A 41,834-nucleotide genomic window follows, 5' to 3' on the forward strand; every position below is an offset into this window, starting at 1 on the left:
CAAGCGCGAACGCTACCGCGAGGTGCTCCACGACTTCGAGATCGAGCGTGCGGCCGCGATGACCGACCGCCAGCTCGAAAAGCTGCTGGCCGATCCCGGCATCATCCGCAACCGGTTGAAGGTGTCGTCGGTGCGCGACAACGCGAAGGCGGCGCTGGCGGCAATCGACGAGCACGGCAGCCTGGATGCGTATTTCTGGTCATTCGTCGACGGTCGGCCGATCCGCAATGCCTGGCGCAGCCCGGCGGAAGTCCCGGCCACCACGCCGCTGTCCGACCGCATGAGCAAGGCGTTGAAGAAGCGCGGCTTTCGCTTCGTCGGCAGCACCATCTGCTACGCCTTCATGCAGGCCACCGGCATGGTCGACGACCACACGGTCGACTGCTTCCGCCACGGCGCGCGCTGAGCCTTCAGCGTGTGCCCGCGCAGGCGTGCTGTGCGGGGTGGTCGGGATCTTCGTGCAGCAGGCGACGGGTCACCCCGTTGGTCCAGCCGAAGCCGTCCTGCAGCGGATACTCGCCGCCGCCACCGCCGCGCGTGGCATCGACATCGAGATGCAGCGCGTATTTCTCGACGAGTTTGTACTCGCGCTCGTAGACGGTCGCGACCGTCGCGAGCCACCGATGCGCGATCTCGCGCCCCAACGTGCCTTCGCCATAACGAATCAGCCCGCGCGTGGCCATCCATTGCAGCGGCGCCCATCCGTTGGAGCGATCCCATTGCTGCGCACTCGCTTGCTCGGTCGTTCGGATGCCGCCCGTCGTCAGCAACCGCGCTTCCAACGCGCGCGCCGCGCGATGCGCCTGCTCGCGCGTCGCAAGGCCCACGTATAAAGGTACGGCAAGTGCCGCGCTCAGGCCTATTCGCTGCGCCCCGGATTGCCAGTCGTAATCGACGAAGGCGCCCTCGGCGTCGTTCCACAGATAGCGATCGATGGCCTGCCGCCGCGCGAGCGCATGGCCCCGGAACGTATCGGCCGTCGATGCATCGCCTTGCGCCCGGGCCAGCTTTTCGATTTGCGTCTCGAGCTTGTACAGGAAACTGTTCAAATCGATGGGCAAGATGGACGTTGTGCGTATCGTCGCCAGATCGTTCGGATCGGCTAGCCAACGCGAGCTAAAGTCCCAGCCCGATTCCGCCCCGGCGCGCAGCTCGCGATAGACTTCGCCCGGTGCGCGCTTGCCGGCCGCCGCCGTGCCGACGTCTTCGAGATACCCCTCGTCGCGCGGCGTATCGCGCTCGTCCCAATACCGGTTGAGCAGCGCGCCGTCGGGCAGCCGCACCGCATGGCGAGCGGCGTCGCCGGGCACAAGGTCTTCCGCGCCCGACATCCAATAGGCGTGCTCGCGCTTTAACTCAGGCAAGTATTTCAGCGCAGGCTTGACGCCGTGCGCCTCGAATAGATCGACCATGAGCGCAAACACGGGTGGCTGAGAACGGCTTAGGTAGTAGGTTCGGTTACCGTTAGGAATGTGTCCGTAGTGATCGATCAAAAACGAGAAATTGTCCGCCATGCTGCGCAGCAGATCGCGCCGACCGCTTTGCGCGAGACCGAGCATCGTGAAATACGAATCCCAGTAGTACATTTCGCTGAAGCGCCCTCCCGGCACGACGTAGTCGTACGGCAAGGGCAAGAGCGAACTGTGCGCCGGATGCCCTGTGGGACGGCGGCTCAGAACGGGCCACAAGCCGTCGATGTGCGCCGCGAGCGACTGCCGCGGGTCGGCTACATAGCGATCGGCCGGCGCCGGCTCGTGCGCGAAGTGCTGCTTAACGAACCGCTTCAGATCGAAGCCCGGCAAATGTCGATCGGCGCGATACCGCCGCATGATCTCGGCCGGCGCCACGCGCGGGATGCAATCGACGAACGCCTTGCTGTCGTCGAACACGCGTCCCATTTGCACGGCAACGAACAATTCCTCGTAGCGATCGGCCGGCGTCATCACATCGGCGGGTGCGACGTGTCCGACGTCCGGCGCCGCCCCGCCCCGGGCCAGCATTTTATCGGCGGCGATCGTCATGCTCATTGTTCGGCGTAGTTCCACAGTAGGCCACCGTCGACATAGACCGTCGTACCGGTGACGTAATCGGCTTCGTCGGACGCGAGGAACAGCACCGCGTTCGCAACATCTTCAGGTTTGCCCAAGCGCTTGAGCGGAATGTTGCCGAGCAACGCATTGAGCTGATTCGGATTATGCAGCAAGCGGTCGTTGATCGACGTGCCGATCGCACCGGGTGCAACGTTGTTCACGGTAATGCCGAGCGGCGCAAGCTCGATCGCGAGGTTGCGCATCATCATCTTCATGCCGCCCTTGCTCGCGCAGTAGCTCGTGAAATGCGGAAACGGCAATTCCTCGTGAACCGAGCTGATGTTGACGATACGGCCACCGCGCTGCGTGTCGCGTAGATGCGCGACGAACGCCTGGGTAATGAAAAAAGCGCCTTTCAGATTGATGTCGAGTACCCGATCGTAGTCCTGTTCGGTGATATCGAGAAAGGACGCGTTGTGCTCGACGCCCGCATTGTTCACCAGTACATCGATTCGGCCCATTTGCTGGATTCCTTGTGCGATCAGTTGGCGGCCGGCCTCCGTCACACTCACGTCGCCCGCGACGATACATCCGTCGCCGCCGGCCGCGCGCACGTCCGCAAGCGTCTGCTCGGCAAGGGTGTCGTCGTGCAGGTCGTTGACGATGACTTTCGCCCCCTCCTGCGCGAGACGCACGGCGACCGCGCGGCCGATCCCCTGTCCCGAGCCCGTCACCAGGGCGATCTTGCCTTGCATTCTCGTTGCCTTATCCATGCTTGCTCCTTTCGATACGGGGATAGATCGCTTTATCGATCCGCAAAGCAAGGTATGGACCCGTACGGCCCTAATGAAACCTTAAGCTTGGCGTGCCATGCTAGTGGCAACATCGTCGCAACAGCACGCTTCGCCGTCGGTCGTCGAAGCCAGGGAGGGTGAACTCATGTCGCAGTGGACACTTTCGTTGTTCGCCGGCGCCGCGATATCGCTGGTATCGATCAGTTCGGTCTTAGCGAGCGAACCGGCCAAAGTGCTCGTCAAGCTCTCGGATGGCAGCAACGGGCACATGTCGTTGACGTTGAGCCCGTCGACCATCCCACCGGGCCCCGTCGAATTCACCGTCAAGAACGAATCGCGCAGCACAGTGCACGAATTCATGTTCGCCCGGCGAGCGAATCCGGATGCCGCCTTGCCCTACGATACGAAGACGCAACAAGTCGAGGAGGATGCGATCAAGGGCCTACAGGGGATCGAAGATCTGCGCCCGCGCGAAACCGTGACTGCGGAATTCACGCTCGCCAAGGGCCGCTATATCGTCTTTTGCAATGAGCCGGGGCACTATCGCGACGGCATGCGCACAGAGTTCGTCGTCGGCGCCGGCCAATAAATCGCCGCACCGGTCCAGGTTGATCTGGCAACCGGTGCCGGCAACGCGGGGCATTCGAACTCACAGCGCGCGGCTGCCATCGGGTATGGCCGAGGGCAACTGGCCTTTCGATTTCGCTTGCCCCGTTTCCTCGCGTATCAACCGCTCCCATCTCAGATCGGCGAAGCACGGCCCCTGCGTCGCCTCGCTGAACTTGATATCGTTGTGCTCCGCATTCCACTCCATGAGCTTCACGCGCTCGTCGTAGTCAACGGCTACGTCCCAGCCAACGCATCGCGCGAACGGCACTTTTTTGTGATGGTCGAGAACCGTCTTCAGGCAATCGGCGAAGGCGGGAATCGTGACGCCCGCGAATCGCACCTTGCTGTCCGGGTGTTCCCGCGCGACGGTCCAGTCGGTCAGGTAGCCGTCCGGCGCCAGCTCTCCCGTCGCGCAATCGACCGGAACGCGGATATGCGTCGTCGACTGCACGTGCGTGTCCGAATCGCGTCCTATCCGCAAATAGCAAGCGCGAACGGAGACCGCGCCTTCGTCGCTCACGGCCGTGGTCACGCGCAATGTTGCGACGGAGCGCCGAGCGAACTGGCTCAGTACCTCGTGCTGCGCGATTCTTTCTTGAAACACGCCGTTGCCCAGTGCCTTGATTTTTCGGATATCGAAGGTCGCTCGATCGAAAAAGTGAATACCTTTTCCCTGCAGCGAATTGTCGACTTTGAATATCAGCGATTCGTGCTCCGCGAAAAGCCGGCGCGCGACGAACTCCGGTGCAATGACCGCATTGCCCGGCAAGAAGAACAGCCCGTTGGCGAAGTAGGCGACATCGGGGAAGGCATCTTCGCCGAATATCCCGGCTTGCAAGGATTTCAGGCTCGATGCCTTTCCATACCCGCCCTTGAGTTTCGGAACGACAACATGGCCATAGTAATTGTCGGGAATCCATCCTTCCTTGAAGCGGCCTGCCAACGCCGTATAGACATAGAGCCAGGGCGCGTAGTGCAAGTGCCCAAGTACCTCGCGCGCATAGGTGTCGGCACGGTTCAGATCCGAACGATTCGTCGGACCGATGGATTGCTGAATGGTCCGATGAATCGACATCGCTTGGATACGGTGAAGCCGATGAAATCGCGCATCCAGTGCGCGCCGCCCCCACCGTCTTATGAAAGCCTCGGCATTGATATTCACGATACGCTCCCTGTACCACGACGCCTATGAGAATTCGAATAGCCCGCGCGCCAAGGCGGCTATGCTCCAGCTTAGTCGCGGCTTTTGCGATAAAAAAACATAAATTTATGCGTTTTCCGCCGCCTGGCTTTGAAAGGCGAACCGCCGGCGATTGAAGCGAAGGTGCAGTGCAACAAGTAAGGGACGAGGACACGCAGAGGAAACGATGACGGCGCCTTGTTTCCCGCCCCAGACAATGACGTCGCCGCCGTCGAGCGCCGTGTGAAAGGCCACACGGGCGAACCAATGCACGACGAGGACAATACCCGCGACGATCGCTAAGGCCGCCAACCGAAAGGTGTCCGATAAGAAAAGGCCCTCGGGAACGCGCAGCAGGACGATCGAAAGCAATACCGCAACTTGAACCAGCGACGCCGCGAGGGACGTCACCACTAAATTGGCACGCAGTTGATTGACGAGCGACGGCTCCATCCGAAACTCCGACGGTGTGCGGTGCAGTGTCGGCATAAGCACCCACACGGACATTCCGAAGGCTTTTGAAGGGTGTGTCTCGGCGGAACCGGCGGCGTGTAGGCTGACGCGGCGGCGATGAACGCCGATTCTTCGGATCGTATCCCCCGAAGCTTAAGAAAATCTGAAGCGCTTCTTTAAAAACCGATATCCGAGTCGGTTCTCGCGTACACTGCCCAGCGATTCGCCTGGGATTCGCCTGATCGAATCCATGCAGGCACGCTCCATACTTCGCATGCAATTGCCGATGAGAATCCTTCTCGTTGAAGACGACGAACTGATTGGCTCGGGCGTCGAGTTCGCGCTTCGTCAAGCCGGCTATGCCGTCGATTGGGCGCGCGACGGCCGGCAAGCCGAGCTTGCGCTCGCCACCCATCGCTACGCGCTCGTCGTACTGGATCTAGGTTTGCCGGTCCGCTCCGGCGGCGATCTGCTGAAGGCGCTGCGCGATGCCGGCAACGATGTCCCGGTGCTCGTCCTGACGGCCCGCGGCACCATCGCCGATCGCGTGCGCGGGCTCGATGCCGGCGCCGACGATTACCTGGGTAAGCCGTTCGATCTGACCGAATTGCTCGCGCGCTGTCGCGCTTTGGTGCGCCGGTCCCAGGGCCGCAGCGCGGAATCGATCGCTTGGCGCAATCTTTCCGTCGATCTACTGGCGCAAAGCGTCACGCGCGACGATACGCGCGTGTCCTTGACGTCGCGGGAGTGGGCCGTGCTGACGCAGCTCATTACGCACCAGGGCATTCCGCAATCGCGCACCGATCTCGAAGAGAGTCTCTATGGCTGGCAAGAGGAGATCGAGAGCAACGCGATCGAAGTGCACGTGTCGAAGCTGCGCAAAAAACTCGGTGCGGATCTGATCACCACGGTCCGCGGTATCGGCTACGTCATCGAGAAACCGTGACGAACAACGCGATCCGCCGCCGCTTGTCGCTCACGCTGCTAGCCGGCGTCGCACTCGTTTGGGTGGTCACGCTCGCCTCCAGCTTTCGGCACGCTTCGAACGAAGTCCAACGCTGGCAAGATGCACGGCTGATCGAATTTGCAGAGCTCGCCACGCTGCTGGACGACGAAGATCTGATTCGTCTCGCACGCTCGCCGATCGATGCGCGCATAGAACTGCCCGAACACGGCGAGAAGGCGGAAAGCGCGGTCGATAGCGATATCTCGCCGCGCGACATCCTGATCGAAGTGCGCGACGCAACCGGTCGCCTTATCGCGGCCAGCCCGGCTTTGGCGAAGCTCGGCCCGATTCCGCCCCGCCTCGGCGATGCGCAGGGACCCTGGTCGGCCACGCTTGCGCAAACTGCGTGGCGCGTCTATGCGGTCGACGATGCACGGACCGGCCGAGACATTCGCGTGATGGAGACGTCGAATTCGCGCAGCGACCTCGCGCGCGGGGCGGCATGGCATATCAGCCGTCCGCTGCTGATCGCCTTGCCGGCGCTCGCGCTGTTAGTGTGGCTCGCCATCGGACGCAGCCTGGCGCCGCTGCGAGCCCTCTCCGATACCATCCGCGCGCGCGATGCGAAGACGCTCGATCCGATCGATCTCGATCACGTTCCGCTGGAAGTGCGGCCGCTCGTGGACGCGATCGATCGATTGCTCGCACAACTGAAGCACTCGATCGCGCGCGAGCGCGCGTTCACGGCCGATGCCGCGCACGAACTCAAGACGCCGCTGGCCGCGATCAAAGTGCAGGCGCAAGTGGCGCTCGCGGCCGGCGATTCGGCGCAGCGCGCTCTGGCGATCCAGCGGGTCATCCAAGGCGTGGACCGCAGCGCGCACGTCGTCGAACAGTTGCTGCTGCTCGCACGGCTCGACGAACGCGAGCGCATTCCGGCCGTGCCCGTCGCGCTCGACGTCCTCGTTCAAGAAGCCATTGCACGACATGCCGAAAGCGCGCGCCGGCAGCGGATCGAGATCGTATTCGCGCCCGTGGCCGTCCCCGCCGTCGAGGCCGAGCCGTTTCTCATCGGCATCTTGCTCGATAATCTCTTCGACAACGCAATTAAGTACGGCACGCCAGGCGGTCGCATCGAAGCGGCCTTGTTCGACGACGGCGACACGGTCCGCGTCGCGATCCGCGACAACGGTCCCGGCGTGGCCGAATCGAATAGGCTGCGCCTGACCGACCGCTTCTACCGAGGCACCGACGCCGGCGCCCCGGGCAGCGGGTTGGGGTTATCCATCGTCGCTCGCATCGCGAGCTACTTCAACGGCCAACTTCGGTTCGAACCGGGGATCGGCGGCGCCGGGCTGGGCGTCGTCGTGTCGCTGCAATCCGTAGCCGAACCCGCACGCGTCGTTCGCGACGAGCCCTCCTTAAGCGCACGCTGAAACAGCACGCACCTTCTCGCCGACGCGCGCCGTCCGTCGGCTCATCGGTCCGTTTATCCGAGTCCTAGCGCAAAACCCTTACGGTACGAGGAAAGCGATCGCCGTTCGGCATACGTTTGACATCCGTCAAAGGAAAAACCGCGCGCGCCCACCACAATCGAAACACACCCTCCCCAACTCAGGACACTAGGGGCGAATTCATGAGCGACGCATCGCCATCAAACGGCCCGACTCTCGGCTTACCCGAGAAGGTACTGATCGCCGTCGATCTATCGCCTGCCTCGGAACATGCGGTCGCCTTTGCACGTTCGTTAGTGGCGCCGGGAGGCAGCGTACGTCTCGTCAGCGTGGCCGAGAATCCGCGCACGCTCGTCCCAACGGGGCGGTTCGCGGAAGAGGCGTTGGATGCGGCGCGCGCCGAATTGCTAAGCGATGCGAAGGACGCACTGGACCGCGCAGCGGCCGCATTCGCGGGCCGAGACGTCCATGTCGAAGCGGAGCCCATCGATCTGTCCAAGCATGGGGGCGACGTCGTGCACGCATTGATCGAAACCGCGCACGTCTGGCCCGCCGATTTGCTCGTGGTCGGGGCGCGGCAACACCATGGATTGCGGCGCTGGGTCGAAGGGGCGGTGTCCGTGCCTTTGGCGAAGCATGCACCGTGTCCCATCCTCATCGTGCCTGCCGCTTATACGGTCAAAGCCGAACGCTTGCCCGAGCGCGTGCTGTTCGCGGTGGACGGCAGCGCGCACGCCACCGCCGCGCTCGAATATGGCGTGCGATTCGCGACACGCGACACTGCGCTGCGTGCGGTGTACATCGTCGATCGTGCCGTACGTTTGAGCGATTTCGTACCGATCGATGCGCTCGAGGGCGCATTCGTCGAGGAGGGCATGGACGCGCTCGCCGCGGCCGAGCCGATCCTCGCACGCGCATCGAGCCATGCAAGCACCGCACTCGTCGAGACGGCGCGAACGAGCGACGACGTGGCGCACGCCATCGCTCGCGCGGCCGCCGATTGGCATGCTGAATTGATCGTCATGGGCACCCACGGAAGACGCGGCTTATCGCGATGGGTGCTCGGTAGTGTCGCCGAGCGAGTCGCCCGGTTGACGCAAACGCCGCTTTTACTGGTCAACACGAATGCAATGACGGGTTGAGTCAAGACGAATCCGTGCCGTTTCGCACGAAACGAAGCACGCTAGGGTCGCGGCTCGCCGAATTTGTCCTATAAACCGGAAAACAATGCATTGTTCGGGGGATGCCATGCTTGCTTGGCTAATACGCGCGATTCGCGCGCGGTGGGTGCTTGTGCTGACCGCAACGATGCTTGGCCTCATCAGCCACGGAGCGAATGCAGTGCCCGCGTTCGCCCGACAAACCGGCCTCGCATGCGTCGCTTGCCATGTGAGTTTTCCTGAACTGACGCCGTTCGGCCGATTCTTCAAATTGACCGGCTATACGCTGACGAACAATAAAACGATTCCTTTGGCGGCGATGCTGCAGTTCTCCCAAACCAACACGCGAACGATCAATAACAACGAATACGACTTCATCCGCAACGGCGACATCGCGCTGCAGCAGGCGAGCATTTTTTATGGCGGGCGCATCGCGGGTCCGGTCGGGGCGTTCGCGCAATGGACGTACGACGGCATCGCACACCACAGCGGCATCGACAATACGGATATCCGTGCCGCCGGCCACTTTACGAAGGGCGACATCGATTTTATCTATGGCATGACGCTCAATAACAACCCGACGGTCTCGGATGTGTGGAACAGCACCCCGGCGTTCGGGTATCCGTACGCGTCGAGCAGCGTCTCGCTCACGCCGATGGCGAGCACGCTGATCGACAATGGGCTCGCACAACAGGTCGCGGGCCTCACCGCCTATGCGTTCTGGCAACGCAGTATTTATGCGGAGTTCGGGTTGTACCGTACGGCGGACAAGATGTTTTCGTTCCTGCGTACGGGGCAAGACATCTCCACACCGGGGGCCGCCGCGCGCCTGTCGGGCAACAATCCGTACTGGCGTCTGGCCTACAACGCCGAGTGGGGACCGCACTCGCTCATGCTCGGCACCTATGGCCTGATCGCGGACAAGTACCCCGACGATACGATGCCCGTTTCGCCGACCGACCGCTTCACCGATTACGCGTTCGACACGCAATATCAGTATTTAACCTTCACGCATTCGATTACCGCGCAGGCCACCTGGATTCATGAAAAGCAAAGCTGGGATGCAAGCTTTCCCAGCGGGGGAATCGGCGCGGGCCCGACACCCTCGAACCCTTCGGATACGCTCAATACGTTCAAAGCGAAAGCGTCGTACTACTTCCGACGAAAGTACGGCGGCACGCTCGCCTACTTTCAAACGACGGGCAGCACAGACGCTGGGCTCTACGGATCGGCACCGGTGACCGGCAGCGCCAACGGCATGCCCAATTCGAACGGAATCATTCTCGAGGCGGATTACTTGCCGATCCCGCAAGTCAAGCTTTCCGTGCAGTACACGTGGTTCCTCAAGTTCAACGGGGCGCGCTACAACTACGACGGCAACGGGCGCAACGCAAGCGACAACAATACGTTGTACTTGCTGGCGTGGCTCGTGTTTTAGTCGCACAACGAAGATCGAACGACATCATCGAATGGTTCGCACTATGAAACGACTGCCCCGCTACGCCATCGCGTCCGCCGCATCGACGCTGATGTCGGCCGTTGCCTGCACCGTCGCGCTATGGACGAGTTCCGCGCTCGCGCAAGACGGCGCCCGCCTGGCCTCTCAACTGTGCGCCGCCTGCCACGGCGTCCACGGCGACAGCAAATCGCCGATGTTCCCGAAGCTCAACGCGCAGAGCACCGATTATCTCGTTGCGCAATTGAAGGGCTTCCGGCAGCACATGCGCGGAGAATCCGACGCGCGATCCTATATGTGGGCGATCGCGTCGCAGCTCGACGATGCAACCGTCGCGTCGCTGGCCGATTACTACTCCCGGCAAACGCCGACATCCGGCGCGGCCGGCGACGCCGCACTCATGGCCGAGGGTCGCAAGATCTTCGAACAAGGGCTGCCCGACAAGGGCGTGCCGGCGTGCGCGTCATGTCACGGCGCGCAAGGGCACGGCAACGGACAATTTCCGCGCCTCGCGGGCCAGCACGCCGATTACATCCTTCGTCAAATCGAGGTCTTTCAGAACGGCACGCGAGCGAATGCTCCCGTCATGAGCGCCGTCGCGCACACGCTGGGCGCCGCGGATGCGAAGGCGGTCGCGACGTTCCTTCAATCGCAGTAGGAGACGACGGCCGCCCCGCCGATAGGGGCGGGGCACTTCAGCTTCGCGCACCCGCCGACGCATCGTCGCCGAGCACGTGAAACAGTTCATCCTCCTGCGCGCAGTGCAGACGCACGATCGCATCGAGCCCATACAGCAAGCGCTGAAACTCGCATACCGCGTTCGCATCGGGGCCTTCCGGCGGAAGATCCGCCGTCATCTTCTCGAGCAGCCGGACGATGCGAAAGATCTCGCGGTGCATGCCGCTCATCGCGGCCATCGGGTCATCGCCGCCCAAGAGACGCGCGAGCCCCGGATAGATGTCGATATCGTCGCGCTGCTCGTGCGGTACCAGCTCGCGCGTGAGCGACTCGTTCGCGCGCGCGAGTTCGGCCGCCACCGATTCCCTCGGCATCCGAACGAGCCGATCGGCGAGATCTCGAATTCGGGCCATCGCTTCGGCCAATCGCATGTGCTCCGCTTGCAAGCGATCGGCATCGCTGCGCGCCAGGCTGCCCGCACTCGTCCGAGCGCGCACCCGCAATGCTCGGAGGGCGTTCGCGATGACCGCCGCGTCGATGAATTCTTGAAGGATCGCCCCACCGATCGGCGGCAGGAAGCCGCACACCGCTACGGCCATCGCCACGAACGACATCGCCATGCCGGCCGCGACGCTTTGCACGGCGATGCGCCGCGCGCGCCGGGCGATCCGTATCGCCTCCACCAAGCGATCGAGACGATCCACGAGCAGTACCACATCGGCCGCCTCGGACGAGGCCGCCGCCCCGCGCGCGCCCATCGCGATGCCGACGTCGGCCGCCGCCAAGGCCGGTGCATCGTTCACGCCATCGCCCACCATGATGACAACCCCTTCGCGTCGCGCGGCCTGAATGGCGGAAAGCTTGTCGGTCGGCGTCTGCTGTGCGCGCACTTCGGTTACGCCCAACATTGCGCCGACGGTTTCGGCGACGTCGCGGCGATCCCCCGTCAGCATGATCAGCCGCTCGATGCCTTCGTGCCGAAGCAGGCGCAGCGCCCTCGGGGTTTCGAGGCGCAATTGGTCGGCCATTCTGATGGCGCCGACCATCTGCCCGTCGACGGCGACGAAGACAGCGGCCCCGCCTTCGTAGCCCATGGTGCGAAGGAAGGCCGCGCTCCAAAGTGCGGGCCGAGCCTCGCCCGAGACAAAGGCGAATGCACCGATTGCGACGGCACGGCCATCGACTTGCCCCCTCAAGCCCGCGCCGGCGATTTCCGTCACGGCCGACGGCGGCGCTAAGCGGAGGCTACGTTCGCGTGCCGCAACGGTCAGCGCTTCGGAAATGACGTGGCCTGACGCCTGTGCCAGCGACGCCGCGAATCGAAGCACGTCGTTCTCTCCTAACCCTTGCGCACCGCACTCGATCGAAACGAGCCGAGCACGGCCGCCGGTCAGGGTCCCCGTCTTGTCGAAGAACAGGATGGATCCTTGCGCGAGCCGTTCGAGCGCACCGCCGCCTTTGATCAAAATACCGCGCTTCGCGCAGCTCGACATCCCCGAGACGATCGCGACCGGCACGGCGAGAATCAACGGACAGGGCGTCGCGACCACCAGCACCGCCAGCGCGCGTTCGACTTGCCCCGTGACGAGCCACCCGCCACCGGCGAGTGCGAGCGCAACGAGCACGAACAGCACGGCATAGCGGTCGGCCAGCCGCGCGGCCGGGCTCCGTTCGCGCTGGGCTGCCTCCACCATGCGCACAATACCGGCCAACGTGCTTTGCGCGGCGACGGCGGACGCCACCATTTCGAACGGCGCACCAGCATTGACAATGCCGCTGCACACCGATTCGCCCGCCAGCCGCCGCCGTATCGCCGCCTCGCCCGTCAACATCGATTCGTCCAACTCCGCGGTGCCGATCAACGATCCGTCGACGGGCACGAACTGACCGCTTCGAACGAGGAGCCGGTCGCCGCGTCGAACGTTGTCGAGTGCGATCGCGCGCCATTCTTCGTCCTTCCAGACGGTGGCTTCCCGCGGCGCACGGCTCAGCAACGCGGCCATCTCGCGCCTCGCGCGGCCCTGCGCATACCGTTCCAGCGCGCGGCCGGTGGCAACCATCAAAGCCACGACCGCGGCGGCGAGCGTTTCGCCGAGCACGAGTGCCAGCGCGATCGCCAGCCAGGCGAGGATGTCCACGCCCGCCTCGCGCGCGAGTAGGGTCTTCGCGATCGAAACCGTCAGCGCAAGGAGAACGGGCAAGGCGCCGGCCACCCAGACGGCGCGGGCGAGATCGCCCATATCGAGCGCGATGCATAGCGCACCGACGGCCAGCGTGAGCGCCGATACGGTCAGCAAAACGAAGTCGATCGAACGATAAACGCGGGCCATGGTGTCGTCGCGAAGGGCGCCGCCCGTTCCGTCTGCGCGAACGGGACGCACCGCGCCCCTAGGGCACGATGAAACGCGCGCTCCATGCGGGGATCGTACGGACGCATGTCGCTCGAGCGCTTGATCTAAAGCAAATGCTCGACGGGATGGCATCGGGTTCAGAGGCTATTTTCCCAGACAAGACGAATGGGCCCGTTTGACGTGCGTCAACACCGATCCCGTGTACGCAATCAGAATGAATCGCGACCACACGCCACGCAGTGCACCGTCGTGCCCGCTTCCCGGCATCCAACTGCTCGAGCGTACGCCATGAGGCGCAAAGCCAATCCTGACGACCCGGGCGATCCGGCACGTTCTCGCGTCGAGCAGCGCCTCGAACGTTGGGTACCGGCCGTAGCGATGGCGCGAGGCTATCGACGCGCCTGGCTCGCGAAAGACCTGTTCGCCGGACTGGCACTGACGACCATGCTTGTTCCGGTCGGCATGGGCTACGCCGAGGCCGCGGGGCTACCCGTCATCACCGGTTTATATGCGACGATTGCCGCGTTGATCGCCTATGCGATCTTCGGCCCCAGCCGCATCCTCGTGCTCGGCCCCGATTCGGCGCTGGCGGCGCTGATCGCCGCGATCGTGCTCCCGCTCGCGCCCGCGCATTCCGCGCAAAGCGTCGCGCTCGCCTCGATGCTCGCGATCATGGCGGGCCTCGCGTGCATGTCGTTCGGTTTGCTGAAGCTCGGATTCGTCTCCGATCTATTGTCCCACCCCATCCGGTTCGGCTATCTGAACGGGATCGCCGTCACGCTGATCGCTAGCCAGTTGCCGAAGTTGCTCGGGTTCGCCGACGCGGGCGGCACGTTCATCGACGATGTGGCCGATGTGATCCGTGGTGTGCTCGCCGGCGCGATCAACGTCTATGCGGCTGTGGTCGGGTTCGCGTGCATGAGCGCGATCTTGCTGTTCCGAAGGTACGCGCCGGCCGTGCCGGGCGTCTTTCTCGTCTTCGTCGCGGCGGCAGGCGCGGGCTGGTGGTTGAACGCCCGCCACCCGATGCTCGTGCCCGTGATCGGACTCGTCCCGTCCGGATGGACGCTGCCCGGCATACCGGTCTTGTCGCTCGCCGACGTTCGCGGCTTGTTGGGCGGTGCGGTCGCCATCGCGCTCGTCTCGTTCGCCGACATCAGCGTCCTGTCGCGCGTCTTCGCATCGCGAACCGATCGCGAAGAAGACCGCAACCAGGAACTCATTGCGCTAGGCGCCGCGAACTTGCTCGCCGGTCTACTGCGGGGATGCCCCGTCACCAGCAGCGCATCGCGGACACCGGTCGCACAGGCAGCGGGCGCGCAAACGCAGCTCACCGGCGTCGTGGCCGCTGCGTGCGTCGCCTTGCTGCTGATCGAAGCGCCCGCCTTGCTCGCTCATGTGCCGTATTCCGCGTTGGCCGCGGTCGTCGTCTGCGCATCGTTGCGCATCGTAGAGATCCGCAGCGTCTTGCGTTTGTATCGCCAGCGGCGCAGCGAATTCGCGGTATCGATGTTGTGCTTCGTCGGCGTGGTCCTGCTTGGCGTCGTGCAAGGCATCTTCATTTCGGTCGGCCTGGCGCTCGTTTCGTTCGTCTGGCGGGCGTGGCACCCTTACGATGCGATCCTCGGGCGCGTCACGGGCAGGCGCGGCTATCACGATATCGCGCGCCACCCCGAAGCGCGCCAGTTGCCGGGGGTCGTTCTGTTCCGGTGGGACGCGCCGCTCTTCTTCGCGAACGCCAACATCTTCGCCGATCACGTGCGCAGCGCGGTGGCGAACTCGGCCGAGCCGGTGCAATGGGTCGTCCTTGCGGCAGAGCCCGTGACCGATATCGACGTCACGGCGGCCGACGTCCTCGCCACGTTGCACGACGAACTGCAAGAGGACGGCATCGGGCTGTGCTTCGCGGAGATGAAAGGCCCCGTCAAGGATCGCCTGCGCGCCTACGGCATGTTCAGCCGGTTCAGCCGCGACGCGCCGTTCTTCGCCACGGTCGGCGAAGCCGTCGAGCACTGCGTGGCAACGCGAAGGGAAAGCACCGTGCCCCTGACGAGGTCTCGTCACCGCGCCCGGCGCCGCCGCACTGCACGCCGCGCCGCGCACCGGTAAACGCATGGCGTAGGGCAAACGCGAGCTGGCGCGAAAACGGTCGCCATCGCTGGCAGTCGCTCGAAACCCCGGAATCGCTCGAAACAAGCAGGTAGGGCCTCGCTTGACGCATCTACGACAACCGTCGTAATGTAGCGCAATGAGCCGATACCGTTTGCCCGCCGACGATCTCGAGTACGCCGCCTTGAGCATGCTCTGGGAACTCGGCACCGCTTCCGTCCGCACCCTGCACGAGCGGCTGGGCGCGCCTGCCGGCCGTGTTTACACCACCACGGCGAAGGTGGTGGATCGCCTGCGCGAGAAGGGATTGATCGCACGCGAACGCGTGGCGGGCGGATTCGTCTACACGCCGGCCGTCGATCGGCAGGATGTGGAACGCGCGCGGGCGCGGCAGCTCATGACCCGTTTTCTCGGTGCGACGCCGCATGCAGCCGTCGCCACGCTCGTCGACGCGGTGGGCGAGATCGATCCGGTTCTGCTGGAAGAACTCGAACGGGCGATCCAGGCCAAGAGGAGTCGTCAAGATGGAACGTGAATCGTTATTGACCTTGCTCGTGGTCCTGTTAGGCGGCGTGGCGGTTCAACCGCTCGCCCTGTTTTCATTGCGTTCCCCTGCCGGCGGCTCGCACGAGGCGCAGCGCGACGCATGGCTACGCCTTTGGCTTCCCGTGATGCCGGCCATGCTGGTCGCGGCCTGGTTATGCGGCTGGGCGTTGAGGGAGCCGGATCCTGTGGCCGATCGCCTCGATGAATGGGTATTGATCGCCGCCTCGCTGCCGTTCGCCATCGTCGCGGCACGCGCGATCGGTCGCGCCGTTTGGGCGCTCACGCACGATCCTCTGCAAGCGGGAATATGCACGGTGGGGCTGATCCGGCCGAAGGTATGGTGTTCGCCGTTTCTCGCCAAGTCGCTCGACGAACCGGCGCTCGAAGCGGCGTGGCAGCACGAGCTGGCGCACGCACGCCATCGCGATCCGCTGCGGATCTGGCTCGCCCAACTCGCCACCGATTTGCAATGGCCGTGGCCCGGTGCTCGCGAACGCTTCGATGCGTGGCTGGAAGCGCTCGAGTATGCGCGCGACGATGAGGCGCGAGAACGGGGGGCATCGGGCGAAGATCTCGCAGCGGCGTTGCTCGCTACCCTACGGCATACGCGTGCCCTCGAGCGGACGTCCCCTGCATCGAGCGGTACCGCCTTGCATGCTCATGCCCGTCTGACCGGCGATCGCGGCGCCCTCCAAAGGCGAGTCGCGCGGTTGCTCGCCCCGCTGCCGGAGCCGCATATAGCCGACGCGCCGGCCCGCGCGCGAATCGAGGCCGCGCGTTTCGTGGGTTTATTGATGATCGCCGGTATGCTCGGCGCCCTGTACGGCGCGCCCATCGTGCGCGACCTCCTCGCATGGACTTCCTAACTCGCAGCGTGCGTCGACGTTCGCCTCGCGCCGCCGCTTCGGCATCGATGCCGTGGCTAATCGTCTGCGCGCTCGCGTTCGGCCAATTAGCCTATGCGGGTGGCCCGGACACCCGCAGCGCCGCGCCGCTTGCCGTGGCCGCACAGCGGCAAACGTTCCCCGTGCAATACACGGCATACGGTCAGGTCGAACCGACTTCGATCGTCAACGTCCGCATCGTCTCCCCCGGCACACTGAGCGACCTGCACGTTCTGCCCGGCAGCACGGTTGCCGCGAACGAGGTCCTCGCTCGCGTAACAGGTCCGCAGATGAGTGCGCTGCTGACTGAACGCGAGACCTCGCTCCACAGCGCTCAGGCCCGGCTCCAAGCGGCCACCCGCGCGTTGGCGATCGCGCGCGATCAACTGGCCCAGCAGTTGACGACCAAACAAGCGCTCGACGCGGCGGTCAGCGAACTCGCCGCCGCCCAGGCGGCGCAACAGACCGCGCAAGCGCAGTTGGCCGAAGCGCGCGATCAACAAGTCGTCAAGGCGCCGATGGCAGGTTCGGTGATCGCCATGCAAGCGGCGAACGGCGAGCAAGCGCGCGCCGGCGACATGCTACTCACGATCCAGCCTCGCGGCCCGCTATGGGTGCGCGCGAAGTACTACGGCGCGGACGCGTCGGCGCTTCGTATCGGCATGACGGGGCGCTTTACGCCGGCCGGCAACGGGGCGCCGATCCCCGTCAGCATCATCAACATCGCGCAGGCAGCCAGCGCGGACGGTGCGCTGCAAGTCGGCTTGAGCGCCTCGTCGCACGCCGATTGGGTTAGCGGTCAATGGGGCACCGTCACGCTCGACGGTGCGCCCGCCTCCTACGTCATGGTGCCGACTGCCGCGTTGATTCTCGACCGCGGCGAATGGTGGGTGCTCGTTCGCACGCCGAAGGGCGACGAGCCGCGCCGCGTGGTTCCGGGCCAAGCACGCGGCTGGCAGACAGGCATCGTCTCGGGACTGCGACCGGGGGAGCAGGTCGTCGCGCAAGACGCCTTCCTCGACTATCACCGAGGCATCGCCGCAACGTATCAACCCCCCGACTGATTCATGGACCGCGATGTTTCCATCCCGCGCCTATTGCAACGCCCGGTGTTATGGGTGCTCGTGCTCTGCGCCGTGCTGCTGTATGCCGGATTCGCCTTCGTCCGCACGCCGGTAGAAGTCCTGCCGCAATTCGATTTTCCGCAGATCAGCGTCACGGCGCATCTTCCGGGCACGACCGCGGCCGAACTCGAACGGCTCGTCGTGAATCCCCTCGAAAGCCAGATCCTCACGCTCACGAATCTGGGGGGCGTCCGTTCGGTGATGGGCAACGGCACCGTCGAGATCGACGTGCGCTTCCGCGAGGGCAGCGACGCCCAAATCGACCTCCAAGCGGTGAACGGGGCCATCGATCGCGCGCGTGCCGATCTGCCGGCGCAAATCGATCCCGTCGCACAGATCATGGGCAACGCCATCAACGAGGTCGCCGATTACAGCGCCCAGATTCCCGCCGATGTCGCCCCGGCACAAGTTCAACGCGCCGTGCGCGCCAACATCGCGCCGGCGCTGCGCGCCATTGCGGGCGTGCAATTCGTGCACGTGTACGGCGCGGGCGACGAAGCGCTCTGGATTCAGCCGGATCTCGGCGCGATGCAGCGCTATGGCGTGCCGGTCACGGCGCTGGCCGAGGCCGTCAAGGGGCAAGTGCTGCTCGAGCCGGCCGGTTTCGTGACGATGGGCCATAACGATGTGCTGATCGAAGCGCGCAGCCTGCCCGTGCATATCGCCGAACTCGAACGGCTTCCCGTCGCCACATCGAAGGGGCCGGTGCCGCTGAGCGCGCTCGCGCGCATCGTGCGAGCGGGCGAGCCGACGCACAACGCGATCGCGCTCGATGGCCGTCCCAGCGTCGCGCTGACGATCGTCAAGCAGCCCGGCGCATCCACGCTCGCCGTCACGCGCGCCGTTCAAGCGACGCTCGACGGCAGCCTGGCGCAGCTACCACCAGGGGTGAGCTGGGTAAGAACATACAGTCAGGGTCACCTGGTTCGGATCGTGGGCGCCGACTTAGGGCGCAACTTGTTGATCGGCGCGGTACTCGCCGTCCTGGTGCTGTTCTGGGTGCTCGGCGCAGGGCGCGGCATCGTGATCCTTGCGCTCAGCATCCCGCTCTCGCTCGCCCTCGGCATCGCCGCGCTGCACGCGCTCGGACAAGATCTGAACCTGATGACGCTAGGCGCATTGACGGTCGCAGTCGGCCTGCTCGCCGACGACGCCATCATCGTGCTGGAAAGCATCTACCATCGCTGGGAAAGCGGCGATGCGCATTGGGCCGGCGTTTGGAACGGACTGAAAGCCATTGCGATCCCGGACATCACGGGCACGCTCACGAACGTCGCGATCTACGTGCCGCTGCTTTTTGTCGGCGGACTGGTCGGACTGTTTTTCATCCCGTTCTCGCTGGCGATGATTCTCGCGTTGCTCGCGTCGTTGCTGGTTTCGCTCACGCTGACACCGCTCGGCCTCGGCTTTATGAATGCGCGCCCTGCTTTGGGCACGAGTAGTGGGCACCGCGTGCTGCAACGGCTCCAAACGTGGAACGAGAAACTTTTCGATTGGGTCTCGCGCGCCCCGCGCATGAGCCTGGCGATTACCTTCGCGGTGCTGCTCGTGAGCCTCGCGGGGCTCGTGCTGGTTCCGATCAACTTCCTGCCGCTACCCAACGAAGGGGTCCTCCTCGAATCGTTCACGTTGCCGCCCGGCAGCTCGCTGCTCGACACGCGCGAAGCGGTCGGCACGATCACCCGACGCCTGCTGCAAGACAATGCCGTCGCTCATGTCTATGCACGCATCGGTTCGTCGGCGTCGACGTCCTACACCGAGCCCGCGTACGCGGGAGAAATCCAGGTCGTGCTCAAACCGGGGGTCAGCGTCAACGCGCTGGATGCGATCGGTGAACGCATCCAGCAGGCATCGCGGCTGCCCGGTGTGCAGTTGGCGGTGGATACGCCCACGATCGAACGCGTCGGCGAAAGCTTGTCTGGTTTGCCGCAACCGTTCGTGATCCACGTCTTCGGCAGCAGCATCGATCAGCTCCGGGCCCTATCGCAGGAAATCGCCGCCCGCTTGCACCGCGTATCGGCGCTGAGCGACATCTTCGATAACGACGGCTACCCAGTCACGCAGTTGCAGATCGAACCGGATCCGCAAGCATTAGGCGCGAATGGCATGACGCCCGCGACGCTTTATGCGCAGTTGAACGCGCTGATCAACGGCGAAGTGGTCATGCGCGTGCCCGAAGGCAACGTACCGCTCGATCTCTATCTGCGGCTCGCGGACGCCTCGCAGCGCAGCCTCGGCGAACTCGAAGCGCTTCCGATCCGTACGCCGGCCGGCTGGACGCCGCTATCGCAACTCGCGCGCATCAAGCTCGTCAGTACACCTAACCAAATGCGGCATGTCGCCGGTGCCCGCACGCTCGATATCCTCGCCACGCCGAACGGACCGCTCGGCAGCACCGACGCCGCGGCCAGACAAGCCTTGGCCGGGCTGCATTTCCCGCCCGGTTACCGGATCGAATTCGGCGGCTTGGCCGCGCAACTCGAACGCGCGGCGCTCGGGCTCGTCATCGCGACGCTAACCGCATTCGCGATCATGATCGGCATCTTGCTGCTGCAATTCGATGGCTTGCTGATTCCGGCGCTTTTGCTGCTCGAAATTCCGCTCGCACTGACGGGCGGGACGATCGCGCTGGTCGTCAGCGGCGTCGGCCTGAATGCGACGGGGATGATCGGTTTCCTCACGCTGATCGGTATCGGTCTGCGCCACAGCATCGTGCTGCTCGACCGCGTCAGGCACAACGAGGCGACGGGCATGCCGCTAGAGGAAGCCGTGCGCGACGGGATTCGCGTGCGCTTTCGGCCGATCGTGCTGACGGCCGTCACGGCCATGCTCGGCATGCTGCCCACCGCGCTCGGCCTGGGCCAAGGTGCCGCGCCGGAACAAGGCCTCGCCGTGGTTATCCTCGGCGGCCTGCTGTGGAGCGCGATCCGCAGCACGAATCTGATCCCGGCGCTCTATCTGCACTGGCGCCGCAAGCAGCTCGCCCGCCTAGAGCAGAGCGCCGCGCCGCGATGACGCTGGACCTCCCTGCGAGCGCCACGATCGTCAACGATCTGGCACGCGCGCTTGCACAGACGCGTTTCGATTATGAACGAATCCGCAACGATGATTTATCAAATTAGGTATTAACCCTAGGGCCTCCGATCACTACACTGCAGTCATCGGTTCAGCAACGAACACGATGCAACCAGCAGGTAGATCAACAACTTTTGGAGGTCATCATCATGAAATCGCTCATTCAAGCTGTCGTTATCGCCGCCGCCTTTGCCGCTCCCGTGGCTGCTTTCGCCCAATCGAACGCGCCCGTGACGCGCGCTCAAGTCAAGGCCGAACTGATTCAATTCGAGCAAGCCGGCGGCCGCGCGAACTCCAGCAACGACCCGTACTACCCGGAAGATGCGCAACTCGCGCAAGCGCGCGTCAATGCGCAAAATGGCAACAATCAAGGCGTCGGCGGCGTGCAAGCGGGTTCGTCGGCCTCGGGCGCCGCAACGAAGGCCGACGGCCTGAAGCCGGTCTTCTTCGGCATCTAAGCGGCACACTTACCCTCGTCGAGCCGTGCGCCGCGGCGGCGCCGCCCGACGATACACAATCGCTTCGCCGCATCGAACGAATATCGGCTCGCCTTAGCGAAAACGAAGGCGAGCCGCGTTCGCATCGATACCTCCGCCGCCGGTGACCGGCGGTTTCGCCTAGCCTTCTACTCGTACGCGTACTCGGCTAGGCATTTTTTGAGCGGATCGATTCGTATCGCGCGCTCAGGCGATGCCGGACCTCGCTCGCGCGCGGCGCGATGCCTACCCGAACGATCGACGCACCCACTCGCCGCCCTTCATGATCGCGGCAATACGCTCGCCCTGGCCGGTCAGCACGCCGATATCCTCGAGCGGATCGCCGTCGACGACCAGCAAATCGGCCAACGCGCCCGCGCGAATAACGCCTAGGCGCCCTTGCATGCCGACAATCTCCGCCCCTATCGCCGTTGCCTGACAGATCACTTCGAAGGCGCCGAGGACATCGGCACGGATCGACAGTTCGTCGCTCTGAAAGCGATGCATGTCGCCCAATAAGTCGGATCCCAAACCGGTCTTCACGCCGCGCCGTTTCAGCAATTCCAGCGCCTTCAAACCCTGCACGCGCACGACCTCGTTCTTGACTCGCATGCTTTCCGGCACGCCCGTTTGTGCGCCGACTTTGTTCATCGCGTCATAGGTGGCTAGAGTCGGCACGGCGAAGGCGCCGTACTCGGCCATGACGTCGGCGGCTTCCTCGTCGATCAGATTGCCGTGCTCGATTGTCCGCACACCCAGCTTGACGACGCGCGCGATGGCTTTGCCCGTATACGCGTGGGCCATCACATACGTTTGATGCGAGGTGGCCTCTTCGACGATCGCTTTCACTTCATCGACGGAAAACTGCAGATTGCCGATCGGATCGGTGGGCGAGGCGACACCGCCCGAGGCCATCATCTTGATCTGATGCGCACCGGCGCGTAGTTCTTCGCGCACGGCCTTGCGTACTGCGTCGACACCGTCTACTACTCGGCTAATTGCCCCGAAATTGCGGTGACAGCCGCAAGGATCCGGGTCGGATTGGTCGAAGCGCTCGCGAAAATCGCCGTGGCCGCCCGTTTGCGAGAGCGCTTTGCCCGAAACGAACAAGCGGGGGCCGGCGATCGTTCCTTCCTCGATGGCACGCGAGAGGGCGTAATCGGCGCCCCCGGCATCGCGCACGGTGGTAAAGCCGCGCGCCAGCATGCCCCCGAGAATCGGCACCGCACGCAGCACCGCGAGCGTGTTGGGCAAGCGGCCGTTGACCCCGAGATGAGGCACCGACGCCACGACGTGCACATGACAATCGATCATGCCCGGCATGACCGTCCGCCCCCGCACGTCGATCGTTTCGGCCCCTTCGATGGAGACGGTCTCGCGCGTCACCTCGCGAATCGAGTCGCCCTCGACCACGATGGAATAACGGCCCGTATCCCGTTCGTGATCGACGTCGAGGACGCGCGCGTTCTTCAGGATCAACATATCCATTCCCTGTTCTTTTCAATGCGGCTGATCATGTTCGTGCCAAGCCAGTTGCAAACGCTTCCTGCTTGCAGACGAAGCAGTCTATCAGCCGTCGTCGATCCGGCGATAGACGGGGCCGCATTGAAGATGGCGCGCGCCGTTCGAGGCGGGCCCGCTCAGAACCGGTGCACGAGCCCCACCCCCACACCGATCTGACTGCGCGTGGACGAGGGGCTGCCGCTGAAACCGTCGCCGATCGAAGCCGTCGCATTCGCGAGCGCGCCGTTGTTCAGCGTCTGGCCGCTCGCATGCTGGTACGCTTGAGCCGCATACAAGCCGGTACGTTTGGAAAGCGCGTAATACTGCGTGAGCGTGAACTGCTGATATTGCGCGCCGTTCGACACGCCGTTCGCCTTCGTCGCACGCGTGTAGGCATAGCCGGCGCCGAAATCCCATGCCGCGGCCGGCTTGAAGTGCAGTACCGCGCCTAGCGTATTGAAGATGGCCGTCTGGCGGAACGTCGAGTTGACGCCCGGAATGTATTGGACGTTCGAATACGACACACTCACGTCCCACGCGGGCGAGAACTTGTACCCGCCTGTCACCGCGATGCGCTGCTGCGCCTGCGCCGTGACGTAGCCGTTATTGATCGCCGATACCGCGGTTTGCGCGCCGCCGTTCGACGTGGTCGAATTCGCTCCCCAGGCGCCGCCGCCGGAAGTCGAATTGTCGATGCGCTGAAACGCCGCCGCGATCCCCAACGGCCCGCTCATGTACTGCACGCCCGCGCTCCATGTCGCGCCGGCGTTGACGCTGCCCGGTTGACCGCCGAACGCGTACGAACCGCCGACCGTTAGGCCGTGAAGCGACGGCGACAGGTAGACCAGCGAATTGTTCACGCGGTAAAGCGTATCGAGCGAATCGATATCGCCCGGGTGCGCGCCGAAGTATCCGGTGAGCCAATTGGTCGGGCTATAGGGCGCGAGCAGCGTGTAATAGGCGGTGTACTGCCGGCCGGCGGTCAACGTGCCGTATGTCGCATTCGTCAGCCCGACCCAAGCCTGGCGCGTGAAAATTCCGCCCGCGTATTGCGACGTGCCGTTCGTTCCCGCGAAACCCGATTCGAGCGTGAAGATCGCTTTCGAACCGCCGCCGAGATCTTCCGAACCCTTCAGGCCGAAGCGGTCGCCGAGCCATACCCCCGTCGACATCTTCACGGCCGAATGCCCCGCCGCGGCAGAACCGACCGTGGTGCCGTTGTTTTGGTAAGCCAGCCCGTTGTCCACCACCCCGTAAAGCGTCACCGCGTTCTGCGCGTATGCGACATGCGCTGCAAAACCGCTCAAGGCCGCGACGGCCGCTATGGCTTTTTTCATCGTTTCTCCATATTTTCTTAGTAGTACTAATTAAATTCGCGATGCTGCGAAATTCGGATGACCGCACGGGACGTGCGATGTCGAGGCCGTCGGCATGGCATGCGCGGCGGCCCGCTCGATGGACCCGCTCGGGCCCGATTCGAAGATCGGAATGTGCCCTCGGCAGGTGTGCCGCCGAAACGCGCGGCTACCTGCCGGGATGCTCGGTCAGGCCATGAACGTACGGCCTGGTGTCGCTTGCTCGTCCGGTTCGGCGATCGGCTCGATACGACCCATCACGAACACGAAGGAGATGATGCCGACCACGAGGATGACGCCGGCGATCAGGAAGGCGTTGGCGAACGAGTTGGTTGCGCCGACGATGTAACCGGTGACGACGGGCGCCGCGACCCCCATCAAATTGTTGACGAAGTTCATGATGCCGCCGATCGTCCCCACGCCGCCCTTCGGCGCGATCAGCGACGGCAGCGACCACCCGACCGGCGCCGCCGCGGCGAGTCCGCCCAGTGCGATCGAGATCCAAACGATGGCCCACGTCGGGTTCGTCGTCAATGTGGCGCCGAACACGGCCAGGCCGAGCACCATGCCGCAGACGAGCACGCCCTTGCGCACGCGCGTCTCATCGTGACCGCGCGCGATCAGATGGTCGATCAGCCAGCCGCCCACGAGCAGATCGGCGACCGTCGCAACCGCCCACGGAATCGCGGCAAAGCCGGCGGACTTCAGGATACTCATGTGCATCGTCTGCACGAGATAGCCCGGCAGCCAAGTCAGGAACAGATAGAACGAGTAGCCATAGGCGGCAAACCCGATCGTCAGCCCCCATACCTTCGCCTTCTTCAACAGGTAGCCGAGCATCGAGAACGCGCTTGCGCTCGATGCGCCTTCCGGCGTGGCACCGCCTTCGACGATGTAGCGGTGTTCGGCCTGCGAAAGCTTCGCATCCTGGCTCGGATCGCGATAGATGAAATAGAACGCGACGAAATACGCGAAGCTGAGCAACGCGGTCACGCCGAAGCCCCAGCGCCAACCCATGCCCACCACCACGACCGCGACGAGCGGCACGCCGATCACGTTCGAGAACTTTGCGGCGGCGTCGAAGATGGCCGTGGCCAACGCGCGTTCCTTACGCGGAAACCAATAGCCGGTCGCCTTCGAGCTGACGGGAAAGCCCGGCGCTTCGGCAATGCCCAGCATCGCGCGCGCCGCAAAAATCCCGCCGAAGCCGCTCGCGAAAGCCGTGACGGCCGAGGCCATCGCCCACAAGAACGCGCCCCAACGCCCCAAGCGCGTCACGCCGAAGCGATCGAGAACGATGCCCGCCGGCACTTGAAGCAGTGCATAGGGCCAAAAGAACGCGCTGAACAACAGGCCCATTTCGGCCGGAGAAAGATCGAACGCGGCCTTGAGCTGCGGCGCGGCCACGGACAAGTTGATGCGGTCGAAATAGTTGATGAGCACGCCCACGCCTAGCAACACGCCCATTACCCAGCGCCGCTTAGCGACCCGTTGCGCTGCTGTCGATGTCATTTCCGTCTCCTCTTGAATATCGGATTCGCATCGGAATCCGCGAAATGCGTGGTGTCGTCCACGCGGCCGCGCTGCGCCCGTGCACTCGATGGCGGCGGCCGCGTGTGACCTAACGTTGAATCGGCCTCGTATCGGCGCGTGCCCATCCGGCCATTCCGGCCGGTGCGACGGACGCCCCGACGGCGGCTCCGGTAGTCGCACCCGCAAAGACAGCGCTATCTTCATCAATCGGCCGACACTCGCCATGCCGCGAGGCTTGCATATGCCAGTCGAGCGCTTGCTCGACGATCGCATCCAGCGGACGCGTTGCGTCCGCTCTCAGGGTCAGCGCCTCGCCGATAGGCGCCTCGAGATCCGCAAATTGGCTCGCCACGAGCGAATCGGGCATGTAGTGCCCCCTGCGTTGACCGACGCGCTTTGCGGCCTCCTCCTGCGGAAGATCGAGGAAGATGAAGCCCACCTTCGGGCTCCCGAGCCTGAGCCGGTCGCGATAGCGGCGCTTGAGCGCCGAACAGGCAAGCACGACCGGCTCGCCGCGCGCGCACGCTTGCCTCATCTCGGCGGCGAGGCGGTCGAGCCAGCTCCAGCGATCGGCGTCGACGAGCCCGATGCCACGTCGCATCTTCTCGACGCTGGCTGGGCTATGAAACGTATCGCCTTCGATAAAGCGCCCGTTAAGGCGCGCGGCCACCGCCGCCGCGACACTCGATTTGCCGCAGCCCGCGACACCCATCACGACGATAGCCGGTACTGTCTGGTCCATCGGTTCGAATTCCTTTCACTGAGATAGCGCTATCTCATCAAATTCAAAGAAAGGCGGTCAGCCGCCGCCTTATGCTCGGATCCGTCCCCATTCGCATACAATATCGAACGTTTGTGGGACGATTGAGACAGCGCTATCCTAGTTCAACTATGACATCCGTCACACCCAGGAAAACCCGCGGCACCGGCCGCCCTACCCTCGAGCAAGTCGCCCAGCGCGCCGGCGTGAGCACGATCACCGCGTCTCGGGCGCTGCGTGGTTTGAGCACGGTCGGACCGGAGTATGTGGAGCGGGTTCGCGAGGCCGCGCGGGAGCTGAACTACGTGGCCAACGCGGCCGCGCGGGCCCTCGCGCGCGCGCAAAGCGATACGGTGGCCGTGCTCGTGCCGTCGCTGACGAACAACGTTTTTACTGACGTGGTCGAGGCGATCCATACCGTGCTGCGGCCGCAGGGCATCGAAATCGTGATCGGCAACTCGCACTACCTGCGCGACGAGGAAGAAGACTTGGTACGCCATTACCTCGCCTCGCCGCCGATGGGCATGATCGTGACCGGGTTCGATCGCAGCGAAGCCGCGCGGCGCCTGATCGATGCGAGCGGCGTGCCCTGCGTCTACATGATGGAACTCGCCCGCGCGGAGAACCTGTACTGCGTCGGGTTTTCGCAAGAGGACGCGGGCGAGGCCGTCGCCAAGCATTTGATTGCCCGTGGCTGCAGACGCAATGCGTTCGTGGCCGCGCAACTCGATCCGCGGATGCTGCAGCGAGGCGAGGGCTTTCGCCGTACCTTGCAGCGCGCGCACCTGCACGATCCCGATCTCGAGATCCTGACGCCCGCGCCGTCGTCGATCGGGCTCGGCTGCGAACTCTTCCGGCAACTGATCACGCGCCATCCGCAGGTGGACGGCGTCTTCTTCGGCAACGACGACCTGGCACAAGGCGCGCTTTTCGAGGCGCGCCGCATGGGCATTCGCGTGCCCGAGCAAGTGGCGATCGTCGGCTTCAACGATTTGGCGGGTGCCGCGGATTGCGTGCCGAGGCTCACGACCATACGCACGCCTCGCGCGCAAATGGGTCGGACAGCCGCCGAGCTGCTGCTGTCGATCATCCGACAGGAGCGCATCGCCTCCCCCACGGTCGATCTCGGTTTCGAACTCGTGGTGCGCGAAAGCGCGTGAGCGGGTGCTTGGTTCGGAGTCGAGGCGCACACCGCCACCCGCCTAGTCGGCACCATTTAGCGGGACCCGCCCCGGCGGCAGTGTAAACTGCTGCCTCTTTGACTTTGGTTGTATGGTGCAAGTCTCTCAGCGCACAGCCTTAAGCGGCCCGACCCTAATTCGCTTGCTCGCGCGTCTGACCGACGCCGACGTTCCCGACAACCGTCAATCGCTCTCGGACCGGCTTAGCCAATGGCTCGGTTGGACCGATGCCATTACGTTGTCCTCCGCGTTGAACGGCAATCCACCCGTCGTCGCCTCCGACGCGCGCGCCGGCGCGCGTGCCGCGCAAAGCGAGTGCGCGCGGGTGCGCGCCGCGCTAACGAACGCCATCGCCGACGAGAGCGTGTTTGCCGCGCTCGAGCAGCGAGGGCCGGCACAAGCATTCGCGCAAGGCAACACGGCGGACGTTTCGGTCGATTACTCGGTGTTTCGCCAGCGCTATCTCTTCATGCAACGCGAGATGGAGACGGCTGTCGGCAACCTGCGCGAGCGCCTGCGGGTCGTGCTAGCTGCCCGCTCGCCGGAGATGGGGCGGTTAGCGATGGTCGATGCCGTCATGGAACGCGCGCTGAGCCCGCGCGAGCAAAGCCTGTTGGCCGCCGTGCCCGCCTTGCTCGCCAAGTACTTCGAGCGTTTGCGCCAGGCCTCGCAAGCAACGCCGGCCGATGCCGATGCCGACGCCTCGGGCGTCGCCGAGGCTCGCACGTCTCGCGCATGGCTGGACGTGTTCCGCAAGGACATGCAAAGCGCGCTGCTTGCCGAAATGGAAGTTCGTTTTCAACCGGTCGAAGGCTTGCTCGCCGCCCTTCGCGCCTGCTAACCGGAATACAGGATTACTGGAGCACTATGTCCAGACAGCTCTTGAACATCGTCGTTTTCTCGCTCGGTCTGCTCGCGGTGTGCTGGGTCGGTGCCGGCTACCTCGGCTCGAATCCGCTTGCGCTGGCCCTCACGCTGCTCGTCGGTGCCTGCTACTTGGCGGGCGCGTTCGAGCTTCGACGCTACAGCGAGGCCACCGCCACGTTGGCGCGCACCGTCGATTCGCTGACCGCGCCCCCCGCAAGCTTGGCCGCTTGCCTCGATCCGTTGCCGCCCAGCTTGCGCCATTCGGTGCGCCTGCGCATCGAAGGCGAGCGCGTGGCCCTGCCGGGGCCGGCGCTGACGCCCTATCTGGTGGGCTTGCTCGTCTTGCTGGGCATGCTGGGCACGCTGCTGGGAATGGCGGCGACCTTGCGGGGCACCGGCATGGCGCTCGACAGCGCCGCGGATCTGCAGGCGATCCGCGCTTCGCTGGCCGCGCCCGTCAAAGGGCTAGGGTTTGCATTCGGCACCTCGATCGCGGGCGTGGCGACGTCCGCCATGCTCGGGCTGCTTTCCGCGCTGTGCCGCCGCGAACGGATCCATGCGGCGCACAAGCTCGACGTGAAGATCGCCACGACCTTGCGTGCGTTTTCGCAGTCGTATCAGCGCGAGGAGACGTTCAAGCTGTTGCAGCGGCAGGCGCAGATCATGCCCGCGCTCGTCGATCGGTTGCAGACGATGATGTCGGCGATCGAGCAGCACAGTGCGGCCGCGAACGAGCGGCAGCTCGCGAATCAAAACGCCTTTCACCGCGAGGTCGAAACCGCCTATACCCGATTGGCCGCGTCTGTCGAACAGTCGTTGAAGAAGACCGTCACCGACAGCGCGCGTGCCGCCGGCGCCGCTTTGCAGCCCGTCGTGGAAGCGACCATGGCCAGTCTGGCGCAAGAGACGGCGTCCCTGCACGACGTCGTCACGCGTGCGGTGGACCGGCAGCTCGACGGGCTATCGACCAGCTTGCGCACCACGACGCAGACCGTGTCGGACATCTGGAACCAGGCGCTCGCGGAACACCGCCAATCGAGCGAGACGATCGCGCTGCACCTGAACACCTCGCTCGCCGGATTTACCGAAACCTTCGAGCAACGCTCGGCCGGTTTGGTGCAAGACGTGGCCGCGCGCCTCGACGCCACCGCCGGCAATCTGTCGGACGCGTGGGCGACGGCGCTGTCGCAACAAGCGCAACTGGGCGATACGCTCGCGCAGCGCAACCGCGAAGCCTTGCAGGCCGCAGCGGCAACCTTCGAGCAGCACTCGGCGGCGCTGCTGCGCAACGTCGATCGATCGCACGCGCAGTGGCAAGCGGCACTCGCTTCGCGCGACGAAGAGCGGCTCGCCGCCTGGACCGGCACGCTCGGGTCGATGGCCACCGCTTTGACGCAGCAATGGGAAGCGGTCGGCGCACGGACGGCGGATCGGCAGCAGGACATCTGCAACGTGTTGGCGCAAACCGCGCGCGAGATGTCGGCCGACGCGCGAACGCACGCCGCCGAGACGATCGCCGAGATCGCACGGCTCGTGCAGGCCGCGTCCGAAGCGCCGAAGGCGGCCGCCGAAGTCGTCGCCGAACTGCGCCAAAAACTCTCCGACAGCATGGTGCGCGACACCGCGATGCTCGAAGAACGCAGCCGCTTGTTGGCAACGCTGGAAACCTTGCTCGATGCCGTCAATCACGCCAGCACCGAACAGCGGTCGGCCGTCGATGCGCTGGTCGCCACGTCGGCGAATTTGCTCGAACGCGTCGGCAATCGGTTCGCCGAAACGATCGATGCCGAAACCGGCAAGCTGGGTACCGTCGCCGCGCAAGTGACCGGCAGCGCAGTCGAAGTCGCGAGCTTGGGCGACGCATTCGGTGCGGCGGTCCAGTCCTTCGGTCAATCGAACGAGACCTTGGTAGCGCATCTCGCGCGCATCGAAGCCGCGCTCGATAAGTCGCTCGCTCGCAGCGACGAGCAGCTTGCCTACTACGTCGCACAGGCGAGAGAAATCATCGACCTGAGCATGATGTCGCATAAGCAAATCATCGAGGATATGCAACAGCTCGCCGGCCAGCGAGCATCGGCCGGAGCCGCGGCAGCATGAGCGAGGAAATCGACGGCGGCGTGGAACATGTCGCGCCGACATGGGCCGCGTTCGGCGATTTGATGTCGGTGCTGCTTGGGGCCTTCATGCTGATCCTGGTGTGCGTCATCGGCGCGCAACTGGAACTCTCCGCGAAGCTTCACAAGGAAGTCCAGCAACGGCAGATGGAGGCGCAGCGCCGCAAGGCGTTGGAAGACGCGTTGGCGGGCCCGCTCGCGGCGGGCCGGGTCACGCTGGTCAACGGGCGGATCGGCATTAGCGGCAGCGTGTTGTTCGCGCTGAACTCCGATCAGTTGCAGCCCGAAGGCCGGGAGGTCCTGAAGAGCCTGGCCGGGCCGCTCTCAAAGTATTTGGTCGCTCGCGACGAAATCCTGATGGTGAGCGGCTTCACCGACGATCGCCAGGTTCGAGGCGGCACCAAGCAATTCGCCGACAACTGGGAATTGTCGGCGCAGCGTGCGTTGACGGTCACCCGTGCGTTGATCGAGGCGGGCGTGCCCGCTTCGTCGGTATTCGCGGCCGCGTTCGGTGCCCAACAGCCCGTCAGTTCCAATGCCGACGCGGTGGGGCGCGCCAAGAATCGGCGCGTGGAAATTGCGCCGATTCCGAAGCCATCGGCCGGAGCCGCAACTCATGAGTAGCGGTGCGACGCGCGCCCGAGCGATGCTCGACGCGTGGCGCGAGCGAGGCGCCGACCGCATGGATCCTGTCCGCTTCCATTTCATCGAAGCGCTGGCCCGGCGCTCGGCCCTCCACAGCGGCGAGGCGGGACGGATTCTGGCAACGCGGCTTTCCCACCTGCTCGACGCCTATGCCGACGATCTCGAGCGAGCGGCGTCCCAAGCGAGCGACGCCAGGGGCGCGCCCGTCGTGGGCAAGCCCACGCGCGGTGCGCTGGCGGAACTCGCGGATTACCTCGAAAGCCATGCGCCGGCCCGCGGCGATCGTGCGGACACGTCGACATCGGTGGCTCGGTCGGCGGCGTATCCCGAACTCCCGGTGCTCGACGACTTCCGAGAAATCTGGTCTCGAATGAGCACGGAGAAGCAGCTGCGGCAGTCGCTCGCGCAAGTGCCCGGCAATCCGGGGCCGCTCAATTCGAGCAGCCTCGTGCACCGTTCGCTGTCGCTGATGCAAGCGCTATCGCCGGGCTACCTCCAGCAGTTTCTGTCGTATGTGGATGCGTTGTCCTGGATGGAGCAGATCGCAGGCGGCGCATCGCCGGTCAAAACCCCCGCACCGCGAGTCGCGAAAAGCAGCGATACCGCGAAAAAGCCCCGGCGCTGATGCTACAAGGGGCAGCAGGGGCTCCCATTGCATCGCTCGCGTGCGCACCTTATAAGCTGAACGATTTCAGCCACTTATCTTATTTGCCCATGAGTTGCCCACAGCCTTGCGAACAGTTTCTGTGGGCAACTTTTAGAGCCACGTCCGTAGCCGGCACTTTCCCATTAATGAGACGCTCCTTTTAAACGGTATATACTGTTTATACCGTTTACCACTGGAGAGGGATCATGAGCGAGCCGATCGTCAAGAAAGCGACCAAGAAACCGTTGCGCGTCCCGAAGGGTGCGAACGGGAAAGCGCCCGTCGAAGCCGAGCACGCGAGCGCGAGCGCGGGCACCCCCGACGGCGCCGCGTCGACGATCGAAACCGCCCCGGCGAAGGCACCGAAACAAACGCGCGCGGCAACGCCCGATGCAGCGCCGGCTCCTGTTGCCAAAGAAGGAAAGACCAAGCGCGTCAAGAAGGAAAAGGTCGTGCGCGATAGCTTCACCATGCCGAGGTCCGACTACGACAAGATCGCGGCGTTGAAGCAAAAATGCCTCGATGCGGGTGTGTCGACAAAGAAGAGCGAGATCCTGCGGGCCGGCCTGCTGCTATTGGAAGCCGCGCCGTTGAAACGCTTACTCGCGGCCGTGTCGGCAGTGGAAACCGTCAAGACGGGCCGTCCGGCAAAGTCGTAACGCGAGGCCCGCGCGGGCCTCGCGCCGACGACGCGGTTCATCGCTTAACGTGACTTCGCCCGCGGGCGCGCTCGCCAGCCTCGAATGCACGCGCCGAGAGCGCACCGCACAAATTCAACGATTTCAGCGACTTGCGTCATTTGCCCAGGCGTTGCCCACAGCCTTGCGAACAGTTTCTGTGGGCAACTCGCTTACTCTTGCAGCCGATGCATCAGCGGCTTGAGCGCCGGATAGAGGTCCTTGTAGACAGCGAACCGTTCGGCGTACACGGCCCGGCGGCCGGCGTCCGGCCGGGCCCGCTCGACGAGGCTCACCCACCCGCCGCGCGCGACCTCGGCCGAGACGAGTTGGGTACCGAGAGCGGCAAGCAGCGCCGCGCCCATTGCCGCCTCGACGTCCTGCTCGATCGTCCAGACCGGATAGCCTGTGATATCGGCGATGATTTGCATCCACAACGGCGAATGCGCCGCGCCGCCGACCACGATGAGTTTGTCGTCGAGCACGCGGGCGCCCTGCCGGCCCGCCTCGATGTTGTGCATCAGCGCGAACGCCACCCCCTCCAGGACAGCGCGGTAGAGATGCGCGCGCGTATGCACCAGATTCAAGCCGATGAATGCGCCGCTCGCCTTGGCGTCCCAAACCGGGCTGCGCTCGCCCATCAAGTACGGCAGGAACATCACGCCGTCCGAGCCGGCGGGAACGCGCTCTGCCGTCTCCTCCAGCAGTACGTGCGGATCGCCGTGCGGCAACGCGCGCGCGGCCTCGATCTCCGCTTGGCAAAACTGATCGCGATACCAAGCAACGGATGCACCGGCCGTACTCGCCCCGCCGAACACGTAAAGATCTTTCCGGCCGTTAAAGACGTGGGGCATGCTGACGAGACCATGCCGCGCATCGACCTTCTGATCGATATAGCCCCAGCACATGCTCGTGCCGATCATCGCCACGTGCTGACCCTCGCGCGTGGCCCCGGCGGCAAACGTGGCGACGGCTGCATCGACCCCGCCCGCGACAATGGGCGTACCGGCCGGCAGACCGAGGCGTTCGGCCCATTGCGACAGTAAGCCGCCGACGACGTCCGTCGATTCGACCAAGCGTTCGGGCATCATGCCGGCCGGAATACCGAGCATCTCGAGCATCGTGTCGGACCAATTGCGCTGCGCAACGTCGTAGACGCCGCCGATGTTCCCCGCCGAGCTATGGTCGACGGCAATCTCTCCGGTCAGCAGATAGATGACGTACGCATTCGGCGGCAGGAAGTAGCGCGTGTTCGCCCATACGTCGGGCCGGTTCTCGCGCAGCCACAGCATTTTCGTGAAGCCGTAGTAGCTGTCCACGCCGTTGCCGGTGATGTCGAGCAACCGCTCCAGGTCGACCCGCTCGCGCACCCAGTCGACCTCGGCCGTTGCGCGGCGGTCCATCCAGATCAGGCACGGATGCAGCGGCCGGACGTCGCGGTCGACCGGAATGCCCGAGCCGCCGTAGAGGCCGCCGATGCAAATCGATCGAATCGACGACGCCTCGATGCCCTGTTCGCGCGCCGCCTTGACACAGTGCGCGATGCACTCGATCACCGCATCGAACCAAACCGAGGGCCACTGCTCGGCCCATAGCGGCTTCGGCGTATCGGGCTGATAGCCGCTGGCATGCTTGGCGACGATCGCGCCGTGGCGATCGACCAGCAACGCTTTGGTGCTCTGGGTGCCGATATCGACACCGATAACGTATTCCATGAACTCCCCCACACCGCTACCCAGTTGATCGAGCAGACCCGGACCGCCTCCCCCTCGCGCGCGAGCGGCCGTCGCGTTGGCTGTGAAAGTTAGGGCGATCGCCCTATCGCAGCCGCCAACTTTACGCCTGTTTTTGGGTACGTTGTCACGGTGTACCAGGCCAACTAGGTGACCACCCGGCCACGCAAATACGCTTTCCGACGACCCTACCGCCCCTGCCTTCCGGGTATCCCCGATAGAGCGCCACCTTTGGTCTTCCTATAGTCATAAATACACAACACCGCGAGCCCCGATAACGTGGCGACTCGCTCCGTGTTGCGTGGCGGGAGACCAAACCATGGACGAGCAGAACCGCGCGATGCGCCGCCAGGTGCTCGCGTCGCTCGCGGCCGGCGGCATGGCTGCCGTTACGGGATCGTGGTCCGGCCTCGTGCGTGCCGCCGAAGCCGTCACGCTGCCGTTCGAGAACGGCCTGCGCCCACTGACGAGCGACTTTCCTCAGAAGGGCGAAATGCTGCTCTTACGAAGCCGCCCGCCGTTGCTCGAAACCCCCTTCGACGTATTCGACGAAGGCGTCTTCACGCCTAACGATCGATTCTTCGTGCGCTGGCACCTCGCCGGCATCCCCACGACAATCGACGCGCGCACCTTCGGGGTGAAGGTGCACGGCGCGGTCGCCCACGAACTCGATCTTGGCATTGCCGACATCATGAACGGCTTCGACCGTGTCGAACTGGCCGCGGTCAATCAGTGCGCCGGCAATTCGCGCGGTTTTTTCAAACCTCGCGTCGCGGGCGGCGAATGGGGGAACGGCGCGATGGGCAACGCGCGTTGGACCGGCGTGCGGCTCAAAGACATCTTGGATCGTGCAGGTGTCAAGGCCGGTGCGGTCGAGGTCCGCTTCAACGGGCTCGATGAAGGCGTGGTTGCCGCCACGCCCGACTTCGTCAAATCGCTCACCGTCGATCACGCACGCGACGGCGAAGTGATGGTCGCGTTCGGCATGAACGGCCAGCCCTTGCCGCTGCTCAACGGCTTCCCGCTGCGCCTGGTCGTACCGGGTTGGTACTCGACGTATTGGATGAAGATGTTGAACGACATCGAAGTAATCGATACGCCCGATCGCAATTTCTGGATGGCAAAGGCGTACCAAATTCCCGATACGCCGCATGCAAGCGTATCGCCAGAAGACAAGTCATTCAAAACCGTGGCCATCAATCGCATGGTGCCGCGCTCGTTCGTCACGAACCTGAGCGACGGTGCGGTGCTCGATATCGGCGTCCATCGCAAGGTGCGCGGCATTGCTTTCGGCGGCGACGCCGGCGTACGCGAAGTTCGCTTTTCGTCAGACGACGGCGCGACCTGGACGACGGCACAGCTAGGCCGCGACTTCGGCAAGTATAGTTTTCGCCGCTGGGAAACCGCCTTCGTGCCTCGTCGGCCTGGACGATATACGCTGAAGGTCATGGCGATTAATGCCAACGGCGTTGCGCAGCCGGATAAGCCCAATTGGAATCCGGGCGGCTATATGCGCAATGTCGTGGAAGCCGTCACCGTCGTTGCGGCGTGAGGAGCGCGTCATGAAACCTGCCTTGATCGCGCTCGCGTTGCGTGTCGGTCTCGTTACCCTGGCGACATCCGTCGCCGGTTTCGCCACGGCCGCGGGCCCAGCGCAGCGCATGTCGCAGCAGCAAGCCACGCGCGAAGTCCACGTTTCCCTCCCGCCGGGGACGACATCGTTTCCCCCGGGCCCGGGGTCCGATCTGGCCGACCAACATTGCGTCGTGTGTCATTCGGCCGGTATGGTGCTCCGCCAGCCGCCCCTTTCCTTCGACGAATGGAAAGCGGAGGCGGCGAAGATGCGCACCGTCTATGGCGCGCCCTTTCCTGCTGAGAACATCGATGCGATCGCTCGATACCTGACTTCGATCAACGGTAAGCAATAACGCGCGCGGCTCGGTGCGCCCTATTCGGCGGCGCTCGATCAAGCTTGCACGCAGCACCGAATCGAATTTCGTTACGTTTCTTACAGACTCCGAATCGGCAAGCAACATCTCCCTTTCCGCGCCTCGGTATACTCCGCGCCATCATTCCAACAACGGACAAGAGGCCTGAAATGTTGAAGAAGAACGTTCGAACTGCCGTGTCGGCAACTCTGGTGGCGCTGGCTGCGTTGGCGGCGCTGCCGGCGCTCGCTGGCGACTTGAACAATGCACTTGGCGGCGCTCTGGGTGGCGCAGCGGGCGCCGCCGTGGGCGGCGCAGTGGGCGGCAGCACCGGCTCGATCATCGGCGGCGCGGTGGGCGGCGGCGCAGGCGGCGCGATTTCGTCGAATCGTCGGGAACGTACCGGCGCCATCGTCGGCGGCGCGCTCGGCGGCGGCGCGGGGGCGGCTGCCGGCAACGCAATGGGCGGACGCGCGGGCGGCATCATCGGTGCAGCGGCTGGCGGCGGCGCCGGTGCGTCGCTCGGCGGACACGTCTCTCGCGTGAACTCCTACGCCAACGATTACCACGGCCATCGCGGCCGGCACCACCGTCGCCACTATCGCGACTAAACCTTCGCCGCCACTTGCTGCCGAGCGCGGCGAGTGGCGGCAGCGTCACGATGCGGGCCGAGCGGATGCCGGCGCCGCATTTCATTTCCCTCGGACGCTAGACCTTCGGATGCGCAGCCAGCGCGATGCGGCAGTGCGTCATCGGTCATGGATCGACCCGTGCCAAAATACCGGCCACGGCGGCCCATCGAACCGTGCCTGAGCGCCGATGCCGCGGCGCGACACCCCAGGCCATCCAAGGTCCTCTTTCCATGAAGCGACAAGCCGCGCCCTCGTGCCCCGATTGGGTGAGGCGCGCCGAGCCCATAGAAGGTGTCGAGCGTATCGAAGCATGGTTTCACGGCAAGGCGTACGCCATGCACCGCCACGATACTTATGCGATCGGTCGCACGCTAGCCGGCGTTCAGCGTTTCAGCTATCGGGGCAGCGTGCGAAACAGCTTGCCCGGCAATACCATTGTGCTGCATCCCGACGAGCCTCACGATGGCCAGGCAGGCACCGACGAAGGCTTCCGGTACCGGATGATCTACGTCGAACCGGCGCTCTTTCAGGATGTGCTCGGCGGGCGTAGCCTTCCGTTTCTCGAGGGCGGCGTGACGACCGATCCGCGCCTAGCGGCGGCGACCGAAACGCTGCTGCAGCACGTTGGCTATGCGCTCGAACCGCTCGAACAAAGCGAGGCGCTCGCCAACCTGACCCATGCCCTTGCCGCCGTGGCGGGTGCGCCCGTACAGCGCCCGAAAGGCGATTTTCTTGCGGCGCGCCGCGCACGGGACTATCTGCACGCCAATTACACGCGCGCTGTCGCGCTCATCGAACTCGAGGCCGCGACGGGCCGCGATCGTTGGAGTCTGTCGCACGACTTTCGCACCTTCTACGGCACGAGCCCCTACCGTTATCTGACGATGCGTCGGCTCGATGCGGTGCGCCGCATGCTGCTTGCGGGTACGTCGCTCGCCGACGCCGCGGCGACAGCGGGGTTTGCCGACCAAAGCCATATGACGCGGCACTTCTCGAAAACGTTCGGGCTTGCGCCGGGGCGCTGGCTTCAGATGGCGGCCCATTTCCGCCACGGCTGAAAGCGCCCACGATCGTTCAAGACGGCTGCGCGGAGCTAAGCGTATTCTCGACGCATTGCCCCTTGAGCGGAGAGAACGATGTCCCGATCCTCGAACCCCACCCCGGCGCCGGCCGAGCGCGGCCAGTGCCAAACCATCGACCTTATCGGCAAAATCGCGCTGATCGATGGGCATTGGCAACCGCGCGTCGTCGCCGAAATGAACGACTACCAGTTCAAGGTCGTGAAGATCGAAGGCGACTTCCAATGGCACCGGCATGCCGATACCGACGAGACGTTCGTCGTGCTCGAGGGCGAGTTGCGTATCGACTATCGTGCGGGCCCTTCAGGCGACGATTCGATCGTGCTGCGCGCGGGGCAGATGGCGGTGGTCCCCAAGGGCGTCGAGCACAAGCCTTATGCGCGAGAGGAGGTCAAGCTTTTGCTGATCGAGCCGCGAGGGGTCGTCAATACGGGCGACGGCGCAGCGGGAGAGCGGACGGTTCAGAACGATCAGTGGGTTTAGCGCGGAAACCGTCCCTCGGCGGCCTTTCCAGGCACGATTGGAACAAGGGCGGAGTGCGGTGCGGTTCGATTGGGACGCGACGGCACTCGCCCGGTCGCGTCGCAACCTCACCCCGCAGTTGCCACGACCACGCCCCCGCACACCAACAGCACGCCGCCCGCGAACGACAACCATCGCGCGCGCGGCAGCATTTTTTCGAGCGCCACGAAGATCGCGAGGGCAGCAACCCAAAGCACGCTCATGACGCCAAACACGAAGAGCAGCGCCATGAGCACGCCGCAGCACCCGACGCAGTAAACCCCATGACGGATTCCCATGATCAGGGCGCCACGGGTGCCGTCTCGCCACTCAGTCAACAGAAAACCGAGTGGCGACGCACACTTGCCGAGGCACGCGCGCTTTAACGGCGTCAGTTGGAAAACCCCGGCAGCGACGAGCAGAGCGCCTCCAAGCAGCGGGGTGGCGCTCACCATCATCGGTGTGATGAGACGGGCCTCGAGCAGGCCCCATTGCGCAAACGTCGCCAACAGGCAAAAGGCAGACCACGCCGTGAGATAGCCAAGAACGAATACGCTCGTGCGCCCATACGGCAGTCGTTGCGCGCGGCGCTGACGGCTCAGAATCGCGAAAGCGAGAATCATCGGCACGACGGACGGGAGCATCATGGCGGCCATCATGACGACCCACATCGCCAGTATCAGCAGTAGATCGACGACGCCCCAATCCGTCATGCGCGGCATGATGGCCATGCCGGCGCCTGCCTCCATGTGCGCCATCCCCCAACTCAAATAGAGCAGGTAGATCCAAGCCAGCGCCGCCGCGGCCGCAACACCCGACAAGACGATCGCGCGGTCGCGCGTCGGCAGCCGCCGCAGCGCCAGTCCATCGCTCGAACCCGGCTCAGCCATGGTAGGAAAACGGCGAATAGAACCCGTTTCGGTCGGAGATTTCTCGTGAAAAGCCGTGGTCTGTGAAGCTGAAACGCGTCGATTTTCCGACCACCGCCGCAAATCCAGGAACGGGGGTAAGCGGATGATTGCTGATGGTGACCTCGCCTCCATCCTGACCGGGCAACGCTTCGATTTCCATGTCCGCGACATCGGGTATGCGAAGGCTGCGACGCTTCCCCTCGAGGCGGTAGTCGATCGCCGCCGGCTTGACGCCCATGACTTCGCCAATCATCGGACCAAGCGCGGCAAGCGGCCCCCCGGCCTGTCCGGAGAAGATCTTGCCCAACGCGTCTTGCTGCTGCGGCGTCCCGCGTTCGTCGAGATAAAGCGCCACGCGCCATTTGTTTTGCAGCATGTGCCCCGGTGAATAGGCAAACAAAGCGGTATTGAGACCGCCCAGGGATACCCCGGCAAACTCGCCTTGGTCGACGTGCCAACCGATCAGCACCGCGCAGTCGCCATCCGACGGCGGACCCAAACAAACGCAAGCGCACGGGGCGTAACAGTTGCAGCTCTCGAAATACGTACCGGCAACCTTCCAGTTCTCGGCCATGACTTTGACCTCCGTCGTGCGGGCGCGCGGGCTGCGCGCCGATTGCATTCGGGTATGACGCGTCTGCGCGCGTTTGCAAGCTTCGGTGGCGCCAACGGACGCCGAACCGGGCGAGCAAATCGATTAAAGTCTAGGTCGAAATGGAAGAGGGGGTGGGAATGAGCGGGGACGAATTCGCGCCGGACGGCGCACTTATGCCTGACGATAAGATTCGCTAATCCGAGAGGATCGCGTTCGCTATGTTGTCGACCACGACAGGACTTTCGAAGTACATCACCGACGGAAAAGCACCGAATGTTTCATAGGCCGACGCTTTCCAGGTATCCGTGTACATCGCCTCGGCCTCGGCTCGAGAATTCCAGAGGTAGACGCCACCGCCCGCACGGCCATCCTCCGACAAAACATAGTATTTGCGCAAAAGGCCAGGCACGCCCTGATACTTCGGCGCCGCCTTGAGGAAAAGGCTTCGCGCTTGCTCGCGCGTGATCGGTTTGGGCAACTGAAACGACGTGATGACTGTGATCATCGAAACGCTCCTTTCACCGCTAAGAATTGGGGGGATCGTGCGCGTCGTCGAGGCATATTGGCCATGCCTAGTTTCAGCGTGCAAGTTCGTCCGGCGACCGGTGAAACCGCGGCCGCCGGCGAACCCTCGCCAACCCACTTTCCCTCGCTCAGCGAGCCCGACTCGGCGAGCGCCCCGCTCAGACGGCCATCACCGTCACCGATTTCGACACGAGATACGGCTCGAGTGCCTCCGGCCCGCCTTCGGAACCGTAGCCCGAATCCTTCACGCCGCCGAACGGCATTTCCGGCCACGGCGTTGCCGGCTGATTGATCCAGAGCATGCCGACTTCCAGGCGCTGCGTCAGCAAATGCACGTTCGCAAACGACTTCGTAAAGGCGTAACCGGCCAAGCCATACGGAAGCCGATTAGCTTCGGCGATGGCCTCGTCCAACGAATCGAACCCGCGAATCGCGGCTATGGGCCCGAACGGCTCGTTGTTGAACACGTCGGCACTCAAAGGAACATTCGACAACACGGTAGGCGCGAAGAAATTGCCTTCGGAGCCGATCCGCTCGCCGCCCGTCTCGACGCGGGCGCCCGTCGCGCGTGCGTTCTCGATCACCGAGGTCATCGCCGTGAGCCGGCGCGGATTCGCGAGCGCGCCGAGCGTCGTGCCCTCGGCCAAACCGTTACCGACCTTCAGCCCTTCCGCGTGTTTGACGAGTTCCCGCGTGAATGCCTCCCGCACGCTGTTGTGAACGAGAAAGCGCGTCGGCGAGATACATACCTGGCCCGCGTTGCGGAATTTGGCGCCGCCGGCTGCCTTCACAGCCAGCGAGACATCGGCGTCCTCGGCGACGATCACGGGCGCATGCCCGCCCAACTCCATCGTCGCGCGCTTCATGTGTTGACCCGCGAGCGCGGCAAGCTGCTTCCCCACCACCGTCGATCCGGTGAAGGAAATCTTGCGGATCACCGGATGGGGAATGAGATACTCGGAAATCTCGGCCGGGACGCCGAACACCAGATTGACGACGCCATCGGGTACGCCAGCATCGACAAAGGTGCGGATCAGTTCAGCCGGTGAAGCCGGCGTTTCTTCCGGCGCCTTGACGATGATCGAGCAACCTGCACCAAGCGCAGCGGACAGCTTGCGGCAGACCTGATTGATCGGGAAATTCCACGGCGTAAAGGCCGCGACCGGGCCGACCGGCTCCTTGACGGCGAGTTGATAGATGCCGGGACCACGCGCCGGGATCAGACGTCCGTAGGCGCGGCGGGATTCCTCGGCGAACCACTCGATCACGTCGGCCGCGGCCAGCGTCTCGATCTTGGCTTCAGCGAGGATCTTGCCCTGCTCCA

38 protein-coding genes are annotated in these 41,834 nt (G+C 64.4%); 24 read left to right on the forward strand and 14 right to left on the reverse strand.

Going from position 1 to position 41,834, the window contains the following annotated elements; genetic code table 11:
- On the forward strand, positions 1–406 hold a 406-nt coding region (locus tag ACTHN9_RS11405; protein WP_440536867.1), incomplete at its 5' end, for a DNA-3-methyladenine glycosylase I.
- Between the two features lie 4 nt (positions 407–410).
- Here ACTHN9_RS11405 and treF read toward each other — a convergent pair.
- Positions 411–2,027, reverse strand: a complete 1,617-nt coding sequence (gene treF / locus ACTHN9_RS11410) for an alpha,alpha-trehalase TreF (protein WP_440536868.1) — start codon at positions 2,025–2,027, stop codon at positions 411–413.
- Positions 2,024–2,803 carry an SDR family NAD(P)-dependent oxidoreductase gene (locus ACTHN9_RS11415; protein WP_440536869.1) on the reverse strand — a complete coding sequence of 260 codons (780 nt, stop codon included), beginning with the start codon at positions 2,801–2,803 and terminating at the stop codon, positions 2,024–2,026. The genes treF and ACTHN9_RS11415 overlap by 4 nt, the downstream gene beginning before the upstream one ends.
- Positions 2,804–2,969: 166 nt before the next feature.
- On the opposite strand from ACTHN9_RS11415, the gene ACTHN9_RS11420 reads away from it, so the two are divergent.
- Positions 2,970–3,413 carry a hypothetical protein gene (locus ACTHN9_RS11420; protein ID WP_440536870.1) on the forward strand — a complete coding sequence of 148 codons (444 nt, stop codon included), beginning with the start codon at positions 2,970–2,972 and terminating at the stop codon, positions 3,411–3,413.
- Positions 3,414–3,473: 60 nt separating this feature from the next.
- Here ACTHN9_RS11420 and ACTHN9_RS11425 read toward each other — a convergent pair whose 3' ends face one another.
- Together ACTHN9_RS11425 and ACTHN9_RS11430 are read right to left on the reverse strand one after the other, a co-directional pair.
- Complete coding sequence (locus ACTHN9_RS11425; protein WP_440536871.1) at positions 3,474–4,595, reverse strand: sugar-transfer associated ATP-grasp domain-containing protein; 1,122 nt, start codon at positions 4,593–4,595, stop codon at positions 3,474–3,476.
- A gap of 105 nt (positions 4,596–4,700) precedes the next feature.
- The gene (locus ACTHN9_RS11430; protein ID WP_440536872.1) at positions 4,701–5,102 is read right to left on the reverse strand and encodes a hypothetical protein; all 402 of its coding nucleotides are present in this window, start codon (positions 5,100–5,102) and stop codon (positions 4,701–4,703) included.
- 250 nt (positions 5,103–5,352) lie between these two features.
- On the opposite strand from ACTHN9_RS11430, the gene ACTHN9_RS11435 reads away from it, so the two are divergent.
- The 5 genes from ACTHN9_RS11435 (at position 5,353) to ACTHN9_RS11455 (ending at position 10,740) form a co-directional block, all read left to right on the forward strand.
- Complete coding sequence (locus ACTHN9_RS11435) at positions 5,353–6,012, forward strand: response regulator (protein WP_440536873.1); 660 nt, start codon at positions 5,353–5,355, stop codon at positions 6,010–6,012.
- Positions 6,009–7,448, forward strand: a complete 1,440-nt coding sequence (locus ACTHN9_RS11440) for an ATP-binding protein (protein WP_440536874.1) — start codon at positions 6,009–6,011, stop codon at positions 7,446–7,448. The genes ACTHN9_RS11435 and ACTHN9_RS11440 overlap by 4 nt, the downstream gene beginning before the upstream one ends.
- A 200-nt stretch (positions 7,449–7,648) precedes the next feature.
- Positions 7,649–8,608 carry a universal stress protein gene (locus ACTHN9_RS11445; protein WP_440536875.1) on the forward strand — a complete coding sequence of 320 codons (960 nt, stop codon included), beginning with the start codon at positions 7,649–7,651 and terminating at the stop codon, positions 8,606–8,608.
- Between the two features lie 247 nt (positions 8,609–8,855).
- Positions 8,856–10,064 carry a cytochrome C gene (locus tag ACTHN9_RS11450; protein WP_440536902.1) on the forward strand — a complete coding sequence of 403 codons (1,209 nt, stop codon included), beginning with the start codon at positions 8,856–8,858 and terminating at the stop codon, positions 10,062–10,064.
- Between the two features lie 91 nt (positions 10,065–10,155).
- Positions 10,156–10,740, forward strand: coding sequence for a c-type cytochrome (locus ACTHN9_RS11455; protein WP_440536903.1), 585 nt, complete (start codon positions 10,156–10,158; stop codon positions 10,738–10,740).
- A 37-nt stretch (positions 10,741–10,777) separates the two neighbouring features.
- Here the strand turns inward: ACTHN9_RS11455 and ACTHN9_RS11460 are convergent, their stop codons facing one another.
- The gene (locus ACTHN9_RS11460; protein ID WP_440536876.1) at positions 10,778–13,090 is read right to left on the reverse strand and encodes a heavy metal translocating P-type ATPase; all 2,313 of its coding nucleotides are present in this window, start codon (positions 13,088–13,090) and stop codon (positions 10,778–10,780) included.
- 309 nt (positions 13,091–13,399) lie between these two features.
- Here ACTHN9_RS11460 and ACTHN9_RS11465 point away from each other — a divergent pair, with 309 nt between their 5' ends.
- The 6 genes from ACTHN9_RS11465 to ACTHN9_RS11490 all read left to right on the forward strand — a co-directional run bounded on the left by ACTHN9_RS11465 (position 13,400) and on the right by ACTHN9_RS11490 (position 21,307).
- A complete protein-coding gene (locus ACTHN9_RS11465) occupies positions 13,400–15,220 on the forward strand; it encodes a SulP family inorganic anion transporter (RefSeq protein ID WP_440536877.1) in 1,821 nt (606 codons plus the stop codon).
- A gap of 154 nt (positions 15,221–15,374) precedes the next feature.
- Positions 15,375–15,755 carry a BlaI/MecI/CopY family transcriptional regulator gene (locus tag ACTHN9_RS11470; RefSeq protein ID WP_440536878.1) on the forward strand — a complete coding sequence of 127 codons (381 nt, stop codon included), beginning with the start codon at positions 15,375–15,377 and terminating at the stop codon, positions 15,753–15,755.
- Entirely contained in the window at positions 15,745–16,632 is an 888-nt protein-coding gene (locus ACTHN9_RS11475) for a hypothetical protein (RefSeq protein ID WP_440536879.1), read from the forward strand. Before ACTHN9_RS11470 ends, ACTHN9_RS11475 begins: the two co-directional genes overlap by 11 nt.
- A gap of 47 nt (positions 16,633–16,679) precedes the next feature.
- Positions 16,680–17,714, forward strand: coding sequence for an efflux RND transporter periplasmic adaptor subunit (locus tag ACTHN9_RS11480; RefSeq protein WP_440536880.1), 1,035 nt, complete (start codon positions 16,680–16,682; stop codon positions 17,712–17,714).
- 3 nt (positions 17,715–17,717) lie between these two features.
- A complete protein-coding gene (locus tag ACTHN9_RS11485) occupies positions 17,718–20,789 on the forward strand; it encodes an efflux RND transporter permease subunit (protein ID WP_440536881.1) in 3,072 nt (1,023 codons plus the stop codon).
- 209 nt (positions 20,790–20,998) lie between these two features.
- Complete coding sequence (locus ACTHN9_RS11490) at positions 20,999–21,307, forward strand: DUF4148 domain-containing protein (RefSeq protein ID WP_440536882.1); 309 nt, start codon at positions 20,999–21,001, stop codon at positions 21,305–21,307.
- Positions 21,308–21,571: 264 nt separating this feature from the next.
- Here ACTHN9_RS11490 and ACTHN9_RS11495 read toward each other — a convergent pair whose 3' ends face one another.
- The 4 genes from ACTHN9_RS11495 to ACTHN9_RS11510 all read right to left on the reverse strand — a co-directional run bounded on the left by ACTHN9_RS11495 (position 21,572) and on the right by ACTHN9_RS11510 (position 26,458).
- A complete protein-coding gene (locus ACTHN9_RS11495; RefSeq protein ID WP_440536904.1) occupies positions 21,572–22,807 on the reverse strand; it encodes an amidohydrolase family protein in 1,236 nt (411 codons plus the stop codon).
- Between the two features lie 158 nt (positions 22,808–22,965).
- Complete coding sequence (locus ACTHN9_RS11500; protein ID WP_440536883.1) at positions 22,966–24,165, reverse strand: porin; 1,200 nt, start codon at positions 24,163–24,165, stop codon at positions 22,966–22,968.
- Positions 24,166–24,372: 207 nt separating this feature from the next.
- Positions 24,373–25,695 (reverse strand): MFS transporter, encoded by a 1,323-nt coding sequence (locus tag ACTHN9_RS11505; protein WP_440536884.1) that lies wholly within the window; start codon positions 25,693–25,695, stop codon positions 24,373–24,375.
- Between the two features lie 109 nt (positions 25,696–25,804).
- Positions 25,805–26,458, reverse strand: coding sequence for a gluconokinase (locus ACTHN9_RS11510; RefSeq protein WP_440536885.1), 654 nt, complete (start codon positions 26,456–26,458; stop codon positions 25,805–25,807).
- A 149-nt stretch (positions 26,459–26,607) separates the two neighbouring features.
- Here ACTHN9_RS11510 and ACTHN9_RS11515 point away from each other — a divergent pair, with 149 nt between their 5' ends.
- From ACTHN9_RS11515 to ACTHN9_RS11540, 6 genes are all read left to right on the forward strand, one after another.
- Positions 26,608–27,636, forward strand: coding sequence for a LacI family DNA-binding transcriptional regulator (locus ACTHN9_RS11515; RefSeq protein WP_440536886.1), 1,029 nt, complete (start codon positions 26,608–26,610; stop codon positions 27,634–27,636).
- A 112-nt stretch (positions 27,637–27,748) separates the two neighbouring features.
- A complete protein-coding gene (locus ACTHN9_RS11520; RefSeq protein ID WP_440536887.1) occupies positions 27,749–28,498 on the forward strand; it encodes a DUF3348 domain-containing protein in 750 nt (249 codons plus the stop codon).
- 26 nt (positions 28,499–28,524) lie between these two features.
- Positions 28,525–30,621 (forward strand): DUF802 domain-containing protein, encoded by a 2,097-nt coding sequence (locus ACTHN9_RS11525; protein WP_440536888.1) that lies wholly within the window; start codon positions 28,525–28,527, stop codon positions 30,619–30,621.
- A complete protein-coding gene (locus ACTHN9_RS11530; protein ID WP_440536889.1) occupies positions 30,618–31,262 on the forward strand; it encodes an OmpA family protein in 645 nt (214 codons plus the stop codon). Before ACTHN9_RS11525 ends, ACTHN9_RS11530 begins: the two co-directional genes overlap by 4 nt.
- Entirely contained in the window at positions 31,255–31,908 is a 654-nt protein-coding gene (locus ACTHN9_RS11535) for a DUF2894 domain-containing protein (RefSeq protein WP_440536890.1), read from the forward strand. Before ACTHN9_RS11530 ends, ACTHN9_RS11535 begins: the two co-directional genes overlap by 8 nt.
- 227 nt (positions 31,909–32,135) lie before the next feature.
- The gene (locus ACTHN9_RS11540; RefSeq protein ID WP_440536891.1) at positions 32,136–32,588 is read left to right on the forward strand and encodes a hypothetical protein; all 453 of its coding nucleotides are present in this window, start codon (positions 32,136–32,138) and stop codon (positions 32,586–32,588) included.
- 191 nt (positions 32,589–32,779) lie between these two features.
- Here ACTHN9_RS11540 and ACTHN9_RS11545 read toward each other — a convergent pair whose 3' ends face one another.
- A complete protein-coding gene (locus tag ACTHN9_RS11545; RefSeq protein WP_440536892.1) occupies positions 32,780–34,321 on the reverse strand; it encodes an FGGY-family carbohydrate kinase in 1,542 nt (513 codons plus the stop codon).
- A 337-nt stretch (positions 34,322–34,658) separates the two neighbouring features.
- Here ACTHN9_RS11545 and ACTHN9_RS11550 point away from each other — a divergent pair, with 337 nt between their 5' ends.
- From ACTHN9_RS11550 to ACTHN9_RS11570, 5 genes are all read left to right on the forward strand, one after another.
- A complete protein-coding gene (locus tag ACTHN9_RS11550; RefSeq protein WP_440536893.1) occupies positions 34,659–35,891 on the forward strand; it encodes a molybdopterin-dependent oxidoreductase in 1,233 nt (410 codons plus the stop codon).
- A gap of 10 nt (positions 35,892–35,901) precedes the next feature.
- The gene (locus ACTHN9_RS11555) at positions 35,902–36,267 is read left to right on the forward strand and encodes a c-type cytochrome (RefSeq protein ID WP_440536894.1); all 366 of its coding nucleotides are present in this window, start codon (positions 35,902–35,904) and stop codon (positions 36,265–36,267) included.
- Positions 36,268–36,437: 170 nt separating this feature from the next.
- Positions 36,438–36,878, forward strand: a complete 441-nt coding sequence (locus tag ACTHN9_RS11560) for a hypothetical protein (protein ID WP_440536895.1) — start codon at positions 36,438–36,440, stop codon at positions 36,876–36,878.
- A 251-nt stretch (positions 36,879–37,129) separates the two neighbouring features.
- Complete coding sequence (locus ACTHN9_RS11565) at positions 37,130–37,957, forward strand: AraC family transcriptional regulator (RefSeq protein ID WP_440536896.1); 828 nt, start codon at positions 37,130–37,132, stop codon at positions 37,955–37,957.
- Between the two features lie 78 nt (positions 37,958–38,035).
- Entirely contained in the window at positions 38,036–38,461 is a 426-nt protein-coding gene (locus ACTHN9_RS11570) for a cupin domain-containing protein (RefSeq protein ID WP_440536897.1), read from the forward strand.
- Positions 38,462–38,568: 107 nt separating this feature from the next.
- Here ACTHN9_RS11570 and ACTHN9_RS11575 read toward each other — a convergent pair whose 3' ends face one another.
- The 4 genes from ACTHN9_RS11575 to ACTHN9_RS11590 form a co-directional block, all read right to left on the reverse strand.
- Complete coding sequence (locus tag ACTHN9_RS11575) at positions 38,569–39,369, reverse strand: DUF2182 domain-containing protein (RefSeq protein ID WP_440536898.1); 801 nt, start codon at positions 39,367–39,369, stop codon at positions 38,569–38,571.
- On the reverse strand, positions 39,362–40,012 hold the full coding sequence (locus ACTHN9_RS11580) for a DUF1326 domain-containing protein (RefSeq protein WP_440536899.1): 651 nt from the start codon (positions 40,010–40,012) through the stop codon (positions 39,362–39,364). The genes ACTHN9_RS11575 and ACTHN9_RS11580 overlap by 8 nt, the downstream gene beginning before the upstream one ends.
- Positions 40,013–40,178: 166 nt before the next feature.
- A complete protein-coding gene (locus tag ACTHN9_RS11585; protein WP_440536900.1) occupies positions 40,179–40,490 on the reverse strand; it encodes a hypothetical protein in 312 nt (103 codons plus the stop codon).
- Between the two features lie 178 nt (positions 40,491–40,668).
- Positions 40,669–41,834: NAD-dependent succinate-semialdehyde dehydrogenase (locus tag ACTHN9_RS11590; RefSeq protein ID WP_440536901.1), on the reverse strand; the 1,166-nt coding region annotated here is incomplete at its 5' end.

The sequence above is a fragment of the Trinickia sp. genome, assembly GCF_051953405.1.
Lineage (GTDB): Bacteria > Pseudomonadota > Gammaproteobacteria > Burkholderiales > Burkholderiaceae > Trinickia.

Excerpts from the sequence above, each read along its gene's own strand:
- ACTHN9_RS11430 (WP_440536872.1), bottom strand. The coding sequence starts at position 5,102 with ATGCCGACACTGCACCGCACACCGTCGGAGTTTCGGATGGAGCCGTCG.
- ACTHN9_RS11495 (WP_440536904.1), bottom strand. The coding sequence starts at position 22,807 with ATGTTGATCCTGAAGAACGCGCGCGTCCTCGACGTCGATCACGAACGG.
- ACTHN9_RS11585 (WP_440536900.1), bottom strand. The coding sequence starts at position 40,490 with ATGATCACAGTCATCACGTCGTTTCAGTTGCCCAAACCGATCACGCGC.
- ACTHN9_RS11445 (WP_440536875.1), top strand. The coding sequence starts at position 7,649 with ATGAGCGACGCATCGCCATCAAACGGCCCGACTCTCGGCTTACCCGAG.
- ACTHN9_RS11580 (WP_440536899.1), bottom strand. The coding sequence starts at position 40,012 with ATGCAATCGGCGCGCAGCCCGCGCGCCCGCACGACGGAGGTCAAAGTC.
- ACTHN9_RS11575 (WP_440536898.1), bottom strand. The coding sequence starts at position 39,369 with ATGGCTGAGCCGGGTTCGAGCGATGGACTGGCGCTGCGGCGGCTGCCG.
- ACTHN9_RS11490 (WP_440536882.1), top strand. The coding sequence starts at position 20,999 with ATGAAATCGCTCATTCAAGCTGTCGTTATCGCCGCCGCCTTTGCCGCT.
- ACTHN9_RS11560 (WP_440536895.1), top strand. The coding sequence starts at position 36,438 with ATGTTGAAGAAGAACGTTCGAACTGCCGTGTCGGCAACTCTGGTGGCG.
- ACTHN9_RS11485 (WP_440536881.1), top strand. The coding sequence starts at position 17,718 with ATGGACCGCGATGTTTCCATCCCGCGCCTATTGCAACGCCCGGTGTTA.
- ACTHN9_RS11475 (WP_440536879.1), top strand. The coding sequence starts at position 15,745 with ATGGAACGTGAATCGTTATTGACCTTGCTCGTGGTCCTGTTAGGCGGC.
- ACTHN9_RS11520 (WP_440536887.1), top strand. The coding sequence starts at position 27,749 with ATGGTGCAAGTCTCTCAGCGCACAGCCTTAAGCGGCCCGACCCTAATT.
- ACTHN9_RS11525 (WP_440536888.1), top strand. The coding sequence starts at position 28,525 with ATGTCCAGACAGCTCTTGAACATCGTCGTTTTCTCGCTCGGTCTGCTC.
- ACTHN9_RS11515 (WP_440536886.1), top strand. The coding sequence starts at position 26,608 with ATGACATCCGTCACACCCAGGAAAACCCGCGGCACCGGCCGCCCTACC.
- ACTHN9_RS11460 (WP_440536876.1), bottom strand. The coding sequence starts at position 13,090 with ATGGCCCGCGTTTATCGTTCGATCGACTTCGTTTTGCTGACCGTATCG.
- ACTHN9_RS11510 (WP_440536885.1), bottom strand. The coding sequence starts at position 26,458 with ATGGACCAGACAGTACCGGCTATCGTCGTGATGGGTGTCGCGGGCTGC.
- ACTHN9_RS11505 (WP_440536884.1), bottom strand. The coding sequence starts at position 25,695 with ATGACATCGACAGCAGCGCAACGGGTCGCTAAGCGGCGCTGGGTAATG.
- ACTHN9_RS11545 (WP_440536892.1), bottom strand. The coding sequence starts at position 34,321 with ATGGAATACGTTATCGGTGTCGATATCGGCACCCAGAGCACCAAAGCG.
- ACTHN9_RS11480 (WP_440536880.1), top strand. The coding sequence starts at position 16,680 with ATGCCGTGGCTAATCGTCTGCGCGCTCGCGTTCGGCCAATTAGCCTAT.
- ACTHN9_RS11415 (WP_440536869.1), bottom strand. The coding sequence starts at position 2,803 with ATGGATAAGGCAACGAGAATGCAAGGCAAGATCGCCCTGGTGACGGGC.
- ACTHN9_RS11420 (WP_440536870.1), top strand. The coding sequence starts at position 2,970 with ATGTCGCAGTGGACACTTTCGTTGTTCGCCGGCGCCGCGATATCGCTG.
- ACTHN9_RS11530 (WP_440536889.1), top strand. The coding sequence starts at position 30,618 with ATGAGCGAGGAAATCGACGGCGGCGTGGAACATGTCGCGCCGACATGG.
- ACTHN9_RS11555 (WP_440536894.1), top strand. The coding sequence starts at position 35,902 with ATGAAACCTGCCTTGATCGCGCTCGCGTTGCGTGTCGGTCTCGTTACC.
- ACTHN9_RS11550 (WP_440536893.1), top strand. The coding sequence starts at position 34,659 with ATGGACGAGCAGAACCGCGCGATGCGCCGCCAGGTGCTCGCGTCGCTC.
- ACTHN9_RS11535 (WP_440536890.1), top strand. The coding sequence starts at position 31,255 with ATGAGTAGCGGTGCGACGCGCGCCCGAGCGATGCTCGACGCGTGGCGC.
- ACTHN9_RS11435 (WP_440536873.1), top strand. The coding sequence starts at position 5,353 with ATGAGAATCCTTCTCGTTGAAGACGACGAACTGATTGGCTCGGGCGTC.
- ACTHN9_RS11540 (WP_440536891.1), top strand. The coding sequence starts at position 32,136 with ATGAGCGAGCCGATCGTCAAGAAAGCGACCAAGAAACCGTTGCGCGTC.
- ACTHN9_RS11465 (WP_440536877.1), top strand. The coding sequence starts at position 13,400 with ATGAGGCGCAAAGCCAATCCTGACGACCCGGGCGATCCGGCACGTTCT.
- ACTHN9_RS11500 (WP_440536883.1), bottom strand. The coding sequence starts at position 24,165 with ATGAAAAAAGCCATAGCGGCCGTCGCGGCCTTGAGCGGTTTTGCAGCG.
- ACTHN9_RS11455 (WP_440536903.1), top strand. The coding sequence starts at position 10,156 with ATGTCGGCCGTTGCCTGCACCGTCGCGCTATGGACGAGTTCCGCGCTC.
- ACTHN9_RS11565 (WP_440536896.1), top strand. The coding sequence starts at position 37,130 with ATGAAGCGACAAGCCGCGCCCTCGTGCCCCGATTGGGTGAGGCGCGCC.
- ACTHN9_RS11570 (WP_440536897.1), top strand. The coding sequence starts at position 38,036 with ATGTCCCGATCCTCGAACCCCACCCCGGCGCCGGCCGAGCGCGGCCAG.
- treF (WP_440536868.1), bottom strand. The coding sequence starts at position 2,027 with ATGAGCATGACGATCGCCGCCGATAAAATGCTGGCCCGGGGCGGGGCG.